48 protein-coding genes and 5 pseudogenes are annotated in these 57,671 nt (G+C 41.4%); 31 read left to right on the top strand and 22 right to left on the bottom strand.

Annotation, left to right across the window (positions count from 1 at the left end):
* The first annotated feature begins 97 nt into the window (after window positions 1–97).
* Window positions 98–1,069, top strand: coding sequence for a tRNA dihydrouridine synthase (locus WAX46_RS08145; RefSeq protein ID WP_336493626.1), 972 nt, complete (start codon window positions 98–100; stop codon window positions 1,067–1,069).
* A 480-nt stretch (window positions 1,070–1,549) separates the two neighbouring features.
* On the opposite strand, the gene WAX46_RS08140 is transcribed toward WAX46_RS08145, so the two are convergent.
* The 3 genes from WAX46_RS08140 to WAX46_RS08130 form a co-directional block, all read right to left on the bottom strand.
* A complete protein-coding gene (locus WAX46_RS08140; RefSeq protein WP_226568676.1) occupies window positions 1,550–2,437 on the bottom strand; it encodes an ETX/MTX2 family pore-forming toxin in 888 nt (295 codons plus the stop codon).
* A gap of 608 nt (window positions 2,438–3,045) precedes the next feature.
* Entirely contained in the window at window positions 3,046–3,942 is an 897-nt protein-coding gene (locus WAX46_RS08135; RefSeq protein ID WP_226568678.1) for an ETX/MTX2 family pore-forming toxin, read from the bottom strand.
* A gap of 838 nt (window positions 3,943–4,780) precedes the next feature.
* Window positions 4,781–4,948 carry a DUF1540 domain-containing protein gene (locus WAX46_RS08130; RefSeq protein WP_226568680.1) on the bottom strand — a complete coding sequence of 56 codons (168 nt, stop codon included), beginning with the start codon at window positions 4,946–4,948 and terminating at the stop codon, window positions 4,781–4,783.
* A 226-nt stretch (window positions 4,949–5,174) separates the two neighbouring features.
* Between WAX46_RS08130 and rfbF the strand changes: the two genes are divergently transcribed.
* The 5 genes from rfbF to WAX46_RS08105 are packed head-to-tail and all read left to right on the top strand — an operon-like array spanning window position 5,175 to window position 9,956.
* Window positions 5,175–5,939, top strand: a complete 765-nt coding sequence (gene rfbF, locus WAX46_RS08125; RefSeq protein ID WP_226568682.1) for a glucose-1-phosphate cytidylyltransferase — start codon at window positions 5,175–5,177, stop codon at window positions 5,937–5,939.
* A 4-nt stretch (window positions 5,940–5,943) separates the two neighbouring features.
* Window positions 5,944–6,915, top strand: a complete 972-nt coding sequence (locus tag WAX46_RS08120; RefSeq protein WP_226568684.1) for a GDP-mannose 4,6-dehydratase — start codon at window positions 5,944–5,946, stop codon at window positions 6,913–6,915.
* 12 nt (window positions 6,916–6,927) lie between these two features.
* Window positions 6,928–7,839, top strand: coding sequence for a putative nucleotide-diphospho-sugar transferase (locus WAX46_RS08115; RefSeq protein ID WP_226568686.1), 912 nt, complete (start codon window positions 6,928–6,930; stop codon window positions 7,837–7,839).
* Window positions 7,836–9,026: a glycosyltransferase family 2 protein gene (locus WAX46_RS08110; RefSeq protein WP_336493625.1), complete on the top strand. Its 1,191-nt coding sequence runs from the start codon at window positions 7,836–7,838 to the stop codon at window positions 9,024–9,026. Before WAX46_RS08115 ends, WAX46_RS08110 begins: the two co-directional genes overlap by 4 nt.
* Window positions 9,027–9,956, top strand: a complete 930-nt coding sequence (locus tag WAX46_RS08105) for a putative nucleotide-diphospho-sugar transferase (RefSeq protein ID WP_336493624.1) — start codon at window positions 9,027–9,029, stop codon at window positions 9,954–9,956.
* 184 nt (window positions 9,957–10,140) lie between these two features.
* Here the strand turns inward: WAX46_RS08105 and WAX46_RS08100 are convergent, their stop codons facing one another.
* Complete coding sequence (locus WAX46_RS08100) at window positions 10,141–10,491, bottom strand: IS3 family transposase (RefSeq protein ID WP_336493623.1); 351 nt, start codon at window positions 10,489–10,491, stop codon at window positions 10,141–10,143.
* 280 nt (window positions 10,492–10,771) lie between these two features.
* Window positions 10,772–12,010 (bottom strand): MFS transporter, encoded by a 1,239-nt coding sequence (locus WAX46_RS08095; RefSeq protein WP_336493622.1) that lies wholly within the window; start codon window positions 12,008–12,010, stop codon window positions 10,772–10,774.
* 338 nt (window positions 12,011–12,348) lie between these two features.
* Between WAX46_RS08095 and WAX46_RS08090 the strand changes: the two are divergent.
* A pseudogene (locus WAX46_RS08090) lies at window positions 12,349–13,760 on the top strand (SLC13 family permease).
* Here the strand turns inward: WAX46_RS08090 and WAX46_RS08085 are convergent.
* Window positions 13,692–14,105 carry a hypothetical protein gene (locus WAX46_RS08085; protein ID WP_442895665.1) on the bottom strand — a complete coding sequence of 138 codons (414 nt, stop codon included), beginning with the start codon at window positions 14,103–14,105 and terminating at the stop codon, window positions 13,692–13,694. The pseudogene WAX46_RS08090 and the gene WAX46_RS08085 overlap by 69 nt on opposite strands.
* An 83-nt stretch (window positions 14,106–14,188) precedes the next feature.
* Between WAX46_RS08085 and WAX46_RS08080 the strand changes: the two genes are divergently transcribed.
* Window positions 14,189–14,416: a hypothetical protein gene (locus tag WAX46_RS08080; protein WP_226568699.1), complete on the top strand. Its 228-nt coding sequence runs from the start codon at window positions 14,189–14,191 to the stop codon at window positions 14,414–14,416.
* Here the strand turns inward: WAX46_RS08080 and WAX46_RS08075 are convergent.
* Complete coding sequence (locus tag WAX46_RS08075; protein WP_226568702.1) at window positions 14,397–14,876, bottom strand: Hsp20/alpha crystallin family protein; 480 nt, start codon at window positions 14,874–14,876, stop codon at window positions 14,397–14,399. The genes WAX46_RS08080 and WAX46_RS08075 overlap by 20 nt on opposite strands.
* A 65-nt stretch (window positions 14,877–14,941) precedes the next feature.
* On the opposite strand from WAX46_RS08075, the gene WAX46_RS08070 reads away from it, so the two are divergent.
* Both WAX46_RS08070 and WAX46_RS08065 read left to right on the top strand, forming a co-directional pair.
* Window positions 14,942–15,199: a hypothetical protein gene (locus WAX46_RS08070; protein ID WP_003213975.1), complete on the top strand. Its 258-nt coding sequence runs from the start codon at window positions 14,942–14,944 to the stop codon at window positions 15,197–15,199.
* Window positions 15,200–15,205: 6 nt separating this feature from the next.
* The gene (locus tag WAX46_RS08065) at window positions 15,206–15,439 is read left to right on the top strand and encodes a hypothetical protein (RefSeq protein ID WP_226568704.1); all 234 of its coding nucleotides are present in this window, start codon (window positions 15,206–15,208) and stop codon (window positions 15,437–15,439) included.
* A 35-nt stretch (window positions 15,440–15,474) separates the two neighbouring features.
* Here the strand turns inward: WAX46_RS08065 and WAX46_RS08060 are convergent, their stop codons facing one another.
* Both WAX46_RS08060 and WAX46_RS08055 read right to left on the bottom strand, forming a co-directional pair.
* On the bottom strand, window positions 15,475–16,866 hold the full coding sequence (locus WAX46_RS08060) for an amino acid permease (RefSeq protein WP_336493621.1): 1,392 nt from the start codon (window positions 16,864–16,866) through the stop codon (window positions 15,475–15,477).
* Window positions 16,867–17,047: 181 nt separating this feature from the next.
* Window positions 17,048–18,121: a tetratricopeptide repeat-containing glycosyltransferase family 2 protein gene (locus WAX46_RS08055; protein ID WP_336493620.1), complete on the bottom strand. Its 1,074-nt coding sequence runs from the start codon at window positions 18,119–18,121 to the stop codon at window positions 17,048–17,050.
* Window positions 18,122–18,254: 133 nt separating this feature from the next.
* Here WAX46_RS08055 and WAX46_RS08050 point away from each other — a divergent pair, with 133 nt between their 5' ends.
* Window positions 18,255–20,144 carry an ABC-F family ATP-binding cassette domain-containing protein gene (locus WAX46_RS08050; RefSeq protein ID WP_336493619.1) on the top strand — a complete coding sequence of 630 codons (1,890 nt, stop codon included), beginning with the start codon at window positions 18,255–18,257 and terminating at the stop codon, window positions 20,142–20,144.
* 79 nt (window positions 20,145–20,223) lie between these two features.
* Here WAX46_RS08050 and WAX46_RS08045 read toward each other — a convergent pair.
* Window positions 20,224–20,417: pseudogene (locus WAX46_RS08045) on the bottom strand (GTP cyclohydrolase, FolE2/MptA family); the annotation flags it as partial.
* 256 nt (window positions 20,418–20,673) lie between these two features.
* The gene (locus tag WAX46_RS08035; protein WP_336493618.1) at window positions 20,674–22,227 is read right to left on the bottom strand and encodes an ABC-F family ATP-binding cassette domain-containing protein; all 1,554 of its coding nucleotides are present in this window, start codon (window positions 22,225–22,227) and stop codon (window positions 20,674–20,676) included.
* A gap of 152 nt (window positions 22,228–22,379) precedes the next feature.
* Between WAX46_RS08035 and WAX46_RS08030 the strand changes: the two genes are divergently transcribed.
* Window positions 22,380–23,525 carry a DEAD/DEAH box helicase gene (locus tag WAX46_RS08030; protein ID WP_336493617.1) on the top strand — a complete coding sequence of 382 codons (1,146 nt, stop codon included), beginning with the start codon at window positions 22,380–22,382 and terminating at the stop codon, window positions 23,523–23,525.
* 38 nt (window positions 23,526–23,563) lie between these two features.
* Here the strand turns inward: WAX46_RS08030 and WAX46_RS08025 are convergent, their stop codons facing one another.
* A complete protein-coding gene (locus WAX46_RS08025) occupies window positions 23,564–24,568 on the bottom strand; it encodes an NADP-dependent oxidoreductase (protein ID WP_336493616.1) in 1,005 nt (334 codons plus the stop codon).
* Between the two features lie 301 nt (window positions 24,569–24,869).
* Between WAX46_RS08025 and WAX46_RS15820 the strand changes: the two genes are divergently transcribed.
* From WAX46_RS15820 to WAX46_RS15815, 5 genes and pseudogenes are all read left to right on the top strand, one after another.
* Window positions 24,870–27,767 (top strand): beta strand repeat-containing protein, encoded by a 2,898-nt coding sequence (locus WAX46_RS15820; protein ID WP_442895666.1) that lies wholly within the window; start codon window positions 24,870–24,872, stop codon window positions 27,765–27,767.
* Between the two features lie 740 nt (window positions 27,768–28,507).
* Window positions 28,508–28,810, top strand: coding sequence for a hypothetical protein (locus WAX46_RS08010; RefSeq protein WP_336493613.1), 303 nt, complete (start codon window positions 28,508–28,510; stop codon window positions 28,808–28,810).
* A gap of 765 nt (window positions 28,811–29,575) precedes the next feature.
* Window positions 29,576–29,746, top strand: a pseudogene (locus WAX46_RS08005) (PadR family transcriptional regulator); the annotation flags it as partial.
* A 104-nt stretch (window positions 29,747–29,850) separates the two neighbouring features.
* Complete coding sequence (locus WAX46_RS08000) at window positions 29,851–30,957, top strand: nitric oxide synthase oxygenase (protein ID WP_226569391.1); 1,107 nt, start codon at window positions 29,851–29,853, stop codon at window positions 30,955–30,957.
* Between the two features lie 186 nt (window positions 30,958–31,143).
* Window positions 31,144–31,275: a 3-alpha domain-containing protein gene (locus WAX46_RS15815; protein ID WP_376776460.1), complete on the top strand. Its 132-nt coding sequence runs from the start codon at window positions 31,144–31,146 to the stop codon at window positions 31,273–31,275.
* A gap of 41 nt (window positions 31,276–31,316) precedes the next feature.
* Here the strand turns inward: WAX46_RS15815 and WAX46_RS07995 are convergent, their stop codons facing one another.
* From WAX46_RS07995 to map, 3 genes are all read right to left on the bottom strand, one after another.
* Window positions 31,317–31,454 carry a YflJ family protein gene (locus WAX46_RS07995; RefSeq protein WP_226569389.1) on the bottom strand — a complete coding sequence of 46 codons (138 nt, stop codon included), beginning with the start codon at window positions 31,452–31,454 and terminating at the stop codon, window positions 31,317–31,319.
* Between the two features lie 134 nt (window positions 31,455–31,588).
* Window positions 31,589–31,750 carry a hypothetical protein gene (locus WAX46_RS07990; RefSeq protein ID WP_226569387.1) on the bottom strand — a complete coding sequence of 54 codons (162 nt, stop codon included), beginning with the start codon at window positions 31,748–31,750 and terminating at the stop codon, window positions 31,589–31,591.
* A gap of 122 nt (window positions 31,751–31,872) precedes the next feature.
* Window positions 31,873–32,622: a type I methionyl aminopeptidase gene (gene map / locus WAX46_RS07985; RefSeq protein ID WP_226569385.1), complete on the bottom strand. Its 750-nt coding sequence runs from the start codon at window positions 32,620–32,622 to the stop codon at window positions 31,873–31,875.
* Between the two features lie 191 nt (window positions 32,623–32,813).
* On the opposite strand from map, the gene nagE reads away from it, so the two are divergent.
* A complete protein-coding gene (gene nagE / locus WAX46_RS07980; RefSeq protein ID WP_336493612.1) occupies window positions 32,814–34,178 on the top strand; it encodes an N-acetylglucosamine-specific PTS transporter subunit IIBC in 1,365 nt (454 codons plus the stop codon).
* Between the two features lie 112 nt (window positions 34,179–34,290).
* Here the strand turns inward: nagE and WAX46_RS07975 are convergent, their stop codons facing one another.
* The 3 genes from WAX46_RS07975 to WAX46_RS07965 form a co-directional block, all read right to left on the bottom strand.
* Window positions 34,291–34,353 (bottom strand): hypothetical protein, encoded by a 63-nt coding sequence (locus WAX46_RS07975; RefSeq protein ID WP_226569399.1) that lies wholly within the window; start codon window positions 34,351–34,353, stop codon window positions 34,291–34,293.
* Window positions 34,326–34,601, bottom strand: coding sequence for a DUF4309 domain-containing protein (locus WAX46_RS07970; RefSeq protein ID WP_226569381.1), 276 nt, complete (start codon window positions 34,599–34,601; stop codon window positions 34,326–34,328). The genes WAX46_RS07975 and WAX46_RS07970 overlap by 28 nt, the downstream gene beginning before the upstream one ends.
* A 98-nt stretch (window positions 34,602–34,699) precedes the next feature.
* Window positions 34,700–36,682 carry an LTA synthase family protein gene (locus WAX46_RS07965; protein WP_226569379.1) on the bottom strand — a complete coding sequence of 661 codons (1,983 nt, stop codon included), beginning with the start codon at window positions 36,680–36,682 and terminating at the stop codon, window positions 34,700–34,702.
* Window positions 36,683–37,259: 577 nt separating this feature from the next.
* Here WAX46_RS07965 and WAX46_RS07960 point away from each other — a divergent pair.
* From WAX46_RS07960 to treR, 6 genes and pseudogenes are all read left to right on the top strand, one after another.
* Window positions 37,260–38,918, top strand: a complete 1,659-nt coding sequence (locus WAX46_RS07960) for a pyridoxal phosphate-dependent decarboxylase family protein (RefSeq protein WP_336493611.1) — start codon at window positions 37,260–37,262, stop codon at window positions 38,916–38,918.
* Between the two features lie 31 nt (window positions 38,919–38,949).
* Window positions 38,950–40,674, top strand: coding sequence for a methyl-accepting chemotaxis protein (locus WAX46_RS07955; RefSeq protein WP_336493610.1), 1,725 nt, complete (start codon window positions 38,950–38,952; stop codon window positions 40,672–40,674).
* Between the two features lie 127 nt (window positions 40,675–40,801).
* Window positions 40,802–41,157, top strand: a pseudogene (locus WAX46_RS07950) (J-domain-containing protein).
* A 143-nt stretch (window positions 41,158–41,300) separates the two neighbouring features.
* Window positions 41,301–42,725: a PTS system trehalose-specific EIIBC component gene (gene treP, locus WAX46_RS07945; protein ID WP_336493609.1), complete on the top strand. Its 1,425-nt coding sequence runs from the start codon at window positions 41,301–41,303 to the stop codon at window positions 42,723–42,725.
* 41 nt (window positions 42,726–42,766) lie between these two features.
* Window positions 42,767–44,467 carry an alpha,alpha-phosphotrehalase gene (treC, locus tag WAX46_RS07940; RefSeq protein ID WP_336493608.1) on the top strand — a complete coding sequence of 567 codons (1,701 nt, stop codon included), beginning with the start codon at window positions 42,767–42,769 and terminating at the stop codon, window positions 44,465–44,467.
* Between the two features lie 18 nt (window positions 44,468–44,485).
* Window positions 44,486–45,214 (top strand): trehalose operon repressor, encoded by a 729-nt coding sequence (treR, locus tag WAX46_RS07935; RefSeq protein WP_336493607.1) that lies wholly within the window; start codon window positions 44,486–44,488, stop codon window positions 45,212–45,214.
* A gap of 15 nt (window positions 45,215–45,229) precedes the next feature.
* Here the strand turns inward: treR and WAX46_RS07930 are convergent, their stop codons facing one another.
* Complete coding sequence (locus WAX46_RS07930) at window positions 45,230–49,510, bottom strand: multifunctional 2',3'-cyclic-nucleotide 2'-phosphodiesterase/3'-nucleotidase/5'-nucleotidase (protein WP_226568443.1); 4,281 nt, start codon at window positions 49,508–49,510, stop codon at window positions 45,230–45,232.
* 209 nt (window positions 49,511–49,719) lie between these two features.
* Here WAX46_RS07930 and WAX46_RS07925 point away from each other — a divergent pair.
* Window positions 49,720–49,977: pseudogene (locus WAX46_RS07925) on the top strand (DJ-1/PfpI family protein); the annotation flags it as partial.
* Window positions 49,978–50,086: 109 nt separating this feature from the next.
* Here the strand turns inward: WAX46_RS07925 and WAX46_RS07920 are convergent.
* Both WAX46_RS07920 and WAX46_RS07915 read right to left on the bottom strand, forming a co-directional pair.
* Window positions 50,087–50,302, bottom strand: a complete 216-nt coding sequence (locus tag WAX46_RS07920; protein ID WP_226568445.1) for a DUF1128 domain-containing protein — start codon at window positions 50,300–50,302, stop codon at window positions 50,087–50,089.
* A 77-nt stretch (window positions 50,303–50,379) separates the two neighbouring features.
* The gene (locus WAX46_RS07915; RefSeq protein WP_226568455.1) at window positions 50,380–51,735 is read right to left on the bottom strand and encodes an alanine/glycine:cation symporter family protein; all 1,356 of its coding nucleotides are present in this window, start codon (window positions 51,733–51,735) and stop codon (window positions 50,380–50,382) included.
* A 218-nt stretch (window positions 51,736–51,953) separates the two neighbouring features.
* On the opposite strand from WAX46_RS07915, the gene WAX46_RS07910 reads away from it, so the two are divergent.
* The 3 genes from WAX46_RS07910 to WAX46_RS07900 are packed head-to-tail and all read left to right on the top strand — an operon-like array spanning window position 51,954 to window position 53,319.
* Window positions 51,954–52,100 carry a hypothetical protein gene (locus tag WAX46_RS07910; protein ID WP_226568457.1) on the top strand — a complete coding sequence of 49 codons (147 nt, stop codon included), beginning with the start codon at window positions 51,954–51,956 and terminating at the stop codon, window positions 52,098–52,100.
* A gap of 49 nt (window positions 52,101–52,149) precedes the next feature.
* Window positions 52,150–52,482: a YtxH domain-containing protein gene (locus WAX46_RS07905; protein WP_226568459.1), complete on the top strand. Its 333-nt coding sequence runs from the start codon at window positions 52,150–52,152 to the stop codon at window positions 52,480–52,482.
* An 18-nt stretch (window positions 52,483–52,500) separates the two neighbouring features.
* Complete coding sequence (locus WAX46_RS07900; protein ID WP_226568461.1) at window positions 52,501–53,319, top strand: YihY/virulence factor BrkB family protein; 819 nt, start codon at window positions 52,501–52,503, stop codon at window positions 53,317–53,319.
* Window positions 53,320–53,907: 588 nt separating this feature from the next.
* Here WAX46_RS07900 and WAX46_RS07895 read toward each other — a convergent pair.
* A complete protein-coding gene (locus tag WAX46_RS07895; protein ID WP_226568463.1) occupies window positions 53,908–55,071 on the bottom strand; it encodes an MFS transporter in 1,164 nt (387 codons plus the stop codon).
* Window positions 55,072–55,146: 75 nt separating this feature from the next.
* On the opposite strand from WAX46_RS07895, the gene WAX46_RS07890 reads away from it, so the two are divergent.
* The 3 genes from WAX46_RS07890 (at window position 55,147) to WAX46_RS07880 (ending at window position 57,507) form a co-directional block, all read left to right on the top strand.
* On the top strand, window positions 55,147–55,524 hold the full coding sequence (locus tag WAX46_RS07890; protein WP_226568465.1) for an OsmC family protein: 378 nt from the start codon (window positions 55,147–55,149) through the stop codon (window positions 55,522–55,524).
* A gap of 65 nt (window positions 55,525–55,589) precedes the next feature.
* Window positions 55,590–56,657: a calcium/proton exchanger gene (cax, locus tag WAX46_RS07885; RefSeq protein WP_336493606.1), complete on the top strand. Its 1,068-nt coding sequence runs from the start codon at window positions 55,590–55,592 to the stop codon at window positions 56,655–56,657.
* Between the two features lie 67 nt (window positions 56,658–56,724).
* Complete coding sequence (locus WAX46_RS07880) at window positions 56,725–57,507, top strand: YfkD family protein (protein WP_442895664.1); 783 nt, start codon at window positions 56,725–56,727, stop codon at window positions 57,505–57,507.
* Window positions 57,508–57,671 lie beyond the last annotated feature (164 nt).

Here is a 57,671-nt window from a genome sequence, read left to right as displayed (position 1 = left end):
AATCCTTAGTAAAGTATATAATGATAAAAATTGCTGAAAGAATTTATAGATGGACATGCCTATAAGACGTTATGTCATGAGAGGAATTGGATGAAAGATGAGTAAAAATTTCTGGCGTGATTTACCGCGGCCATTTTTTATATTAGCACCAATGGAAGAAGTGACAGATGTTGTGTTTCGTCATGTTGTGAGTGAGGCAGCGAGACCGGATGTGTTTTTCACAGAGTTTACGAACAGTGAGAGTTATTGTCATCCTGATGGCATTCAAAGTGTGAAGGGACGTTTAACATTCACAAAGGATGAGCAGCCGATTGTTGCTCATATTTGGGGAGACAAACCTGAGAACTTTAGACAAATGAGTATTGGAATGGCGGAATTAGGATTTCAAGGGCTTGATATTAATATGGGCTGTCCTGTACCAAATGTCACACAAAATGGGAAGGGCAGTGGATTGATTCTTCGCCCTGACGTAGCGGCAGAGCTGATTCAAGCGGCAAAAGCCGGGGGGTTACCTGTCAGTGTGAAAACAAGACTTGGTTTTACAGAGGTCGATGAATGGCGGGGGTGGCTAAGACACATATTGGAGCAAGGCATTGTCAATTTATCGATTCATCTTCGCACTAGAAAGGAAATGAGCCAAGTGGATGCGCATTGGGAGCTCATTCCAGAGATCAAAAAACTTCGTGATGAAGTAGCACCTGATACCCTTTTGACCATTAATGGTGATATTCCTGATCGACAAACGGGCATAAAGCTCGCTGAGCAATATGAAGTGGACGGTGTGATGATTGGACGTGGGATTTTCCACAATCCATTTGCCTTTGAAAAAGAGCCGAAGGAGCATACGAGTGATGAGCTGCTTGGTCTTTTAAGATTACACATTGATCTCCATGATCAATACTCATCATTAGGTTTGCGTCCGTTCAAGGCGCTTCATCGCTTCTTTAAGATTTATGTGAAAGGATTCCGTGGAGCGAGTTTCTTAAGAAATCAATTAATGAACACATCGTCAACAGATGAAGTGCGTGTAATGCTTGATGAATTTGAAGAGAGAAATAAAGAACAATAACGATTGGATCGAAAAGAGGAGGGGAAGCCCTTCTTCTTTTTGTAAACAGAACGATTAAACTAGTTCGCTCAAATGGTAAGATGAGATAGAAATGACAATCGGAGGTTTAGAAACCTTCAAAATAAAGGACAGCGTAATAACTAACGTCAATATCAAAATTTTACTTAATTATTTTCCTTACAAGTTATGTTCATACTGGGCGCACATAAAAGGCATCGAGAATAATCTCTCGATGCACTTTTTGTTTAGAGGGATTTTTGAGGTTGAAGTAACTACTCAATAGATGAATCTACTTAGACTTCATTACAATAGACAAAGGACTTGAAAGGAGGTCTTCATTAACAACCGTTCGGCTGTATAAAAGCTTGGAAGAAAATTTGCCAGTAAATAAATCGTGACAACGTATGCTTGAGATTTATTCTTCGAGATATCCAGGCTTTTACAAGACCTCACCTTTATTTGTACTTTTTAGACAATATATTATTCTACCACTTTAGTATTTACAGAAATAGTTTCAGTTTTTACAGGTAAAGTTTTTGTTCCGATTAAAACTGGTTTTTGAGGATTAGTAATGTCAGTTGTTCTAATATATAATGAAGTCCCAAATTCAGTTCTAAACTGTCCTACACCTGTATTTCTAATGCCCATTTTAACAGTTCCATAATTTCTGACTACCCTTTCAAAGCCCTGTTTATCAGTGGCCCAATTAAGAGCGCCATTTAAAGGTTGCGGAAATGGTTGCCCATTATATAAAAATGTAGCATCTCCAAATAAATCTGCATGAATTTTATTTTTTCCTGAAACAGTTTGCTTTTCAAATCTATACTCAACTAAATATTTCTTCCCAGCAGGTACAGGAATTAATACCGAAGGAACTGAAAATTTTCTTACTTCTGATTTTTTTACAGAGTTAGCAGTTGACATATTATAATCAACACTAAAACTGTGACCACCACTTACCATACCAATATTAAATCCTGCATTTCCATTATAGCCAAATGTCCAACCTGTTGTGTTCGTTGTAGTAGTTTCTTCCGTAAATTCGTGTTCGTAACCACTAGTTGGCAATTGTATTTCATGGTCAAAATTATTTTCTAACGTATTTGAAGACACCGTCAGAGTTTCAGAATTTTCAATCAAAGAACCTTCTACATCGCCACTTATTTCAGTATCAATTATATTATGGTGCGAATATACTGTACTATTTGCCGCCGCCGCACTTTTTAACATTGTTTTTACTTTCTCGTCTAGATCCTGATATGCAGTATTCTTACCCTGTTCAGAGGCTTTAACCTCAGCAGGTACTGCTCCAAATGTCAATCCCACAATCATAAAAGTTGCTAAAGTCGCTAGTGTTAATTTCTTCATGAAATATTACCCCATTTCTATTTTATGTTTTTTATCCCTCTAATGTTAAATATATCATAGATTCAATGATGACACAACTAAAAATCAGAATATTATAAATTCTCCTTTTTTCAAGATAACATGATATAGGGATTCGTAAAGTGTCTATTCCTACAGAGCCACACGAGAGCCCCCTTGATAGATTTTCTAATCATTACATCTTTCCCAATAGTAGAATTGTTTTAATGTCAACGTTTAGAAACCTTCAAAATAAAGGACAGCGTAATAACTAACGTCAATATCAAAATTTTACTTAATTATTTTCCTTACAAGTTATGTTCATACTGGGCGCACATAAAAGGCATCGAGAATAATCTCTCGATGCACTTTTTGTTTAGAGGGATTTTTGGGGTTGAAGTTACTACCTAATAGATGAAGCTACTTAGACTTCTTCACAATAGACAAAGGATTTAAAAGGAGGTCTTCATTAACAACCGTTCGGCTGTATAAAAGCTTGGAAGAAAATTTGCCAGTAAATAAATCGTGACAAGGTATGCTTGAGATTTATTCTTCGAGATATCCAGGCTTTTACAAGACCTCACCTTTATTTGTACTCTTTAGACAATATATTATTCTACCACTTTAGTATCTTCAGAAATAGTTTCAATTTTTACAGGTAAAGTTTTTGTTTCGATTAAAACTGGTTTTTGAGAATTAGTAATGTCAGTTGTTCTAATATATAATGAAGTCCCAAATTCAGTTCTAAACTGTCCTACACCTGTACTTCTAATACCAAATCTATCATTCCCTACTCCAGAATCTCTGATTACCTGTGTAAAGCCCTGTGTATCAGTGGCAAATCTAAGAGCAGAATATAAAAGTTGTGGAGACAGTGGTAGATTATTATGATAATATATAGCATCTCCAAATAAATCTGCATTAATTCTATTTCTTCCTGAAACAGTTTGCTTTTCAAATCTATACTCAACTAAATATTTCTTCCCAGCAGGTACAGGAATTAATACCGAAGGAACTGAAAATGTTCTTGTTTCTTTATTTGTTACAGAGTTAGCAGTTGACATATTATAATCAACACTAAAACTGTGACCACCACTTACCATACCAATATTAAATCCTGCATTTCCATTATAGCCAAATGTCCAACCTGTTGTGTTCGTTGTAGTAGTTTCTTCCGTAAATTCGTGTTCGTATCCACTAGTTGGCAATTGTATTTCATGGTCAAAATTATTTTCTAACGTATTTGTAGACACCGTCAGAGTTTCAGAGTTTTCAATCAAATTACCTTCTATATCACCACCATTTAATTCAGCATGAATTATATTATGGTGCCCATATACTGTACCAGTGGCCGCCGCACTTATTAACATTGTTTTTACTCGCTCATCTAGATCCTGATATACATTATTCTTACCCTGTTCAGAGGCTTTAACCTCAGCAGGTACTGCTCCAAATGTCAATCCCATAATTATAAAAGTTGCTAAAGTCACTAGTGTTAATTTTTTCATAAAATACTACCTCATTTCTATTTTATGTTTTATATCCCTCTAATGGTAAATATATCATATATTCAACGATAACACAACTAAAAATCTGAATATTGTAAATTCCTTTGAGGTTACGGGAAGATTTTATTGTCAAAATAACAAAGATAGACAAATCTTGAAAGGACCAAGCTCCTTACTTTTATAAGAATGAAGAAAAAATGATCAATAATAATCTTGAAACTGAAGATTTTTTGCGGCAACAAGCATTGTTAAAAAAATGAAATTATAGCAGATCCACAAAAGAAGGATTATTAACATTAGTGTCTAACAGTTGCATGGGGTTAGTTTCATTTAATACAAAATGAAAAAAGATTAGCAACTAGGATAAGCAATGGTAGAAGTATTGAAGATCATATGCCTTCTTCATAAGGAGGAACATAATGAACAATTATTTAGATAGTCTTGTAGCAAAAATAAATAATGGTCTATAAGTTTATAGATTTAGGATTTTCACAGGTATAATCTCGTAGAGGGATTTAACAATGAAATGAGCACATTAAAAAAGTAGATAAGGAACTTGATGAGTTTGTGTTTTATAAGGATGATGGAGAATCTGCGGATTTGGTTTCTCTTCCTTGTACTCAAATCCAAGCTCTAAAACTTGTCTCGAAACTCTGAATGGTGATTGCAGGCACAGGTAGACAATCATCAAAGAAGGTTTTATTAAAGATTGAAAATGCTTTGTGTAGTTCAGCTAATATAGAAAAAAGAGTGAAAATTGTCAACGAGTGGAGAAAGATCGTGTCATTATTTCCCGAGAAATGTTTATTAAAAAACAAATGGGAATCTTCCAGTTCCTTTATCTAGAAAACCTTGTATTTTTTGTTTCAAATGTTTCGCAATCAGTTTCTGCATTGCGAGTCACGTCAGTCATTGTGCTTTTATTAATTTTAATCGTAGAGGCTGTTACAGTTGTTTTTAGCCCAAAACGGCAAGAGTTCACTTCACAAAGTACATTCTGTGCCATGGAAATTCACCTCCAATTTAAACTTTGAAAGAGGGAGAATACAAATCTCTCTTTTTTTATTTGTAAAAATAGTTAATTGCTAGGTGGCACGCTTTCTTATTATTACATATGAATAGAGTAGATTCAAAACCTGATGTTGGACAAAGTATGGGGATACATGTACTGATTTTCTGAATAAAACTAGGGTTTTCAATCAAAAATTTTCATAGAGAGATGAGGGGAGAAGATGAAAGCAGTCATTCTCTGCGGAGGAAAGGGAACGAGAATGAGTGAGGTCACACAAGCGCTTCCTAAACCACTTGCTATGATCGGAGATCGACCTATTATATGGCACATTATGAAAATCTATCAGTATTACGGTGTAGATGAGTTCATCTTATTGCTCGGATATAAAGGAGAGAAGATCAAAGAGTATTTTCTCAAATACGACTGGCGTCATCACAGCATGAAACTGGATATGTCGACAGGAGAAATGCAGCTTTTAGGGAACTCGGAAAACTGGAAAATCACCTTTTTAGATACAGGCGAGGATACGATGACAGGCGGGCGCTTAAAACAGGCGCAGGACTACATTGGTGATGAGACCTTTATGATGACCTATGGTGATGGGCTGGCCAATATCAATATGTTTCATTTGCTCAAGCGTCATCAAGACATTGGGGCAGCTGCCACTGTCACAGGGATTGAAAAGATGTCTCAGTACGGGACGCTCAAGGTGTATAACGGGATGGCACAATCCTTCTCTGAGAAGACAGACAGTATCGGGATGATCAATGGAGGATTTTTTGTGTTGTCTCCGAAGGTCTTTGATTATTTAACAGACGATGACCAATGCGTGTTCGAAGCGGATCCTCTTCAAAATCTGGCAAGTGATGGAGAGCTAGCGGTTTATGAGCACCACGGATTTTGGGCAGCAATTGATACGTATAAAAACTTGAAGGAAGTCAACGACATGTGGACAGAAGGAAAACAACCTTGGAAGGTTTGGTGACGGTATGAGCGGATTTTGGAATGGTAAGAACGTATTTGTGACTGGATGTACAGGTCTATTGGGTAGTTATCTCGTCAAGGAATTGATTGATCAAGGTGCAAACGTGACAGGGCTTGTACGTGATCAGGTGCCAAGGTCTAATTTATATCAAGGCAGTCAATTTGAAAAAATGAATGTAGTGCAAGGGGCACTTGAGGACATGCAAACGATTGAACGTGCGTTAGGAGAATACGAAATTGATACCGTCTTCCATTTAGCGGCTCAAGCCATTGTTGGGGTTGCGAATAGACACCCTGTTTCTACATTTGAAGCCAATATTTTAGGTACATGGAATGTGCTGGAGGCGTGCAGAAGGCAGCCGCTCATCAAACGAGTGATTGTGGCATCAAGTGACAAAGCATACGGTGATCAGGAGCAGCTTCCTTATGATGAAGACATGCCGCTTAACGGGAAGCACCCTTATGATGTATCAAAAAGCTGTGCAGATTTAATTTCTCACACGTATTACAACACATATGGTCTCCCGGTTTGTATAACGCGATGCGGCAATTTATACGGAGGTGGAGATTTAAATTTCAACCGAATCATTCCTCAAACCATCCAGCTTGTGTTAGAGGGAGAGGCACCGGAGATTAGAAGTGACGGGACATTTATTCGTGATTATTTCTACATTGAAGATGCGGTAAAGGCTTATTTGCTGCTAGCAGAGAAGATGGAGGAAAAAGGTCTTGCTGGAGAAGCTTTTAATTTTAGTAACGAAATTCAACTGACGGTCCTTGAGCTCGTTGATAAGATTTTAAAAGCAATGGGAAGTGATCTGAAGCCTCGTATTCTTCACCAAGGAACGCATGAGATTAAGCATCAATATTTGTCGGCAGAAAAAGCGAGAAAGCTGCTTGATTGGAAGCCGGACTACTCCATTGATGAAGGTTTAGAGAAAACGATTGAATGGTATCGCGAATTCTTTCAAAAATAGAGGTGTGAATAGATGAACAGCATATATTGTACGGTTCTATCAAGTGGAAGACTTTATCAAGCTATTGCGTTTTTCTTATCGTTGAAGCAAGTAGAAGATGATGCTGTCATCAAGACATTATGTATGGATGATGCTGCATTTGATTTACTTCATCAAATGAATTTCCCACATGTCGATCTTGTTCATGTTCGGGAGTTAGAAACGCAGGAGCTGTTAGAGAAAAAAGAGGAACGGGATGATTCAGAATATTGCTGGACATTAAAGCCTATTTGGATTGAGTGGTTATTTGAACAGGAAAAGTCAGGGCGTGTGACGTACCTTGATGCTGATTTGTTCTTTTATGAGAATCCGCAAGTCATTTTTCAAAACCAGCCGGATGCCTCTGTTCTACTATCGAGAGGGGATATTGTCATTCCAAGCTTTTATCCAGAGGAAGTAAAGATGCTGCAAAAACTTTTGGGCCGCTATAACTCAGGCTTCCTACACTTTAAGGGGGATGAAGCCGGCCGCAAGTGTCTCAGCTGGTGGAAAGAAGAGTGTTTAAAAGAGTGTAAAAATGCTCCAGGAGAAGGCAAGTTTGGTGACCAAGGGTATCTGGATCATATGCCGGTGCTGTTTGAAAAGGTAGAAGATATTAAAACAAAGGGTGTCAATATTGGCCATTGGAACTATGGACAGCATTCCTATCAGGAAGAGGATGGACGTATTCTACTTGAAGATGGGCATCCGCTCATTTGCTATCATTTCAGCGGCTTTCGGATCGTGAGTAAGGATGATATGCAGCAAATCCATGAAAAAGGAAGAAATGACTTGCCATTTTTCCAAGAAGCCTATCGAGAAGTGCTTCATCATGTGATTGAATCTGTGGAGCAAGTCAATCCGAGGTTTAACGGCTATGCCAAACTGGAGGGGGATGACGCATGAACGAAAGGCCAAAGGTAAGCGTCATTATTCCGAGCTATAATGCCAAAGAGCGTTTAGAAGGGAGCCTATTTTCCTTAACGCTTCAAGAAACAAATCTTCCATTTGAGGTCATTGTGGCCGATAATGGGTCAACTGATGGCACGATGGAAATGCTCGAAAACATGGAGGTGAATTTTCCATTTAAAAAGGTGCGTATTCCTGTTAATCAAGGGATTGCAAAGGGAAGAAACCAGGCAATTCGTGAGGCAGAGGGTGACCTGCTGATCTTCCATGACAGCGATATGCTGGCAGAACCGCAATTTATTCAAAAGCATGCAGAGGCGCATGCTGATCAAGAGGATCTCGTCATTTGTGGTGTTTGTTGGAAGCGAATTTATGGTTATTTTTACACATCGTTTGATAAAGATCATATGAAGCAATTGAAAAAGCAAGGTCTATATAAGAGAGAAATGAAGAACAAAACGCCTCTTTTATCAATGGAAGAAATCGAAAACGGCGCATTTTTAGAGAAAAGCTTCGATCTGCAATCCGAGTTTATTGATATCCTCAAAGATATCTTGGATGCGTACCACTATGATTTAGGTTCTTATGAGTTGCCGTGGAGATTTTTCATTACAAATAACTCCTCTGTTAAGCGAAAGCATGTTATCGCGCTTGGGATGTTTGATGAAAATATCGTTCGGTACGGTTTTGAGGACTATGATCTAGGGATTCGTTTACATCAGCTCGGCCTCTCATTTGAGCTGCGAGAGGATATTATGAGTGTGCATCAGGAGCATCCAAGTAATTTAACGTCATTTGAGGACATCAAATATAACATTTTGTATATGTGTGAGAAGTACAACAATATTGATTCCATTGATGTCCATTTAGCATTCTCTGGACCTTTTTCTCACACCGTAACAAATGACATTGTTGCAGAAATTCGTCAGTTGCGAGAGAACCCGGCATTTGACGATCTGCTATCCTATTTTTTAGAGCTGATTCATTTGATCACAGAGCGGAATGTCGGCATCAAGCGTGATAAAAGAGATGCGCTGACAGCGAAGCACTTTCCTTTGAAAAAGTTGTCAGAGGTAGCGCAGCTTGCAAGAGAGGAATATAACTGCGCTGTTTTTGTAGAAGCGATTCAAGGGCTGACGAAAGAGCTATTACGTGTTGATTTGTTTCAAGTGGATGTGTTGTAGATGGCATTCTATCATTTTACAACCATTGTGTCGAATACCCATGTATTTAAGCTACTGGCGTTGATTCATTCGCTTGAACAAACCGCCCATTCATTCAAGCTGTCTGTCTTATGTGCTGACCCTTTGGCTTACAAAGTGTTAAGTCAGTTTCCTCGTCCGCATGTCCAATATGAACAGCTTGAGAATATTGAAGATGATTCGCTGCGAAAGGCAAAAGATCATCGTACGTTTCATGAGTATTGCTGGACGTTGAAGCCTGCATTTCTACTTAAAATCCTTGAGTCCTCAGATGCGGTTTATCTCGCTCATCTGGATACCGATTTGTATTTTTATCATGATCCAGAGGCGATTTTTGCAGAGAATCCACACGCTCATTTGTTTTTGACGGATCATATGAATTCTGAACGATTCTATCACTTTTATGAATTGTCCGGACGCTATAATACGGGTTTTGTAGGCTGTCGTAACACTGACGTTGCCAAACAGGCTGTGACGCAATGGAAAGAAAACTGCATTGCTCACTGTACAGTAGAAATGGATACGAAAAAAAAGAGATACGGTGACCAGCGGTATGTTGAAAGATGGATAGATGATTTTGAAGGTGTCCATGTTGTGACATCTAAAGGAGCCAATGCAGCGATTTGGAATATTGAAAACTACAAGCTTTCAATTGTGGAAGGGAACATTTACCTCGACGAACATCTGCTGCTCTTCTATCATTTTTCTGCCTTTACGATTATTGATAAGAGGACCTTTAATCTTAATTGGTATTACTACATGACAGAACAAAAGCTGGTCGATCATCTGTATATTCCGTATGCCAACTTGGTTCATCAAAAAATTAAACAGGTGCAAGAGATATTTCCAGAATTTCAGCAAGGATTTATTGCGAAGAAGCATGTTCCCGACACGCATTTTTATGAGTTATAAAAAAACCGCTCATTTAGGGACTGACCCCCATTTTTGAGAGGGGGATCAAAACACCTTTATGAAATAACCATTTGTCGAAACTCTGTCGGTGACTGATTCGGATACAATAATGAATATACGCCCTGACTGTCTTTTCTACAATGGCTGTTGTAGTGTTTGTCAGGTAGATTCGATGGGGGCATTATCAGCAGGCATTCCTATACAGGGCACGCTCATGATAATGCCTTTTTTTGATAACATATGAAATGTAGACCGATGTTTGATCACGATGAAGTATACAGCTTGAAGCAGTGACTGTAGCTGATTCAATGAATTTCAAGTGGCTTTGTTGAATACTGTCAGTTTGCATAATACGTTGTACCGTTTTATGATTCATTTTTATTTCTTTTTGCAGTAGAGCCGTTCTTTTACGATAACCATACGTATATTGGTGTGACTCACAAAGAGATGAAATGAGGTCGATTAACACTTGTTGTTTTGTCGGATGACCTTGTTTTTTCCAACGATAAAATGTTGATTTAGCGACTTCAAACATCTTACAGAATGCACTTATACTAACTTTGATGAAACCGATGTTTCACCATAAGATGCGCTATCATCTTTGTGTTTTATTCTTAATTTCTAGCTTGTCCATGATTTCTTTTGTCAAAGTCCCCGCTAATTTCATTCGAATGGCTATGGGGTAACTAACTCTTTTTTCATACAAAAACACCTCCAATTTGTTTTCAGGTATGCTATACCCGATATTCAAATTAAAGGTGTTTTTATTTGTCTCACTTTATGGGGTCAGTCCCCTTACTGAGCGGCTTTTTATTTTATGATTCATTCCATTTGGAAATGGTTTGATCACTAGGAAGTAAGACGGCTAGAATCCCTAAAATCGGTAAAAAGGCTGCACCGATCATTGTAGGGATTAAACCAAAGGAGTCAATCAATGAGCCGAGGGCAACGGATCCGATCGCTCCCATTCCAAACGCAAGTCCGACAGTTAAACCAGACATTGTGCCAATTTTCCCAGGAAATAGTTCTTGAGCATATACCACTGTGACAGAGAAGCTTGACATCAAAATCAGGCCAATGAGTCCAAGTAAAACGTATGCAAGAACAGGTCCGGCAAATGGTAATAGAAGTGCAAGTGGAAAGGGTGCCAATAATGAAGACAAAATGACATTTTTCTTGCCAAATTGATCTGCAAGCGGTCCGCCTAAAAATGTTCCAACTGCACCTAAAATGAGAAATAAGAAGATATAAGTTTGTGATTCTTTAATCGTCACACCGTATTGTTCAATGGCATAGAATGCGTAGAAATTCGAAATGGCATTTGCATACCAAGAACGGGCAAAAATAAGGAAGACGATTATGACAAGTGCTGTGAGTGCTGATTTGCGGTGAATGGAAGATCTTGGCGCTGCCGCATGAGCTTTTTTCGCTTGTGCTCTAATCGTTTGTAGCTTCCCGGCGTACCATCTTGAAATATAGAGAAGAAAACCGACAGCAATCATTCCGACAATCGTAAACCAAGCGACTCCTTGTTGACCAAGCGGGACGAGCATTAATGCAGCGATAAGTGGTGCAAATGCTTGACCTGTATTCCCGCCAACTTGATAGATGGACTGGGCAAGTCCTCGTCTTGGACCAGCTGCCATGTTGGCAACACGTGAACCCTCTGGATGGAAGATCGCAGAGCCGAGTCCAATAAAGACGACGCAAAGCAAAATGGTGGCAAAGGATGGAGCGAAAGCAAGCCCGAATATACCGATAGCACTTGAAAATAAAGCAATAGGAAGTGCATAGGGCATCGGTCGTTTATCTGTGTACCATCCAATGACAGGCTGCATCACGGAGGAGACCATATTTAATGTAAAGGCAATGAGCCCTAATTGTGTAAAGGTCAGCCCCATTGAGCGTTCTAAAATAGGGAACATGGCAGGAATAACGGCTTGCAATGTGTCGTTAAGCATATGGCAAATACCAATAATCAATAAAATGGGATAAACCGTCGAGCCAGTTACAGCATTTTGGGGTTTATCTTTTGCACGAGCAGCGAAAGCCAATGAGACTTCCTCCTTTCATTCTACTGTTTAGCAATCACGATGATGACCTTTTTCTGTTTCCAAGATGATTTCCTTGATCTGTATTTAACGAAAAGACACCTCAATTTTTGATTAGATCCTTTATATTTTACAGTTATTACGTATGGTTTGTATAGTTTCTCCTATGAAAATAGATCAAGGCATCATGTTATGGTTGTATAAATGATCATAGGCTTCTGAAAGATATCTTCATTTTTTCAAATGATTTAAAGGATTTCTTAAGAGATCATCGAATGTGGAAATTTAGGAAAAACTTACAAGCGTTTTCATTAGGGGGGATTGTTATCGTTTATAAAAAAGTGAATTTGACTGGACTTGTTCTTGGACCAACACTCTTCTTGTTGATTCTTTTCTTCATATCAGATGATGAATTGACCTATGCAGCGAGAGTGGTATTGGGCATTACGGCTTGGACTGCGACGTGGTGGGTGACAGAAGCATTACCAATACCAGCAACCTCTCTATTGCCAATCATCCTTCTACCAACACTTGGCGGGCTCTCTATGGAGCAAACATCAAGGTCTTATGGAGACCCGATTGTCTTTATGTACATGGGCGGATTTATGATCGCCATAGCAATTGAAAAGTGGAATTTACATAGAAGAATGGCATTACATATTTTAAAGATCATTGGCGCAAGAAGTGATCGCATTGTATTAGGTGTCATGATCGCTACTGCCTTTTTATCTATGTGGATTTCTAACGCAGCGACTGCACTGATGATGCTGCCGGTGGCACTGGCTATTATTAAAGAGGTCAAGACGAACGACATCTTATCTGGTGTATCTCTTGATCGATTCAGCAAAAGCATCTTATTGTCGGTTGCTTATTCGGCATCAATAGGTGGTTTGGCGACACTCGTTGGGTCTGTGCCAAATGCTGTATTTGCTGCGATGTCAAAAAAGCTGCTAGATCGAGATATTATGTTCTTTGAATGGTTTTTGTTCGGTTTTCCCATCGCTATTGTTCTTCTCATTCTCTTATTTTTGTATTTGACCAAGATACAGTTTAAGTTAGAGCACACAGGTGAGATAAGTGTGGCGTTCATACGGAAGGGATTAGAGGATTTAGGCAAAATGAAACAAGAGGAAAAATGGGTTTTTGCTGTTTTTTTGATGACGGCGTTTTTGTGGATATTTAAAATCTTTTTGTTTGGAGGTTTCACCGTATCTGATACGTCTATCGCTATTTTTGGTGCGGTGCTGCTATTCCTCATACCAGCTACAAATGGGGAGAGAATACTAGAATGGCAGGATATGAAAGAAATGCCATGGGGGCTTTTGCTTTTATTTGGCGCTGGACTATCACTTGCTACGGGCTTTGCAGAGACCAATCTAACAGGATGGATCGGGGAAAATTTACAGCATTTAAATGGGCTTTCGTATCTCATGCTATTGATTCTTTTAACGGGCGCTATTTTATTTATGACAGAAATTATGTCAAATACAGCTGTTGCCAATATGATTATTCCGATTACGGTAGGGCTTGGCCTTGCGATTGGCATCGAGCCTTATGGTTTAATGGCTGCGGCTGCTTTGGCTTCCTCATGTGCCTTTATGCTGCCGATCTCCACACCGCCAAACGCGGCTGTTTTTAGTGCGGACGTGTTGAAAATATCAGATATGGTAAGGTCGGTTTTGGGTTAAATATCATCAGTGTTGTGGCGATTGTCCTTGCGGTTTATTTCTGGCTGCCGATCGTGCTTAGATGAGGGCTTTGATCGAATTGAGACTGTCGGTGTTGGTGTTTCTTTTGGCTTCGGTGTAGGGGATGATTTTTTGATGTTGGTTTCTTTTGGCGTATAATAGGTTGCCCCAATATTGAGTCTGCCTTGAAGCTGATCAATGGAAAGCTCACCAAACTCTAAGTGGTAGTCAATTTTGTCTACGTGCAGTGATTCAATATGAATGTGCGTATCCTCCGACACAGGTTCAGCAGGTGCAGACATTTTTTGTTCAAGAGCGGTTAGTCTTTTTTCCAGCGCGACCACAGACGGGGGTGGACTGGATTCAGTTTTTTTAAAGAGTGATTGAATGAAATGTTTCAAGTAGACCACAACCTTTTCTTTCGCCTTGCTCTAGTCTATGGAAAAGCTGCCCGGTATATACTTATAGAGATGACAAGAAAGGGGAGAAGCGCATGCTACCTACACGGATTCAGATTGCCCATATGAAGACGAACACTATTAGTACAGGGTCCTCGATGACATTCGGTTCGACGAACGTACGAAATCACTGCTCTAGGATAAAAAGAAACAATGGTTTTGGTGAGCAAAATGCTGATGGTGTGATCACAATCCTGCCGATTGAAATGATTGATGATCGTGATCAAATAGATTCAGTCAGTATCAATATTCGTCATTTATGATAATTGTCGTCGCTTTTCCTTCATCTTTTTGCAGTCGGATGTATAGCACGCCGTCTTTAAAAACCGCATTCATTTGACCAAGAATTATATCTGGGAGCCGAATTTTTTTTTCAAACGGACCGTATTTTCCTTGCTTTTGACGAAAGTCCTGCTCATTAAAAAAGGAAAAGCGCTGTCCTTTCACAACTAAATATTCACCATATGATAGTACCTGAACATCTTCCTTTCGGTAGCCAGGCAAATAAATTAAGTACTGGAATTCTGAAGGGGTTTCCACAATGTCGATTGGTGGAAACGACGTATCTGATCCTCTCTGATCTTGCTGTGAAAATGTAAAAGGAGACGGACCATTTGCCATAAAGGGGGATCTTTGCTCATCATCGAATATCATTTTCCAAAAATCATCACCATGCATTTGCTGGGCAATATCCATCCACTGCTTCATTTTTTCGAAGTCCATGTGAAGACCTCCTGTTAACATACTTGATGGGTGCTCGCATATACCTGTAAAAAGGAGGTTTATCTGTGGTTCAACCAACTCCGTATATCAATATTAATATTTTCATGTTAAAAATTAATTCCTTTGAAAATGCGTCGGCGGTGAATGTCGGACAAAATTTGTTAGCAGAGTGGCAAAACTCGGATAAAAAAAATCAGGGGTACGGACAGAATTTTGGAGATGCCAGCGGTTTTGTCGGGACAAAAAGCCATGTAGATGATCGAGATCAAGTGGACTCACCTGCCTCTTTTTCGCCAGCAGCTAAACCTATTCAAAGGAAGTGACGTGTGATGTTATTCTCACCCTCAGTTGTCAATGTCGGTGCTTTTAAGGTCAATTCAATGGATCGGGGGGCATCACTGACGCTAGGTCCTTATCAGCAAGTCGATTATTTTCTTGCTATGAAATTGAACCAAGGTTTTGGTGAGGACAATGGAGATTGTTCACCGCTTGTCATTCCGATTTCAAGCGTATTCGATCCAGATATGGTGGATTCGAATTCAGTTAAAAACAGTGTGATTTAAACAAAAAAGAGACCGGGAATCCCCGTGTCTCTTTTCTAATGTGTTTGATTCAGATGGCTATTTCGTCTTGCATAGGTGAAATAGACAACGATACCAATGGCTACCCAAATAAGAAAGGCTTGCCATGTCACCCAAGAAAGCGTGGTCGCCAATTTGATACAAATGATGGCACTAATGATCGGAAGAACAGGCACGAATGGTACTTTAAAGGCTGCTTTGACATTCGGATGTTTTTTCCGTAAAACAATAACGGCAATCGAGATGACAGTAAATGCTGCAAGTGTACCAATGCTGACTAAATTAGCCAGCGTCGATAAATTCACAAATCCAACGATACATGCTGCAACAGCACCTGTCAGCCAAGTGTTCGCAACGGGTGTCTTGGATGTCGGATGAACCTTTGAGAAAATCTTTGGCATAAGACCATCTCGGCTCATCGCAAAGGTTAAGCGAACCTGTGCATACACCAATGCGATTAAAACCGTTGTAATCCCAATAATGGCACCTGCTGATATAATTCCAGCCACACTATTGAGGCCGACAACTTGAAGAGCAAAAGCAACAGGATCACTGACATTCAGCTTTGTATAGTGAACCATGCCTGTTAAAACAAATGAAACGCCGATGTATAAAATGGTACAAACACCAAGCGCACCGATGATTCCGATCGGCATCGCTTTTTGCGGATTTTTGACTTCTTCTGATGCATTTGCGATCGCATCAAATCCAAGGTAAGCAAAAAAGACAGTCGCTGCTCCTGCAATTACGCCCTCAAAGCCCATCGGCATAAATGGCGTCCAGTTTTCAGGTTTGACATAAGAGAAGCCTGCAATGATAAAGAGAAGGACAATGGCAATCTTGATGAGCACAATGATGTTATTCAGCTTGGTGCTCTCTTTCACACCTCTTGAGACAATAAAAGTAATGAGTAAGATAATGAGTGCGCCTGGAAGATTAAAGACGGCATCATCAACGGCTCCAGGTGCAGCCGATAAAGCCTTCGGTATGTGCAGGCCGAATCCACTGAGCAGGGATTGAAAATAGGATGACCATCCACTTGCCACAGCAGAGAGCGCCACTACATACTCAAGCATCAAATCCCATCCCATTAAGAAGGCAAGGAATTCACCAAGGGTTGCGTAAGAATACGTATAGACGCTTCCTGACACAGGAATGGACGAGGAGAATTCCGCGTAGCAAAAAGCAGCAAGGGCGCATGCGATCGCAGCCAAAATGAAAGATATAATAATCGCAGGTCCAGCATCCTTAGCTGCCGCAACCCCCGTAATCACAAAGATACCAGTCCCAACGACACAGCCAATACCAAGCAAGATTAAATCAAACGTATTCAAAGAACGACTGAGCCGCTTCGTTTGACTTTCAAGCATGAGCTGGTTTAGAGACTTTTTTCGAAATAAAGAACTCATGTTGACCTCCTAATAGATAAATCTTTTCGTAAGACGAATGTTAGTATATGCGTAAATGACAATTTAGTCAATTGGTTGAAAAACGCTTTAAATCACTAAAGTATTAAATGTTACAAGATCATTTGTAAGTATACAGAGACATCCGCCGGCATATGGCAGACGGATGTGATGACAGTCTTTTTTATGTCTGTTCAGCAAATATTTTTTCGTTGTACAGCACACTTGGATGGGTTGGGTAATGTGCGGAGGAAGCAAGGTGATGTTTTTTGGCTTGATCCAAATCACCAAGCTGATAATAACAATAGCAAAGCTGAAGGTGAGGATACCACGTTTTATATTGTGTGAGCGTAAAGGCCGTTTCGTTTTCAGGAGCCTTCAGTGCCTGCTCATACCAAAAGATTGCGGCTTGATGTTTGTTTTGCGTTTTTAAATGATCACCAACTCGGCAGCAAAACTCTGGGCGCGGCTGATCATATAAGAAGGAGCGCAATAATGAGGATAAGGCCGCTTCCTCGAAACCGACCGCATAATAGCAGTCAGCTAAATATTGACATGTGCGAATTTCATCCTCAATCCAGCACTGTTTTGTTGCTAAAAATTTATGATAAAAACGAATCGCCCTGACATGCTGTCCGTTGTCCCTTAATTCATTGGCAAAGTAAAAGAGATCACGAGGCGTCATACTCTCTCCCTTTTCAAGCATGTCTTCATAAATTCTCAGGTTGCGCCCAGGTTCGCCAGTGGTTGTTTTCTTACGTTTTTGATGTGTGACGGCTATATCGGCCGGAAAGATGTTGCCATAGACCTGGAGAAATTCATGAACGGCCCCGTACCACTGAAAGTTCAAGGCACGCTTCACGAGCCGATTTCTTCTATATTTAAAATTCACCTGTCCGTCCTCATCAAATCCAACATGATAAAACATAGAGACAGCATCCACTGCTGGATCAAGTGTTTTCTTGAGCTCAAGAAGTTTTTGGCGGTCTTCTTCAAATAGAACATCGTCTGCATCAAGCCATAAGATATACTCTTTTGTTGCATGTGAAAAAGCGAAATTGCGTGCTTTTGCAAAGTGCTGAACCCATTCAAAATCCATCACATTTGCTGAAAACGAGTGAGCAATTTCCTTCGTTCGGTCTGTTGATCCTGTATCAATGATGATCATCTCATCTACTATGTCTTGAACAGAAGAAAGGCAGTCCGCTAAAACCTCCTCTTCATTTTTCACAATCATACATAAGCTAATGGTTATCATCTTTAGATCACCTCTTCATAGTGTATCGAGCATCAAAAGGAAACATTCTTTTCAGGAGAGGTTTTTTTAAAACTAGTTTTCTGCTACTGGCTGATTTAAAATAAAGAAAGAATCTATATAAGGGCTGATAAAAATGAGTTTATTGAATGTTGAAGGATTATATAAAACCTATGGCGAAAAAACGCTGTTTGATCATATCTCTTTTCATATAGAACCAAAGGAACGCATCGGCTTAATTGGACCAAATGGAACAGGAAAATCGACACTCCTGAAGGTGATCGCAGGACTTGAATCGTTTGAGGAAGGTGACATCACGAAAGCAGGAACACTTGATATCGAATTTCTCGAGCAAGATCCTGAAATGAGCGGAGACGAAACCATTCTTGAGTATGTTTTTTCTGGAACCGCACCGATTATTCAAGCGATGAAGGCATATGAGCAGGCACTCGCTAATTTAGAGCATGATCCGCAAAATGAAGTTAAACAAGAGGCACTCATCCGTATGCAAAATCGAATGGATCAGGAGGATGCATGGAATGCAAACCTTTCGGCAAAAACGATTTTGACAAAGCTTGGAGTCAAAAATGTCAATCGCCGGGTTTATGCACTGTCGGGCGGTCAGAAAAGGCGTGTTGCGATTGCTAAAAATTTAATACAGCCTGCGGGTTTGCTGATTTTAGATGAGCCGACCAACCATCTAGATCATGCAACCATTGAATGGCTTGAAGGATACTTGAGTCAATATAGCGGTGCTGTCATCCTGGTGACGCATGATCGTTATTTCTTAAATCGTGTAGCCAATCGAATTTATGAGTTAAGTCAAGGTCAGCTATATACGTATAAAGGAAATTATGAAGTCTTTTTAGAAAAAAGAGCGGAAAGAGAAGCAGAGGCTCAGGTGAAAGAAACAAAACGCCAAAACCTGCTCAGACGTGAGCTTGCTTGGCTGAGAAGAGGGGCGAAAGCAAGAACGACGAAGCAAAAAGCACGCATCGGCAGAGTAGAAGAGCTGAAGGATCAAAAAGGGCTTGATGCAAAGGGTGAGCTTGATTTTGCTATCGGCTCACACCGTCTTGGAAAACAAGTGATTGAGGCAGAAGAGATCACCATTTCATTTGCTGGCCAGACCCTTGTGGAGCGGTTTACAGATTTAGTCTTGCCGGGCGACCGTATTGGATTTATTGGACCGAACGGGGTGGGGAAAACTAGTTTGCTTCATTGTCTAGCGGGCAAACTAAAACCGACCACCGGACAATTGATCATTGGACAAACGGTTCATATCGGCTATTATACGCAGGATCATAAAGATATGAATGAAGAGCTGAACATCATTGATTACATCAAAGAAACAGCTGAAATTGTGAAGACAGTTGATGGCGCCATTGTGACAGCAGAGCAAATGCTAGAGCGGTTTTTATTCCCAAGATCCATGCAGCGCACTTTTATTCGCAAGCTGTCAGGGGGAGAGCGCCGTAGGTTGTATTTACTGAAAGTCTTGATGGAAGAGCCGAATGTTCTCTTTTTAGATGAGCCGACGAACGATCTTGATACAGAGACGCTCAGTATTTTAGAGGATTATTTAGAGCAGTTCCCTGGCGTTGTCATTACGGTGTCGCATGATCGCTATTTCCTAGACCGTGTCGTCAATCGCTTATTAGTCTTTGAAGGAAACGGTCGCATCTTACATTTCCAAGGAGCTTACAGCGATTACATGGAGCAAGAAAAAGAGCTGAAGCTTACAGAATCAGAAAAGCCTACTGACAAACAAATAGAAGCTGCACCTAAAAAGAGAAAAAAACTTTCCTATAAAGACCAGCTTGAATGGGATGGGATTGAGGACCGCATTCAGGCTTTAGAGGAAAAACACGAGCTGCTTGAAGCGAGCATCGCAGAGGCTGGCAGTGATTTTGGGAAAATTCAAGAGCTGATGGACGAACAAAAAGCTGTGGCTGAAGAATTAGAACAAGAGATGGATCGCTGGACAGAACTGTCACTAATGATTGAGGAATTAGAAAGCAATTAAGTATGTTGACAAACTCTCTCATTCTAGTCAATCACGTAGAAAATGAACGAAGGGCTAACATTAGCACTTAGACAATATTTCAACTGTAGAGCGCTCTACAGTTATTTTTGATAGGAGCATTTGGCATAGCATCATGCTGATGAATGAATTCTGGATTTCTAAACTAACTTGAAAACCTTTGATCCAGCTTTGCTCATACAGTTCGACCGCAATTAACCTCGCTACATCTTCTACAAAACGTGGATTTTCATATGCCTCAGTCACTTTCTTTTTTAAGCACGGAATAATGCTTCATCTTCTTACAGTGCTGTACGATTTATTGGTGGGCGAGTGCTCCTTGGATCGCAGGAGCACTCGCTGAAAGCTACTCAACAAGCACACCTTATGATGTAGGGGCTGCTGTTCTTCTGTTAGGGATGTTGATCCTGCTTCCTGCTCCTTGGTCGTAAGCATTTGGTGAATATTCAAGCAGGTTATTAAATAGAAAAAAGCCCTATATCTGCTCAGAAGATATAAGGCTTTTTTGGTGTTATAGCACTTTTGTGGTCCAAGATTCACAATTCCATGTTTCTGTTGCGACATCTTGATAAAATTCAGGTTCGTGGGAAATCAATAAGAGGCTTCCTTTATATTCTTTTAAAGCGCGTTTTAGTTCTTCTTTCGCATCGATATCCAAGTGGTTTGTCGGCTCATCGAGAACAAGCAAATTGGTTTCTTCGTTGATCAGTTTGCAAAGGCGGACCTTTGCTTTCTCCCCTCCACTTAAAACAGACACACGGCTTTCAATATGTTTTGTGGTTAAGCCGCATTTGGCAAGGGCGGCCCTAACTTCATATTGCGTGTAGGAAGGGAAGGTGCTCCACACCTCTTCAATACAGGTGTTGCTATTTTGCTCTTTTATTTCTTGCTCAAAATACCCAATATGCAAGAATTCTCCGCGTTCTACCTCACCAGAAATCGGTATAATTTCTCCTAAAAGACTTCGGAGTAACGTCGTTTTCCCGATTCCATTTGCGCCGTATAACGCAATTTTTTGTCCGCGTTCCATTTTAAGATTCAAAGGGCGAGAGAGCGGCTCATCATAACCGATCACTAAATTCTTCGTCTCAAAAATCAATTTCCCGGAGGAACGTGCAGGCTTGAAGTGAAATTCTGGTTTTGGCTTTTCTGCAGCCAATTCAATCATGTCCATCTTATCCAGTTTCTTTTGACGAGACATGGCCATATTTCTTGTACTGACACGTGCTTTGTTTCTTGCTACAAAATCCTTTAGTTCAGCGACTTCTTGCTGCTGCCTTTTATAGGCTGCTTCAAGCTGCTGCTTTTTGACTTCGTAGATTTGTTTGAATTGATCGTAATTACCAACATAGCGTGTCAATTCTTGATTTTCAACATGATAAATCAAGTTAATGACACTGTTCAAAAACGGAATGTCATGTGAAATAAGGATAAACGCATTTTCATACTCCTGTAAATAGCGCTTTAGCCACTCAATATGCTGCTCATCCAAATAGTTGGTCGGCTCATCGAGAAGGAGAATTTCTGGCTTCTCTAACAGCAATTTCGCAAGCAGCACTTTCGTACGCTGCCCACCGCTGAGCTCTGTCACATCTCGGTCTAGCCCAACATCAGTTAATCCAAGACCTCTTGCAATTTCTTCTACCTTTGAATCGATGATATAGAAATCATTGTTTGTCAGTGCATCCTGAATGACGCCAACTTCCTCTAACAGCTTTTCTAGTTCATCAGGATCGGCTTCACCCATTTTGCCATATATGTCATTCATCATTGCTTCCATGGCAAATAAATAATGGAATGCATCTTGAAGGACTTCACGGATGGTTCTCCCTTTTTCTAGCACCGTATGCTGATCAAGATAGCCGACACGGACATTCTTTGCCCATTCGACTTTTCCTGCATCTGGCTCTAACTTGCCAGTAATCATATTCATAAACGTTGACTTTCCTTCACCGTTTGCACCAATTAAGCCGACATGCTCGCCTTTTAATAAACGGAAGGAGACTTCGTGAAAAATGGCTCTATCGCCAAAGCCATGGCTTAAATCTTTAACAGATAATATCATTTTTTACACCTCAAATAGATTCAAAACGGCTAGTGCCTCTCATGATTATATCGAACTGTCCGGCTCGATAAAAGCATCAAAAGAAAAATTGCGTTTCAAAGCTGATTTTGAGATACTTAAGGATAGATTGAAAGAGGATAAAGGAGATCGACATGACGGAAACTTGGGCATTTTTTCAAGAAGCAAAGCCATTTATGCGAGAGAACTTTGAAGCTGCTGGCTTTGAGAAACCAACAGATATACAAGAAAAAACAGCAGAGTGGATTACCGAGAAGCGTGATGTGATTGCAGAATCGCCAACTGGGACGGGGAAGACACTTGCGTATGTTCTGCCGCTTTTAAATAAAATCGATGTGAGTATCAAACATCCGCAAGTCTTAATCTTAGCACCTTCAAGAGAGCTTGTGATGCAAATTTTTGATGTCATCCAGCAATTCAAACAAGGATCAGACATTAAAGCCATCTCTTTAATAGGCGGAGCAAACATCAAGAAGCAGCAGGAAAAGCTAAAGAAACACCCGAACATCGTTGTGGCGACACCGGGACGCGTACAAGAATTAATCAAAATCAAGAAGCTAAAAATGCATGATGTCAAAACGATCGTGTTAGACGAAGCAGATCAGCTTCTTGTCCCAGAGCATATGAAAACGATCCAAGCGATCATTAAATCCACATTAAAAGAAAGACAAATCCTTTGTTTTTCTGCGACTTTGAAAGAGGAAACCGTTCAACTCATCAAAGACATGGCATCTGAGCCAGAGGTATTGAAAATTAGCAGAAGCCAGGAAGAAGCGCAGAAGGTAGGGCATTATTACCTGTTATGCGATCAGCGGGATAAAGTGAAATTGCTCCAAAAGCTGTCACGGCTTGAGGACATGCAGGCGCTTGTCTTTGTGCGTGATATTACGAATTTAAGCATTTATGCAGAAAAATTAACGTATCACCATGTCGATCTTGGTGTGCTTCATAGTGAAGCGAAAAAAGCCGATCGTGCTGTCATTTTAAAGGCATTTGAACAGCATGAATTTCCGCTTCTTCTTGCAACGGATATTGCAGCAAGAGGCATTGATATCGACGATTTACCGTATGTGATCCATGCAGATCTGCCAAATGAAGAAGGCTATATTCATCGTTCAGGCAGAACAGGCCGTGCAGGAAAAGAAGGGGCTGTCATCAGTCTTGTTACACAACAAGAGCATGCGCTGCTGAAAAAAATGGCGAAAAAGCTGAATCTTTCGCTTGAAGAAATTGTGTATAAGCAAGGCCAGTTGCAGCTTGCACCTCATCATCAGGCATAAAAAAAGGACCCCGCCCATACGGCAGGGTCCTTTTCTTGTTATGAAATTTTGACAAGCTGTTTACCGACATTTTCACCTTTGAACAGTCCAAGGAACGCATCCGGAATGTTGTCAAAACCTTCGATAATGGTTTCTTTGTAAGTGAGTTTATCTTCTTTCACCCATTGTGAGAGATCCTTTGCAGCCTCTTCAAAACGATCTGAATAGTTGGTAACAATGAACCCTTGCATCAATGAGCTTGTTTTAATGAGCTTTGTTTGCACGCGCGGTCCGATGTCCTCGCTTGCGCTAATGTTATAAGAAGAAATAGCGCCGCAGACTGGAATGCGTGCAAAGCGGTTCAAATGATTCATCACTGCATCAGAAATTTCGCCCCCTACATTGTCAAAATACACATCGACGCCGTTTGGACAGGCTTTTGCAATGGCATCATCTAATTCATTGGTTGTTTTATAATTAATGGTTTCATCAAAACCCAGCTCTTTTAAGTAAGCAAGCTTATCATCAGATCCGGCAATTCCTACGACGTGTGCGCCTTTGATTTTAGCGATCTGTCCTACAACAGAACCAACGGCACCTGCCGCTCCAGAAATGACAACCGTCTCACCTTCTTTTGGCTGGCCAATGGAAAGAAGTCCAAAATAGGCTGTTTGCCCCGGCATGCCTAAAATGCCCAAGTAATAGGATAATGGCGCAATGGATGGATCAATTTTTGTCAGAGACTCGGCTTTGGCAGTGGAATATTGTTGCCAGCCAAGAAACCCAAGGACAAAATCACCTTCTTCAAATGGAGGGGATTTTGACTCGACGACTTCTCCGACAACACCACCCTGAATCACTTCATTTAGCTTGAACGGAGGTGTATAGGATTTTGTATCCTGCATTCGTCCTCTCATATAAGGATCTACAGAAACATATTTCGTTCGAATCAAGACTTCGCCATTTTGCGGAACTGGTATATCAACTGTTTCAAAATGAAAAACATCTTTTGCAGGTAACCCTTTTGGCCGTTTTGCTAATTGAATTTGCTTTTGTTGACCCATGTCAAATCCTCCCTTTCACTTGCATCCTAGATTTACAATAACATGATGATTCTTTTCATTCAAAATATATGGCTAAGCACACAAAAAAAAGCAGCCACCATCTAAAAAGAAGGAGGCTGAGAGGTTTGAAGAACATTCAGACAAAGGAAAAGTCCTTCTATTTGTAACAGACCATGATAAAGTGAAAAACTGGGCATAAACGCAAACCCCAAAACCCTCTTACTTTTATAAGGGGCTTTCAGCTTGTAGACTTTGTACATGGAGTACAAGGTCTTTTTGATATGTACAAAATAAAAATAAAATGGTACATACACTTTTCCTGGTGAGGATGAATACGATGGCTGGGGGTGATTCTATGAAAAGATGTAGACAATGCGGAAAGACATATCCACCTTATTCAATAGATCCAAAAGGTAGCTGGTACGATGCGTATAAGGATGATATCTGGGAATGTGATAGTTGTAAGAAAGGGAAACCAAGAAAAACAGTGAAAAATCCATGCTGCGGAAAAGTTCCTTGTGTCTGTGTCATTCAAGGATCGTCAGTGGGGAGAGGAAGAAGAGGACCAGTTGGTCCAACTGGTCCAACAGGCGTAACGGGAGTAACCGGCGATACCGGAGCAACCGGTCCAACCGGAGCCACGGGAGTAACGGGAGCAACCGGTCCAACCGGAGCAACAGACGGCGATACCGGAGCAACCGGTCCAACCGGAGCAACCGGAGCTACAGGCGTAACGGGAGCAACCGGTCCAACCGGAGCCACGGGAGTAACCGGAGCTACAGGTCCAACCGGAGCCACGGGAGTCACAGGAGCAACCGGCGATACCGGAGCAACCGGAGCCACGGGAGTCACAGGAGCAACCGGAGCCACGGGAGTCACCGGAGCAACAGGAGCAACCGGAGCAACAGGAGCAACCGGTCCAACCGGAGTCACAGGAGCAACCGGAGTCACGGGAGCAACCGGAGCCACGGGAGTCACCGGAGCAACAGGAGCAACCGGAGCTACAGGTCCAACCGGAGCCACGGGAGTCACAGGAGCAACCGGAGTAACCGGAGTAACCGGTGATACCGGAGCAACCGGTCCAACCGGAGCCACGGGAGCAACCGGAGCCACGGGAGCAACCGGAGCCACGGGAGTCACCGGAGCAACAGGTCCAACCGGAGCAACCGGAGCTACAGGCGTAACGGGAGCAACCGGTCCAACCGGAGCCACGGGAGTCACAGGAGCAACCGGAGTAACCGGAGTAACCGGTGATACCGGAGCAACCGGTCCAACCGGAGCCACGGGAGTCACAGGAGCAACCGGAGCCACGGGAGTCACAGGAGCAACCGGAGCCACGGGAGTCACCGGAGCAACAGGAGCAACCGGAGCAACAGGTCCAACCGGAGCAACCGGAGCTACAGGTCCAACCGGAGCCACGGGAGTCACCGGAGCAACCGGAGTAACCGGAGTAACCGGAGTAACCGGTGATACCGGAGCAACCGGTCCAACCGGAGCCACGGGAGCAACCGGAGCCACGGGAGTCACCGGAGCAACAGGTCCAACCGGAGCAACCGGAGCTACAGGCGTAACGGGAGCAACCGGTCCAACCGGAGCCACGGGAGTCACCGGAGCAACCGGTCCAACCGGAGCAACCGGAGCTACAGGCGTAACGGGAGCAACCGGTCCAACCGGAGCCACGGGAGTCACAGGAGCAACCGGAGTAACCGGTGATACCGGAGCAACCGGTCCAACCGGAGCCACGGGAGTCACAGGAGCAACAGGAGCAACAGGAGCAACCGGAGTCACAGGAGCAACCGGTGATACCGGAGCAACCGGTCCAACCGGAGTCACAGGAGCAACCGGAGTCACAGGAGCAACCGGAGCCACGGGAGTCACCGGAGCAACCGGAGCCACGGGAGTCACCGGAGCAACCGGAGCCACGGGAGTCACCGGAGCAACAGGAGCAACCGGAGCAACAGGTCCAACCGGAGTCACAGGAGCCACGGGAGTCACCGGAGCAACAGGAGCAACCGGAGCAACCGGAGTCACAGGAGCAACCGGTCCAACCGGAGCCACGGGAGTAACCGGAGATACAGGTCCAACCGGAGCCACGGGAGTCACAGGAGCAACAGGAGCAACAGGAGCAACCGGAGTCACAGGAGCAACCGGCGATACCGGAGCAACAGGAGCAACCGGAGCAACAGGTCCAACCGGAGCCACGGGAGTCACAGGAGCCACGGGAGTCACAGGAGCAACCGGTCCAACCGGAGCCACGGGAGTAACCGGAGATACAGGTCCAACCGGAGCCACGGGAGTCACAGGAGCAACCGGTCCAACCGGAGCCACGGGAGTAACCGGAGATACAGGTCCAACCGGAGCCACGGGAGTCACAGGAGCAACCGGAGCAACCGGAGTCACAGGAGCAACCGGCGATACCGGAGCAACAGGAGCAACCGGAGTCACAGGAGCAACCGGAGTAACCGGTGATACCGGAGCAACAGGAGCAACAGGAGCAACCGGAGCAACAGGAGCAACCGGAGTCACAGGAGCAACCGGCGATACCGGAGCAACCGGAGTCACAGGAGCAACAGGTCCAACCGGAGCAACCGGAGCAACCGGAGCAACCGGTCCAACCGGAGTCACAGGAGCTACAGGAGCAACAGGAATAACCGGAGTTACTGGACCAGGATTTGCAATCGCATTCAGTTCAGGAGTTGGTCCTACAGCTTTACCTTCTACAGATGCGGCAGGTGTTTCCAATGCAATTAACTTGATTGCATTTGGTAAAAGCAGTAACAGTTTTCCATTAGTAGGTGGAAGTACGTTTTCAGTACCATTTGGAGTCGATAACAATCAGTTATTTTTTGTACTTCCTGTAGATGTAACACTTACAGGTATTGCGGCTAACTTCAATAACTTTTCGTCTTTCGTACCGAATGCAGGTACTCAGTTTACACCTTATATCGCTGTTGCAACCCCAGCTATTGGTACGTATAATTTTACAATTATTCCTGCTTCTATTTCATATGCATCTTCAAGTTATATTGGAGGAGTTAATAATCCTAATACAACCATATTATCTGTTGTAAATAATGCTCTTGCAATCAATATAACGGCAGGAACAATTATCGCAATCGTAGGGGGTTGGACAGATTTAAGTGGAACACAATCATTATCAGAATTTATTTATATGGAAGGAAGTCTATTTTTTAGTTAATTATTGTTGGAATAAGTAGTCCAAAAGATATTTATAATCAAACAAATTTCGGATCGATCCCCATTTATTTAAGTGGGGATTACAATATTTTTAACAAGAAATGAGTTTGATTTTATATTATTGTTAATAAAATTTATACGCGATGAGGATATGCATGTTTTGGAGTGGATGAATAGGATTGGTTTGTTGGTGAAGTTTATTTTAACGGGAGAAGCGAAAATATTGCGATAGCGGGAATAATCTTATTTTCTATTAAAATAGGCTGTTTTTGTCACAGAAGAAAAAAAGGAACATATGCTAACAAGAACCAGACAATATTAATAACGTTAATTTATTGCATGCAATATAGTGATTTAAGCTTTTTGTAGTACTTTCTTCTCACAAGAAAATGTTATTGCTATTTTTAGCGATAATTAAATTATATTAAATAGAAGAAAAAAATTCAAGTCTTATGCGCGGTAGGAAGTCTAGAAGAGTATAGCAGGTATATTGAAGGTATATATGGAAAATATTTAGACCGCTATTGCTGTGATTGTTGTTGTGATGATTACTATTGTGGTTGTCGCTGTTGTGATGATTGCTGTTCATATCATGGCATAATATGCCCGACGGGAGTCACAGGAGCAACCGGTGATACCGGTCCAACCGGGACGCTTGCTACAGCATCTGCTGCAACTGTTAATGACACTACACAAACAGTTGCTGACAATGCTAATTTTTCATTAGTTGGGAGTCAGTTCTTGGACAATGTGACTTTTACTGCACCAGTTACTTTTACTATTCAACAAAGTGGTAATTATAATATAAATGCAATTGTTTCCTCTGTTGCTGTGCAAGCTGGTCCGCTTGGGATTAATATAATACTCGATGGTACTTTTGATATCGGTGGTGGTAGAGTTAGGGGAACTACAGCCGGTCAAGAAGTAACAGCTATCGGTTTTACAGGTAATATCCCTGCAGGATCGACAATTCAATTAACGAATGTTAGCGGGCAGGATATAACAAATGATTATTTAAGACTTACGCTTGTCAGAATCAGTTGATTACAGCAGTAACAGACCGTCTGATATTAATCAGTGTGTACTAGTACTAGGTTTATATATTGGCTTAGCAACGATAGCGAGCGGATCTACTTGTACTTTGTAATAGGTATTGGTATTATGGTGTTCAATTAACAGGAGAGTTATTAGATGTGTTTTTCATCATGACAGCTCTGGTTTCTAATAAATAGAACACGGGCTTCGTTTACTGTATATATTAGTAAGATAGTTACGTAGCACTATATTGGTTGGAACGAGTATGACCGTTACGGCTAGTTTGTTTGCTTCACCAACACCAAATAACAGCTTCACTCAAGTAGCGAGCCAGCCTTAACCGGTGTTTTATCGCTAGGTGCTATTACAAACGGCATCGCTACTGGTCTGAAAGTATCAGTCACACCGCAAACTAGATTGCTCCTATAACAGCTACAGGTCTTTCCTTAGTGAATACCGTAGCAGGCTATGCGGTAATAAACACACAGGGATGACTCAATTTGAGTCGTCCTTTTTTGTTTGAATGAAATTTCTCATCTTAGTCATAAAAAATGATATGATTTTCTTAGAGTCTATTCTATGAATCTATTGGAATTAGGGGTTGTAACGGTGAGGATGGGCAAAAGAAAGTCACTTTAAGCAAGCTGAACATCTGGAGGTGCAAACTGCTAGAACGATATCATATATGCCGCCCATTAAAACATCGGTGGCAACATCAGTCCCAGAATGAAGAATAAGCAGTGCTTGAGCAAATGAAGGACCAAGTAAGAGCACATGCTTGAACAAAAACTGAATACTTAAGTAGACGAAGACCCTTCTGCTGAATCGCTGCATTCAGCGCAATTTGGACGTTACTTAGTGCTGACAAGAGCAATTGAAAGAGAAAAAGGGTATATTCGTTGGCTCCAAAAGACCCTTCAACTCCTAAGGCAGTCTACTGTCTAAGGACAATGATCGGATGATATGATAAAAAATGGTTTGAAACAAGTGAATTTATTAATGGAAACCGCTACAATGGATATATTCATATTAAAGTGAGGCGAGTATGTTTGAGTAACCAAGAAGCGTTGTGGAATGAAGCAGAAGCTTTTATTTCTTTATGCTATGAAGAATTAAACAAGTCAAATGAAGAGAAAGCAGCACGTCTGCATGAAATAAAAAAAGAAATTGAGTCTGAAGGCATATATACTCATACGCCAGAGGAATTAGCTCACGGGGCTAAAATGGCGTGGCGCAACAGTAACCGCTGCATTGGCCGTTTGTTTTGGTCGACACTGCATGTCCATGACTGCCGCCATGTGAAAACAGAAGATGAGGTGAAAGAGGCGCTCTTTCATCATATTGAATATGCGACAAATGGCGGGAAAATCAAACCGTCCATTACGATCTTTCCGCCAGAGCACGAGGGACGAAAAGAAGTCGTTATTTATAATCATCAGCTTGTTCGTTATGCAGGGTATGAGACGGAAAATAGCATTATAGGTGACGAGGCATCACTTGAATTGACAAAGATTTGTGAAGCTCATGGCTGGAAAGGGGAAGGCACGCATTTTGATATACTTCCCCTCATGTTTCAGCTGAAAGGTCAGCCGCCTGTTTTGTATGATCTTCCGAAAGAGATCGTTCAAGAAGTGGAGATCACACATCCTGAATATGATGGATTTCACGATTTAGGACTTAAATGGTACGCTGTTCCGATCATTGCTGATATGAAACTAGAGATTGGTGGCATTCATTACAACGCTGCACCATTTAACGGCTGGTATATGGGAACAGAAATTGGCGCACGTAACTTAGCAGATGAAAATCGCTACAATATGTTGAAAAAAGTCGCTTCTATCTTAGGGCTGGACACGACAAAGAATGGATCACTTTGGAAGGACAAAGCCATTGTAGAGTTAAATGTGGCGGTTCTTCATTCTTATAGCGAGGCAGGGGTGACCATTGTTGATCACCATACCGCAGCTCATCAATTTAAACAATTTGAAAAGCAGGAAGAAAAGGCAGAGCGTGAGCTGACTGGGTATTGGACATGGCTGATTCCACCAGTATCACCTGCTGCTACTCATATCTTCCATCGTCACTATGACAATACCATTGTAAAACCGAATTATTTTTATCAGGATAAGCCCTATCATAGGGTAGAAAAAGCCTAGCGGAAAGCTGGGTTTTTTTGTATAATGCTTCGTTTGTATAAAACATCATGATCCTCTTATCCGAAAGTTCGCGTAATGAGCTAACTTGGTAAGTGGCTTCATCAACTTGTAGTTTATTTGCGTGTGTTACAAGAAGGAATGTGCGCCTGATCAACCTCTTGTGTTAGTTGAAAAAGCGCCCATCACATCACGGTCCAGGAAATCAAAGAAGTCAAATATCGTCAAATAAATCCGCAGAGACTAAAAGCTGTTCTTGAAGTAGATGCCTTGGTAAATGTAGTGAGGAAGTTGTTAGAAAAACGAATACAGCACATCTAAAAAAAGCCTTACATCAGCACAGATGTGAGGCTTTTCAACATTTATGAGCTGGGTTTCTTTTGCTCAAGAAGATTTGCAAGGAAAAAGGTTTTAAAGCTTTGAAGCTTTCTTCCTTCATGCTCGGTCACACCAAGCTTCTTTAATTCTTCGACATACCAGCCTTTGCTACCATAATGCATGATAGAAAACTCCTTTCAATGAAAACTGCCTGCATTGTAACATCTCAAAAAAGGACGTGAAAAGTGTGCAGGTGTTAAGAAGTGAAAACTGATTCTATCTGCCTATGATCCATGTATATGCTGGAAATGATGAATTATGAATTTGGTGGATTGAGGGTGACAATGATCATGCCGATCGTCATAATCATCAAGACAACACCAAGATACGTCATCATGGATTGTTTTTTCTTGAGACCCACAACCGTTAAGATAATACTTTCGATGAAAAAGATGACACCTATGATGATGAACCACATATCAATAAGACCCCTTTCGCATATCTTTGCCTATTTTACCACAGGCATTTTTGTTTAGTCGTGACAGATTCGTGAAAGGGACACGAAAAAATCCCCTCCAGTGAAAGAGGGAACTGATTGACTTACAGCTTCGTTAAAATAATCGGTTCGTCTTTTGTGATCACAATTGTATGTTCAATCTGAGCCACAAGGCTTTTATCTGGTGTTTTAAATGTCCAGCCATCATCAGCCTGATAAATAGATTCAGCATTTGTTGAAATGAAAGGTTCAAAAGCAATCACTGTACCATTCTTAAACAAAGCATTATCAAATGGGTCATAATAGTTCAGAATATGGTTTGGTGCTTCGTGCAGACTTTTCCCAATGCCGTGCCCTGTCAGATTTTTAATGACCGTAAAACCTTGCTCTTTTGCGGTATTGTAGACGGCACGGCCAATTTGATTTTGCCTTTTACCAGCTTTCGCATGCTTTAATCCTTCAAAGAATGCATCCTCCGCACATTGGCATAATGCTTCAAGACGAGCATCGCCTATGCCCAACACAAATGAAATCCCCGTATCCGAATAATATCCGTCCAGCTCTGCTGAGATATCAATATTAATGAGGTCCCCCTCTTGTAAAATGGTTTTTTCACTTGGAATACCATGTGCGACTTCATCGTTCACACTAATGCAAGTTGTACCGGGGAAGTCATATTCCTTTTCAGGCGCTGAATTGGCCCCATGCTCTTCTAAGATCTTTTTTCCGATAAAATCCAATTCTTTTGTAGACATGCCTGGTTTCGCTTGGCTTTTCATTTCTTCTCTGGCCATAGCGACAATTCGGCCGACTTTTTTTAAGGCTTCTACCTCATGATCATGTTTAACAATCACTGTTCATTCCCGCTTTCTATAACTTCATTCTACTCAATAGCTTACCACATTTTACTCCAAAAGAGTAAAGGTGGGATTTCGAGTAGATATGGACAAATTGGTATAGATAACTAGATCTGCATATGATATATTTTTTATGAATATTCAGGAAAAATTTTGTCATGATGATGACAAAGGGAGGGAGATTTCATATGGTGTTTCAGTTTTTTCAAAAGTTAGGTAAATCATTTATGCTTCCAATCGCTGTGCTTCCTGCAGCAGGTATTATTTTGGCCATTGGACGGAAGGATGTATTCGATATCCCGTTTATTTATGCGGCAGGGAATGCAATTTTTGCGAATTTGGCTTTGATTTTTGCAATAGGTGTAGCGATCGGCATTTCAAAGGATGGTAACGGAGCAGCGGCATTATCAGGGGCCATCTCTTATTTCATTTTGTCAGCCGGTACAACGTCGATTAACTCGACCAACAATATGGGGGTATTGGGCGGTATTTTATGCGGGCTCTTGGCAGGTTACGTTTACAATAAATTTAAGGATACGAAACTGCCTGAATACTTAGGTTTCTTTAGCGGAAGACGGCTTGTGCCAATTATGACAGCACTTTTCACCATTCTATTAGCGGCTGTTTTCGGATATGTGTGGCCTCCGATTCAAAGTGTGATCAATGATTTAGGGGAATGGATTTTAAGTCTTGGCGCAACGGGTGCAGGTCTGTTTGGTTTCTTTAACCGATTGCTCATTCCACTAGGACTTCACCATGTGCTCAATAACTTATTCTGGTTTCAATTTGGAGAATTCAACGGAGCAACAGGGGATTTAGCACGATTCTTTAAAGGAGATCCAAGTGCGGGCGTCTTTATGACCGGCTTCTTCCCGGTGATGATGTTTGGTTTGCCAGCGGCATGTCTAGCTATGATAGTAACAGCAAAGCCAGAAAAGCGAAAGGCAACAGCGGGGTTGATGATTGGAATGGCGCTGACGTCATTTATTACAGGGATCACAGAACCAATTGAATTCTCCTTTATGTTTTTATCTCCACTTTTATATGGTGTCCATACTATTTTAACAGGTCTTTCGCTCTTTATTGTGAATACCTTAGGGATTCATAGCGGCTTTGCCTTTTCAGCAGGTGCGATTGATTACGTCTTAAGTTTTGGTATTGCTCAAAAACCGTTCATGTTACTTGTGGTGGGGGTAATTTATGGCGTTATTTACTTTGTCGTATTCTATTTCCTTATTAAACTGCTAAAGCTGAAAACACCAGGCAGAGAAGATGATGACATCGAAGATATCCCAGCAGATGATGTAGCTTCTGCCGGAGCGAGTATGCTGGTACAGGGACTTGGCGGAAAAGACAATATTTTCACCATTGATCATTGTTCCACACGTCTTCGCTTAACAGTAGAGGATACGAATTTATTGAACGAAGGTACACTGAAAAAAGCGGGTGCCAAAGGGGTACTGACTTCGGGAAAAACATCCGTACAAATCATCATTGGAACGAATGTGGAATTTGTTGCAGATGATCTCCGAAAGGAAGTCGATCGAGATTAAAAAAAGCGTTCAGCCAAGTCAAATGGGCTGAACGTTTTTTTGTTTGCGCTGTTCGATCACGAGAACAATACTGATGACAACATGTAAAACCATGCCCTAGATGCACGAGAGATCAAGCATGCTGTTGACTTGGATATTGCCAAGCTTCTAAAAACGTGGTGACATTTTCATCAATCCAAATGAAAAGCCAATCAAGAGGGCATTCGAAAGGCAGACGAACCGGTCTGAAATGAAATTGGCGATAAATTCAAGCTCATCATCACTGGTTCGATAAACGTACTTTTTCTCTTTTGTTTGTGGAATGGTGTTCACTGAATCTGCAGGTCGTATAAGTTGTTTCTTTAATAGGGAAGGAGTCATCCTGACGATATTGTTCTTTTTCTGCATTTGTACACGGATTTCATTTATTTTGTTTTTTTTCATGATAAATCCCTCCTTGATCTCCTATACTCGGTGCAATGAGGATCAAATGTAAAAAGAACCAGCCGATCTAAAGTCGGCTGGTTCTTAGAATGAGAAAGTTAGTTTGAAGAAGTGCTTGATTCATCTTTGGCGGAAGATGAATCCTTTTCATCCTGTACTTTCTTTGTATAGTCATACTCATTGCGGTCAATCGGTGTAAAGCCTTTAGGCTTGTAGAAACGGAGTAAATCTTCTGTGACGATCTTATCAGATGTCTCTAGCATCTTTTTCACCGTTTCATTTTCTTGCGTCGCCTTTTCAGTCGGCTCGATTTTCTCGCCTGTTTTGTTGCTGTAATAGTTATTACCTACTTTTGTGTAGTCCTTAGACACGAAGTCTCCATTTCTAAATGGCACAAGCTCTTTAAAATTCTTCGATAAGATGTCAGAGCCAGACATTAAATAGTTCTTCGTATCATAACCGAGCAGGTGTAGAAGGGTTGGAGCGACATCGATTTCACCAGAGTATTTATGAATCTGTTCACCTTTCACACCTGGTACATGAATAAAGAGCGGCACACGCATGAGCTGGGCATTTTCATAATCTCCAATTTTTTGTCCTGTCACTTTTTCCATCGCTTCATTATGATTTTCTGAAATGCCGTAATGATCTCCGTACATGATGACAACTGTATTGTCATATAGACCAGACTTTTTCAAGTCATTGAAGAATTGTTCAATGGCCTCATCTAAATAATGAGCAGACTGGAAGTAGTTATCGACGACAGAGTCTCCGAAGTCACCAGGTTCGAAATCGGTATCACCTTCATCCATTCCAAATGGGAAATGGTTAGATAATGTAATGAATTTCGAATAAAACGGCTGCTTCAGATGTTCAAGCATTGGCATTGATTCTTTGAAGAACGGTTTGTCTTTCAATCCATAGTTCTTCGTATCTTGCTCGTTCATATCGTAATACTCGGAATCGTAAAATCTGTCATATCCGAAGGACTTAAACATTTCGTTACGGTTCCAGAAGGTTTTCGTATTCCCATGGAATTCTGCTGACGTGTATTGATCCTTCTTCAAAATGCCAGGAAGTGCCTGATACGTGTTTTGAGCTTTGTTAATAAAAACAGAGCCCTGTGATAATGGGAATAGCCCAGTATCCATCATAAATTCGGCATCAGATGTCTTTCCTTGTCCTGTTTGATGGAAGAAGTTATCAAAGTAAAACGTTTTGTTGTCATGTGCCAATGAATTAAGGAATGGAGTGACTTCTTCTCCATTCACCTTATAATCAATGACAAAGTTTTGCAGAGATTCAAGAGAAATCGTAATCACGTTCATGCCTTTCGCTTTCCCGTAATAGGCGGGGTTTGGATCAGCGCTGTTCGCTTTTAAATAATTCTCTACATCTGTTACGTCACTTGAATTTGCCAGAGCACGCTGACTGTTTGATTTCACATTTTGAATGGTATCAAACACAGTAAAGTTATAAGCACCCAAGTATTTCACTAAATAATTTCGGTCGAATGATCTTGATAAAAGCTCTGGGCGATCAATCTCTGCAGCGATCAAGTTGACGACAAAGATCACAACAGAAGACGCAAGAACGAGTCTGAACGATTTTGATTTTTGAACAGGTACAGTTGCTGTACTTGATTGCTGCTTCTTTTTCATTCGGACTGCGAGTACGATCAAGATGATTGTATCGATAAAGTAAAACACATCAGTCAGGCGCATGAGTGAAAATGCACTATCACCTAATTGTCCGCCATTCGTCCCTGCCTGCATCACAACAGGCAGCGTGATAAAGTCATTGAAGAATCGATAGTACACGATGTTTGCGTATAGTAAAAAAGACATGAAAAAATGAATCACAATGATAGCGGCAGGCTGCCATTTTTTCTTGAACAATAAAGCAAAGCCAAGAAAGAACAAGCTAGAGCTAATAGGATTCACGAAAAGCAAAATATGCTGAAGCACATTTGATATACCAAGTTTAAATTCGATTAAATAAGCTGTATACGTTTTAAGCCATAGTAAGATGGCTGCAATTACAAAGAAACCGAGGCCTCTTTTTTGAATAAATGTTTTCATATAAATACTCCTTTTCTCCTGTACAAGGAAGAGGCGGAACGAAGGAAAACGAACCATTAGAATATACCATGAAATGCTCAAATAGAAAAGTCATAACCGGTGAAGAGCGAGAACAGCATGTCCTAGCAATAAAAGGAGAGAAATCGAAAATACTCGCCCACAGAAAAACTTTTTATGAAATTCATCTTAATATCAACAGAAAATTCAGTATTTTCTCTATTGCTATATCAATAAAACAGGTAAAAAGACACAAGTCTAAAGAATTATTTTGATTTATACAATGGTGTTTTTAAGAGAACTTCCAGTGTTTATTAATGTTTATGCAGGTTACGTAAAAAAATGAGCAAATAAACAATGATAACAGATGGATAAAAATCCTTCATTTATAATATATTAAGATATTATTTTATTTCACAAACATAATGATTTTTATTTGTTTTGTAAGGGTTTTATTCATTTTGATGTATAAACAAATTATCTGAATATACTTAAGTGGACGTTTTGAGACTATAAACTTTTGAATAGGGGTCGATATAGACATTGACAGGAAATCTTCCATTGAAAGGATTGATAGTTTATGACTGTACGAGCAGAGAACCTCGTTCAGAACTGGTTTCCGAGTGAGGACGGAAATGCAGAGGAGCGTAAAGAACTCGTCAAATTAATGGAACAGATCATTTCAGGGGTCGATCACCTGAAGGATCCGAACCGTGCACACCTAAAGGGTGAAAAGAATCGTGGGGATGACTTTTACAAAAAGCTCACTGAAACAAGTCAAATTCCGATCAATGGCCAGCCAGCAGAACTTGTGAATGAAGAATTACTTAAGCTTTTACATAACCATCCATACCATACAAAGTATTTCTTCACGAACATTTTGCCAATGGCAAGTACACCAGGAATTCTAGGCATGCTGACGGCTATGCTGGTAAATGGGAACAACCTATGGGATGTTTATGGACCAGCAGGTGCGGAAGCTGAGGTCAGAGTGGTCTCAATGATGTCTAAGCTCATAGGATACGATCCAAACGTGAGCGGGGGAAACACAACATGGGGAGGTCAAGGGGCTATTTTCTCAGGACTTCGTTTAGCGATTTCGAAAGTCGCATCGGAGTCATTACGAAAAGGTGTCCCGCAACATCTTTATGCGTTTTGTTCTGATGCAGCACATTACAGCTTATATAAGTCAATGGAAGCAACAGGAATTGGCACAGACAACTTAATCAGAATTAAAACGAATAGGGATCATTCAATGGATATGGAAGATTTACGTTGTCAAATGGAACGTGTTGCACAAAATGGCGGAATTCCCGTTTATATTGTGGCTACAACAGGAACAACAGATGCCATTGCAATTGATGATGTAAAAGGAGTACATAAAACAGCAGAAGCAGTTGCTGAGAAGTATGGTCTTAAGGTGCCTCATATTCATGCAGATTCAGCGCTGGGCGGATTTTTTGCTTTCTTTAATGAGTATGATGTATCTGAAAACCCGCTGCAATTCTCAGACGGTGTTCTTCGCATGTTAAAAGAAATCAAAGCGAAATTCAAGCATCTTTCTCTTGCAGACACGATGTGCTTTGATTTTCAAAAGCTCGGTCAAACACCTTATACATCCAGTTTATTCTTAGTGAAAAACGCTGCTGACTTAAAGCGTTTGGACCTAAAACAACAAGAAACACCATATGTTGGACATAGAGGCTACGGGGAATACCATACGGGTTATACACTTGAATGCTCAAGAATGGGAAGCTCAATCAGTATGCTGAGTGTGCTGCTAACGTTTGGGATTGAAGGATATCAGCGTCTGCTCGGTCAATTTTTAGAGGTGAACCTTGCATTCAGAAAAGCCCTTCGTCAGGAAATTCCGCAAGCAGAAATCGTCAATGATGACAATGCCGGAATGACTACATTGTTTAGAATTTACCTAGACGGCTCTCCTCGTTTTCAAGAAGAGATTTCAGGCGAAGCAACTTCAATGGAAATTGAGCGGAACAATGAATTGAACAAAATGCTGTTTGAAAAGCTTGGAGAGAAAAGAGACGAAATGTTCTTTGGCGATACAACGAAGTTTTTACAAGTAAATGCGAAAGAAGGTCAAGAGTTCTATCTGAGTGTGAGTAAGTTTTTTGTCATCTCACCGTATACGTTACCGGAGCATATCCCTCATATCGTATCTTATTTAAAAGGTGTGATTGCATCTGTTTGTGGACAATTTGAAAGTGTACATGCTTAAGTCAAATCTGAGAGTGGAGATGTAGAAAAAAATGGTGAAACAAAGGAAATTTGGAGGATTCACGATATCTTCCAAAATCATGTCAGTCGTTGTCGGAACATTACTCGCAACCGTTACATTATTCGTTCTAACCTTTTATTTAGTCAGCCAGGATTTATCATCCCAATTATTAAAGCAATTTGATTATCGATTAACAACAGATATTGATACAGCGAAAAAAGATATCGACAATATCGATGGAAATGTCTTAAGCATTAGCGGAAAAGACGATCCGCTTTATGTTGAAGTCAAAAAGAAAATTACTGAGCTTCAAGAAAATCATTCGCTTGAGAACCTATATGTGTTATCAAATAAGGGCGGTAAGGAAAGAATCATTGTGTTAACTGGGGAAGACAATGATTTTGATCAGGATTATGCATTTTCAGATGAGATGAAACAAGCTCTTTCTGAAGATAAAATGGTCAAAAGTGACATTTATCATGATTCATTTGGGACACATAAATCAATCTTTTTACCAATCAAAGATTCAGGCGGTGAGCTCACGGGGATTTTAGGAATTGATTTAGATGCATCTGTTGTGCCTGAAACAACGAAGAAGCTGACGATCTATATCACGGTGGCATCTACTATTGTGCTCATCGGTGGATTGTTCTTCTCATTTATCATGGGAAGGAGAATCGCAAAGCCAGCACGTTCACTAATGGAAACAGCGAACCAAATTGCAGATGGTGATTTAACTGGAACGGTAGAGGTGGAAAGTAAAGACGAGATCGGCCAATTAGCCGCTTCCTTTCAAAAGATGCAAGGACGAATCAAAGAGCTCATTGCCAAAATCTCAAATTCATCAAGTGAAGTGTCTAAAATGTCTTCACAGCTTCGAACGGTGACGAACGAATCGAGTCAAAGCGCACAGCAAGTGTCAGAAGCGATGACCAATATGAGTGAAGGGATCAATGATTCTGTAGCAAATATTACAGATTGCACGATCTCTGTTGCAGAAATCGATACTCAAATCGAAGGTGTGACAAGAGAAGTAGATGAAATGAAATCTGTTTCATCGGGAGTGCAAGAGCAGTCAGAATCTGGTCAAAAACTAGTGCAGCATGTCCTTGAACATCTCAATATGTTACACGACATGATGACAAACTCAAAGCAGGCAGCAGAAGAATTACAATCACATTCAACTGAGATTGAAAGTGTGATCTCCATTATTACGGACATTTCAGCACAAACGAATTTGCTTGCACTAAATGCTTCGATTGAAGCGGCACGTGTTGGAGAAGAAGGAAAAGGGTTTGCCGTTGTGGCAGATGAGGTTCGTAAATTAGCTGAGCAGTCAGCAGATGCGGCTAAAACTGTTTCAGACCTAGTTACTGGCACACAGGAAAACAGTCAGCGTGTCCTTGAAAGCATAGAGGAAAGCAGTCGAGCAGTGGAAGAAGGACGTGAGCAAATGCAAGGAACGTCTCAAAATTTTGCTGGTATTTACGACGGAGTGTCTCAGTTTGCAAGAAGAACCAACAATTTGCTTCAATCGATTCAACAGGTAGAACGAGCATATCAAACTATTTCAACCTCGATTGAACAAATTTCTGTTGTGTCAGAAGAACACGCAGCCAGCTCTCAAGAAGTAGCAGCAGCAACAGAACAGCAAAGTGCTGGCATGCAGCAACTTTCAAGTGCGATTGAACAGCTCTCTGATATGTCAGAAGACTTAGCACAAATGGTATCTACATTCAAGATCAACAATCAATAACGAGAAAGCTGGCTCTTGTGATAGAGTCAGCTTTTTTGCTATGCTTTAACCAAAATCAAAGCATTTAAAAGGAGTGACACCATGGATTTTTTCGCAGAGATTGTCAGAAGAACGGATCAAAAAGGCCATGGACAATGGAGCATTTGAAGGATTATCAGGCTTTGGGAATCCTCTGCCAAAAGATGATGCGGCGCATGTACCGGAAGAACTGAGAATGGGCTACCGGATCATGAAAAATGCAGGCTTTGCTTGGGAAGAAACGGCTTTGAAAAAGGAACTCATGACCGTCAAAGAGTTACTCAAAACCAGTATAGATGGAGAGGAAAAAAACTCTCTCTCATATGTGAAGAAAAACAAAAAAGTCTGGATGAACTTACATCAAAGCGCCAAATGTTTGCACGTCCAGTCTCCTCTTTTTATAGAAATAGGGTCTACGAAAAATTAGCGGAGCTAAAAAAAGATGATGACACGCTGCCTCTTTGATTCCATTGAGGGAGCTTTTTTTATGAAAGCGCTACATTTATTGTTGACTACATGTATATACAAATATAAAATATGAAGTGAACATGTATATACAAGTTTCTTGTTTTTTTTTTTATAAAAAAAAAGGTCTCGGAGGGGATAGTATGGCTGATTATCAGGCAGCAGCAGATCAGATTGTGAAAGCCATTGGCGGCAAAGAAAACATTGATCAAGCAACACATTGTGTGACAAGGCTGCGCTTTGTGCTGAAAGATGAAGGGAAGGTTGACGAAAAAGCACTTGAACAAATTGAAGAAGTGAAAGGATCTTTCTCGGCGAACGGTCAGTATCAAGTCGTCATTGGTCAAGGGATTGTTAATCGGGTATATGTCGAAATGGTCAAACAGACGGGAATTGGGGAAGCGACGGAAGAGGACGTCAAACGTGCCTCTGATCAAAAATTAAATCCATTGCAGCGTGCTGTGAAAACGCTTGCGGATATCTTTATTCCGATACTCCCTGCTATCGTCACAGCCGGTTTATTAATGGGGATTCATAATATTTTAACAGCTCCTGATATTTTCTTTGATCAAAAATCAATTGTGGATGTGTATCCGGCATGGGCTGATTTAGCAAATATGATCAACCTGATTGCAGGCACTGCCTTTACATTTTTGCCAGCGTTAATTGGCTGGTCGGCTGTGAAACGATTTGGGGGGAATCCGCTTTTAGGGATGGTCCTTGGACTGATGCTCGTACACCCTGACCTGTTAAATGCTTGGGGTTATGGAGCGGCTGAAAAGTCTGGTGACATTCCTGTATGGAATTTGTTTGGTCTTGAAGTGCAGAAGGTAGGATACCAAGGGCAGGTTCTTCCGATACTCGTCGCATCTTATTTACTTGCAAAGGTAGAACTATTTATCACAAAACGGACACCTGAAAGTATTCAGCTGTTAGTCGTTGCACCAATTACTTTATTACTTATTGGGTTTTTATCGTTTATCGTCATTGGGCCTGTTACATTTGCCATCGGAAACGTTTTAACATCTGGACTTGTAACAGTATTCCAGCATTTCGCTGCACTTGGCGGTCTTTTATATGGAGGATTGTATGCAGCGTTAGTCATCACAGGTATGCACCATACGTTCCTAGCTGTCGATATTCAATTGATTAACTCAAAGCTGCACGGCACGTTCCTATGGCCAATGCTCGCACTTTCCAATATTGCACAAGGATCAGCTGCGCTTGCAATGATGTTTGTCTTAAAAGATGAAAAGCAAAAAGGACTCTCGCTGACATCAAGTATTTCCGCTTACTTAGGGATTACCGAGCCGGCCATGTTTGGGGTCAACCTTCGCTATAGATTCCCATTTGTTTTTGCGCTGATCAGCTCAGGGATAGCCGGTATGTTTATTGCCTCTCAAGGGGTACTGGCAAGCTCGGTCGGAGTTGGAGGGATTCCGGGGATCTTCTCAATCATTCCGAAATATTGGGGTGCATTTGCCATAGGGATGGTGATTGTGCTGATCGTCCCATTCATCGGTACCCTTTTATATGCAAAACTAAAAAAGAAAAAGGATGAGATGTAATCCTTTTTTCATAAGAACTTAACTAGTGGTGGTGAAGGAAATTGAATCAACAAACAAACGAACCGTGGTGGAAAAAAGCGGTGGTCTATCAAATTTATCCGAAGAGCTTTTTAGATACAACGGGCTCTGGTACAGGGGATATCAATGGTGTGACGAAAAAGCTCGATTATATTAAAGAACTGGGGGCAGATTGTATTTGGCTGACCCCTATGTATGAGTCACCACAGCATGACAATGGCTATGATATTAGCGATTATAAAAACATCCATGACATGTACGGCACAATGGCTGATTTTGAACACATGCTGAAGGAAGCGCATGAACGAGGAATCCGTGTCATCATGGATTTAGCAGTCAATCATACATCGATTTTCCATGAGTGGTTTCAAGCCTCACGCCAATCAAAGGATAATCCTTATCGAGATTATTATATCTGGAAAGAGCCAAAATCGGACGGCTCTCCTCCGAATGATTGGCAGTCAAAATTTGGCGGTCCAGCTTGGGAACTGGATGAAGCGACAGGTGACTATTATCTTCATTTATACGATGTCACCCAGGCGGATCTCAATTGGGAACATGATGAGGTACGCCAGCAAGTATACGACATCATGCACTTTTGGTTTGAAAAAGGAATTGATGGATTCAGGCTGGATGTCATCAATAATATTTCAAAGGATCAACGCTTTTTAGATGATGCCGGGCAATCTGTGCAGGGCGACGGCCGCATGTACTATACAGATGGTCCGAGGATTCATGAATTCCTGCATGAAATGAACCAAGAGGTTTTCTCGAAATACGATAGTATGACAGTTGGAGAAATGTCTTCAACGAATATCGCAGACTGCATTCGGTATACAAGACCTGATCGGCAGGAACTGAATATGACGTTTAACTTTCATCATTTAAAGGTGGATTATCCAAGCGGTGAAAAGTGGGCCATCGCACCATTTGATTTTCAAGAATTGAAGTCTATTCTGTCTGAGTGGCAGACGACAATGCATGAGGGCGGCGGCTGGAATGCGCTATTCTGGTGTAATCATGACCAGCCTCGTATCGTGTCAAGGTACGGTGATGATGGCACATATCATCAGCAATCAGCAAAGATGCTTGCGACTACGATTCATCTCATGCAAGGTACACCGTATATCTATCAAGGTGAAGAAATTGGCATGAAGAATCCTCGCTTTAAAGATATTTCGTCTTATCGAGATATTGAATCACTTAATATGTACGAAGCTATGCTTGATAAAGGGAAAACCGAGGAAGAAGCGCTGGCGATTTTACAGGTCAAATCAAGAGATAATGCCCGTACACCAATGCAATGGACCTCAGAAAAAAATGCAGGTTTCTCAAAAGGGACACCATGGATTGAGACTGCCAATAACGACCTTTCAGTGGAAGCTTCATTAAAAGACAGCACCTCCATTTTTTATCATTATCAAGCTCTTTGCAGGCTGCGAAAAGAATATGATGTAATCACGTATGGAAGCTTTACTTTACTCTTGACAGATGACCCAAAGATTTTTGTCTATGTCCGAGAAGGAAAAGATGAGAAAATCCTAGTGATTAACCACTTTTATGCAGGAGAGGAAGACTTTTCGCTTCCTGATGAGTTATTGCAGGAGGTGGACGAGATGAAGGTTCAAGTCCTGTTATCCAATTATCAGGATGTCCCAGCAGAGATCAAGGGCTTTACGTTGCGTCCATACGAGTCAATCGTTTATCATTTAACCAAACGCTAGTAAATGGGGCGGAGGAAAATGAAAGAGAATAAGTTTCGATTGATTTATGATGAGCTCGCACAACGAATTGAACAAGGTGAATGGCAGGATAAAGGCATCCTCCCGTCAGAGCATGAGCTGTCCTTGATGTATGACACGTCCCGGGAGACGGTGAGAAAGGCATTAAACATTCTTGTGCAAAATGGCTATATCCAAAAAATCCGCGGGAAAGGCTCTGTATTGCTGAATCGAGAGAAAATGCAATTCCCTGTTTCAGGTCTCGTCAGCTTTAAAGAGCTTTCCAAAACGCTTGGCCGGAAAACAGTCACAACTGTTCATGAATTTGGTTTAATAAAACCAGATCAGCATATTCAATCTCAGCTGAAAATAAGTGGGCAGGAGGACGTCTGGGAAGTCATTCGCTCTCGCAATATTAGCAGGGAAGAAGTCATTTTAGATAAGGATTACTTTTTGCAAAAACATGTGCAGGCGTTGTCTAAGGACATTTGTGAAGGGTCGATCTACGAATATATTGAAGGAGAACTCGGTGTATCGATTAGCTACGCCCAAAAGGAATTTGTAGTGGAGCCATGTACAGAAGAGGATGTCCAGTATCTTGATTTGAACGGGTTTGACCATGTGGTGGTGGTGAAGAATTATGTGTTCTTGGAGGATACGAGTTTATTTCAATACACAGAAAGTCGTCACCGATTAGATCGTTTCAGGTTTGTCGATTTTGCAAGGAGAGAAAAAATGGACAGAGCATAGGGCTCTGTCCATTTTTTAGGATGACACTTTGTTTCTTGTGCGCTTACGCTGGTAGTAATAAAGGATACCCCCTGAGGAGAGCATGAGTAAGCCAATCAATGCAGCCGTATACATCATTGTTGCCGTATTCGGTAGTGTACCGCCTAGAAGGCCGGTTCCATCTTGGTTTGAATCCGTTCCGTCTGGGGCTGATGTACCGGCGTCTTCACCTGTTTGATCTGGGAAAGTTCCAACTGCTTCACTTTGATTGAGCACCGTGTATTCACTAAAGTGTTTGGTTTCACCTGTTACGACCCCGCTTTCAAACGTACCGTTACTCGTTTGAGAGAAGCGATTTTTCTCTCGATCGACATAATAGACGGCAGGCTTCTTCGCTTTTTCTGGCTCATCTAATGTAAAAGAGAGTGTGACAGGATCTTTAAAGGTAGACACACTTTTCTGATCTTGTTTGATTTGGAAATCGTATGTGCCGGTTAAGGTGTTTTTCACCTTGCCTGTTTTCGCCATCTGTATATCCGCACTTTTCTCTGACAAATTGGAAAGCGGTAATTCTAATCCCACTTTGTCATGATAGATGGTGACGTTTGGATCTTGCTCTCTTTTCTTCAACTCGGTTACTTGTGCTTTGGATAGAGACAATTGAACGTTTTTCGCTTCGGTCGCTTTGTCTAAATAGAGCAATGCTTTATTCGTGTGCTGTACATACGTTTGGAATTTCTCATCATCTTGGATGTCATAGTCTCCTTTTCCTTTTGCACGAGGAAGGAACACTTCTTTCACTCGATGGTCGATGACAGGAGAAATATGACCGTCCGCTTTTTCAATTTGCTCTTTAAAAAGTTCATAGTCAACGTAGCCTAAGTCTTCTCCATATGACGCTTCTGTAAAGACGCTGTAGCCGTCACCGCCTGTGCCAATAAACGCGTTTGTCGCAACGCGGTATGTTTTCTGATCATCAATGTCAGACAGGTTGCCGTCTTGATCTTTGAGTTTGACATCAATCAGTCTGTTGCCAGCCGGTTTACTGAGTGTAAATGTAAATTCAATGCCAGCCACATGAGGGAATGCGCCTCCACCTTCCTCAATGCCTGATAACCCTTGTTCGAGCGCTTTTTTAATTTGACTGCCCTTTAAGTCTGCTACATAAAGCGTGTTTCCAAAAGGCATGACCGTCAAAATATCACCTAATCTGATATCTCCTTTTTCAATGCTTTCTCGAATACCGCCGCCATTTGTAATGGAAAGGTCAGCACCAGCAGATTCTTGCGCTTTCTCCAGCATGCCGTCGGCGATAAAGTTCCCAAGATTCGTTTCCTTTGCACGGACGTGCTCACGTTGACCGTCTAAAAGGACATCGGTATAGCCGACTTTTTCTGTTTTTAAATCTTGTATATCTGCCTTAAACTGATCGAGGATGGACTTTGCGTTCGCATCTTCTTTTACAGAGTCATCGATGGCGATGAGGTCAAAAGAAGATTCTTTTGTCTGTACGACCCCTTTTTGATCAAAGGCCACGTCCACTTTTCCTAAAAATTGTCCGTAGTCTTTCACTTGAGCCACAATTGTCGGCTCTTTCTTGTTGACGACCTTTAATTTTTCAACAAGGGTATGAGTGTGACCACCAATGATCAAATCAATGCCGTCTACTTTTTGAGCAAGCTCAAGATCACGGTTATAGCCAATGTGTGTTATAGCAATGATTTTATTAATTTTTTCTTCTGTTTGAATGGCGTTGACGGTTTCTTTTGCTTTCTTGTATGCATCTTTAAATTGAATGTTTGGACCGCTACTGGATGTAATGGCCGTGTCTTCAGTTGTTAAGCCGAATACGGCTACCTTTTCGCCGTTTACATCAAGCAGGATATAAGGATAAATCCCTGCTTCCTTTTTCTCACCCGCTTTAAACGTGGCTGGTTTTTTCACTAGATCTCTTAACTGTTTTTCCTTAGAGACATCAACGTTTGATGACACAATTGGGAAGTAGGGCTTTTCAAATTGATGACGGTTACTAGCGTCTACGTCCGATGCATCTCCTGTCAGGAATTGACGAAGGGTAGTTGGACCTTTGTCGAATTCATGATTACCAAACGTCATGGCATCGTACTTCATCAAGTTCATTAGCTTTAGATCAGCAAGTCCGTGCCATTTTGTGAAGTATAGGTCACCAGAGAAGACATCCCCAGCGTCTAATAAAATATTGTTCTCACTTTGTGCACGAACTTCTTTGATTTTGGTTGCGCGTTTTGCTGCATCATCAAGGTGGGCATGTGTATCGTTTGTATGCATGACCGTTAAATGCCAATTGTCTGCTGCAGGCGGTTCTGTTGTACCATCGTCTTTAAATGCTAGCTTGTACACACCAAGTCCGTCCGTGCTGGCATTACGAACAAAGTCTACGCTGCTTGATTTCTCTGCGAACGGTTTTGCAAGCAGAGAAGATTCAAAGGTGACTGTTGCGCCTTTTACTGGTGCAATGGACCAGTTTTGATCCGCGCTTGGGTTAATGGTTTTTTGTTCGATAATATAATCCATCAGCACTTCACGGTTCTCATCTGCAGAGGCAAATACCACTTTATCTTGCGTCAGATGCGGGAAGCCTCCGCCGCCAGAAGCACGATAGTTATTCGTCACGACTAAAAATTCTTGACTGTCAGTGACTGGTTTGCCATTGTAAGACAGGTTTTTGATACGGCTCGCATTCGCATTTACAAGTGTTCCTGTTGTGCTATATTTTGCAGGCTGGGTCACATCCACTTGATAAGTAACATCATCGATCACATCAAAGTTATACGAGCGATATTCTTCGTTCAAAATAGACTGTTCGTTTGAATGGTTGGGTTTGATTTGATTAAATTGTCCAGCAGACATTTCTAACCAATCTTTCACTTCACTGCCTTTGAGTTTCATAATCTGTACGGTGTTATCGTAAAGATAGAGATCGCCAATATTTTTTATCGCTAAATCTCCTTTTGCGATGTTTGTATAATAATTTACACCATTTCGGCCGCCGGCTTTAAATGGCGCACCCGCTGATAAAATGGGCAAGTTTTTATACGCAGTGTCCTTTATTTTTTCTTTTGCATACCACTTTTGTGCATCAGTCACAATTTGAATTGAAGGGTCATCCATCACTTGAGCAAAAAAGCTGTTAATGTCTGCTTCCGTTTTTCCAACAGGCTTTCTGACGTAATCAACCGTTTTTTGGTGAGTGGTTTGAATGGCATCTTTCACTGTGCTGTTTTGAGATGTGACCTGAGCGATAGAATCTATTTTGCTTGTGCCGTTTGTGACCCTCCAGTTGCTGCCGTCAGGCTCTAATGTTAAATCAATCACTCCGAGGTAGCTTCCCCAGTTTTTCGACATGACGACTGGAATGCCGTTGATGGTTCCTTTTGAGACATTGAATTTGTCTACACCGGTATAATCATCGCTTGGGAATGTCCCATGCTGATGGCCAGACACAATGGCATCGATGCCTTTCGTTTTAGTGGCAAGGTCAAAGATCATATTTTCTGATCCTTTAGGTTGAGCTGTTTTTTCAATTCCTGCATGGGCAAGAGCGACAACGATATCTGCGCCCTTAGCCTTCATTTCAGGGATGGTTTCATTGGCGGACTCGACAATGTCTTGTACTTGAACTTGTCCATCTAAATGTTTCTTATCCCATGTCATAATTTGTGGTGGTACGAATCCTATGTAACCGACTTTCACTGTTTGCGATGTTCCGTTTGCATCTTTAAAAGTTTTATCTTGGATCACATAAGGAGTAAATCGATGTTCACCATTTAACTTTTTGACGTTTGCATTGACAATAGGGAAGTCTGCGCCAGCGATGGTACCGTCAAGGAAAGATAATCCATAGTTAAATTCATGATTGCCAATTGTTCCTGCATCATATTTTAGTTGGTTGAGTGTATGAATAATGGGGTGAACCTTTGTTTGATTGATGATGCTGTCTTTCTCATTTTTGTAAATGTATTCTCCAAGAGGGGTTCCTTGAAACAGGTCTCCGTTATCAACAAGGAGTGTATTAGGATTTTGTGAACGGTGTTTTTCAATCAGCTCGGCTGTTTTCGCCAATCCGAATTCATTTGTTTCCTTATCGCTGTAGTAATCGTAGTTCATTATGTTCGCATGAATATCGGTTGTCGCTAAGATGCTGACCTTTACGGCACTGCCTCTTTCTGTTTCTGCATGAATAGGTGCCTCTGGGAGAATGAGACTAATTATCAAAATGGAAGTGAGCAGAATAGACAGTTTTATTTTTTGTTTAGACCGATTTGTTTGCTTCTTCACCTGGTTTCCGCCTTTCTAATTTTTTTGACCACTATATCTATTGTAGAAATGTTTCGTTAACTTTTGAAGTTATTTTTTGCAGATTATTGAAAAGATAACACAAATCATACAAATTACCTTGTTAAGGGAATGTGAATGAGCAGAAATGCTTATTTCATCAGAAGAGGGTTTTCTCATAGGGGTAGGATGTTTGAATTCAACACACCGGTTACGTCCAATTTACAAAAGCATTTATGGACGAAAAAAACATTATTTGCGATCTGCCACGGACCGCAATTGCTCATTACAGAGAAGATGCTAGAAGGAGTAGCGACTGGTTATACATCCATTTAAGTGGATATGGAAAACGTAGGCGCTAAGATTCAAAGATGAAAAACTCGTCGTTAGTCAGGACCAACTTGGACAAGCCATACACAGATGACATTCCGGTATTCAACCGTGAATCTTTAAAACTGCTTGCGAAATAAGCATTAGTTCTTACAACATAAAAAAACCAGTCCCTTAGGAGGCTGGCTTTTTCTGCGCATGATTCAAGGAAAACTGCTCGTAGACTGCAGAGCCGTTCCTTTTACATGATTATTTTCTTAAGCTCTTCAGCTCACTTGCGATGGCTTGCATTTCACTTGGGCTGAATGAAGATTTTTTCATCACCATTTGGTGAAGAAATTCAATATCTTCGTACTTGTCTGGACTGAAGTCATCGGCTTTGATGACTCCAATGTTCAGCATGTTTAACTTTTGCGAAATGTCTTCAATCAGCTGATTGACTTCAGCCGCTTTTTGCTCTGACAAGGGCGGCACGTCCTTTCCTGCATATGTGTCGAATAATATATCTATTTTAACAGAAATGCAAAAGAATAAAAGGAAAATTAAGACGACACGGAGGTGTTTTTCTCCTTTTTCTCTTGCTTGATCTTATCAACGATTCGTTTTGATTCAAATACTACAACCCCTGATAAACCGATGAGGCCAATTAAGTTTGGAATGGCCATAAGCCCATTTAGCATATCTGCCACGCCCCATACAAAGTCATTCTTAAAAACGGCTCCGAAAAAGACAGCAATAACAAACACGATGCGATAATACATGACGTATGAATCTTTCGCCAAATACGTAAAGCATTTTTCTCCATAATACGACCAGCCAATAATGGTCGAATAGGCAAACAAGAGTAAACCGATTGCCACAATGTTTGCACCGATTGGACCAAGGAAATGAGCGAATGATAAAGAGGTTAGCGCATCGCTTTTTTCTGTTAAATACATATCTGCCATCACAATGGTAATGCCAGTAATGGAACAAACAATGATTGTATCAATAAATACTTGTGTCATAGACACGAGAGCTTGACGGGCAGGCATATCTGTTTTGGCGGCAGCTGCTGCAATTGGTGCGGATCCAAGACCAGCTTCATTTGAAAATACTCCACGTGCCACACCCCAGCGAATGACAGTTCCAATCGCACCTCCTGCCACGGCTTGACCAGTAAAGGCATCAGAAAAAATGAGCCCAACTGCGCCTGGAACAAGATCAGCATTCATAAAAAGAATGATGAATCCACAAATGACGTAAAATAAAGCCATGACTGGTACAAAAATAGATGTCACACGGCCAATGCTTTTAATTCCGCCTAAAATGACAAGTGCCGTAAAGGCAGTAATGATGATGCCTGTCACCCATGTTGGAATTTGAAAGGTAGAATTCATGACTCCTGAGATTGAATTAGACTGCACCAGGTTCCCGATCCCAAAGGCAGCACAAGCACCAAAAATAGCAAATAGCAACCCTAACCATTTTTGCTTCAAGCCATGCTCTAAATAGTACATAGGTCCACCAGACATTTCGCCTTTTTCATTTTTGACCCTGTATTTAACGGCAAGAACGGCTTCCGCAAATTTAGTAGCCATCCCAAAAAATGCGGCAAACCACATCCAGAATACAGCACCAGGTCCACCAGCTATCACTGCCGAAGCAACACCTACGATATTCCCTGTGCCAACAGTTGCAGCAAGAGCCGTCATTAACGCTTGAAAATGGGAAATATCCCCTTCTAACGTTTTGTCTTGTTTAGAAAATGCAAGCTTTAAAGAGTAAGGTAGTAATCTAATTTGAATGAAGAGAACGCGAAAGGTGAGGTATATTCCAGTACCAACAATTAAAATCAACAGGGGAGGTCCCCACAAAAAATTGTTCATCGTCGTGACAAACTGCTCAATTATTCCCATCAAATATCCCCCTTTGTTTGTGTAATTCTCCTAAAGTTTCTCCTGTTTTTGTGTAATTTGTCAATGCCAATGAGGGTTTTTCTTGCTAAGTTTCAAAAAAAAAATGGTCTTGATATAATAGAGAAAAGGTAGGAGGAGAGAGAATTGAAGGATGATTCATGCATTATTCGTGGCAATATTTGCAGGTCACCGATGGCAGTTTAGAAAAAGAGTAGAAGATGAGGGGATTAGCGAGTACTTTGTCATTGATTCAGCAGGCATTGGCAGGTGGCAACAAGCATCGAGATGATGTGCCAGATTCTTATTACACTGGGAACTTTGAGGAAGTACAAGATTTAATTGAAAAGGAATTGATCGTTTTTTGACGTATGTTAAGAAAGAGAAAAACCTTTAACTGAAAGGAGATCAGACGAGATGAAAGAGAAAAATCAACTCATGCTTCGAGGAGCTGTTATAGGAGCAGTCTTCGGCATATTGCTGACACTATTTCACCGTCCAACAAGAGTTGCATTAAAGGACAAGTGGAATGACTGCCAGCAAAAGCTGGACGAATACCGCCAGGAGCCAGGCAGAATGTCTGCTTGCGTGAAAGAAAAAATGGAAGAAACAAAGGAGCTAATGCGAACAGTCTCAGATGATTTGTCATTTTTAAATGTACAGGTCAATCAGTTAAAGGAAACAACCCCTAAAGTATTAGAGATTATTGAAGAGACAAAGGATCACTTTCGATCTAAACAGAAAGGTTGATCATTGGAGCTGAGGCGTATGAGTTTTGTTAAAGCGTTAATTGAACGCTTCTTACTACATGAAGGACCGGCGAAATCAGCCGAGCTTGCTTATTTCTTTTTGCTTTCATTATTTCCATTTCTCATCTTCGTGCTCACGCTGGTCGGATATTTGCCGTTGACGTCAAAGGATGTGCTGAGCGTCATTTCTAGTTATGCGCCAGAGGGGGCACTTTCGATGATTGAATCCATAGCAGAAGAGACGCTCAATAGCCGTAACGGCGGATTGTTGTCATTCGGGATTATTGCCGCCCTTTGGTCTGCATCGAACGGCATTAATGCGGTCGTCAGAGCGTTTAACCACGCTTACGAAGTAGAGGAAAATCGTTCCTACATTCTCGTACGTTTAACATCGATCATCTTAACTATTGCGATGGTTCTTACGATTATTTTCGCCTTGATGATTCCTGTTTTTGGAAAAGAGCTTGGTTTATTTGTCGCCGGATTAGTTGGTCAGTCAGATGCGTTTCTCACCATTTGGACAGCTATGAGATGGATTATTAGTCCATTGATTTTACTGATTGTTTTTACATCGTTGTATTATTTTGCCCCTAACATCAGGCTGAAATTGAAATTTGTGCTGCCAGGGGCCATATTTGCGTCTGTCGGATGGATTCTTGTGAGCACGCTGTTCTCATTTTATGTAGGCGAGTTTGCCAACTATAGTGCGATGTATGGTAGCATTGGGGGGATTATTATTTTAATGATTTGGTTTTATTTAACCGGCATCATGATTATTCTCGGTGGCGAGCTAAATGCACTTTTACATAAGCGTAAAATCGTACCAGGAAAGCTATAAAGAAAACAGGGCATCCTAAAGAAGAACGACTTGTTCAATCTTGATGGATGGGGGAATCACATATGTCCAAACAATCGAAAAAAGGCGGAAGCAGTACAAAACAAAACAAAGGCCATCAGCCAAAGCACAAAACAAGCGGAAGTGCGAACGGCCAGAATGGGTATCATTAGATGAAAGAAAACTCCTCTGCACAGAAGGCAGGGGAGTTTTTTTGATTCAGCATCCACCGCCTTAAAACAAAATCTGTATCAAGTGCTGGAACATAACGAGGATTGAGCTGAAATCAAGCTTTTTTGCTACATATTCACTCCCAATATGCCAACAGGACAAAAAATTTCAAATCCATCTACTTCTACTTCATGAGCAAATGTTTTTGTCATATATTCACTGTTTTGGTACGATGCCTTGGCCTTGTGCAGATTGATCAATCCAGTAACCGTTGGAAGGTCATGCGGAACGCTTCTATGTTTCTACAGTGATAACTCACGGGAGCCACTCTCCTAAGTGAGTCTTATTCTAGCTCATTGTAGAATCTCCAATTTCAATTCATTTGTGATATTCTACGTAAACAAGCAATCGTTCCCTATTTTAATGACCTTCAAGCACTTCCGCCGTTCTCCCAAATCGAACACAGAAAAACACGAATAAAATAACGAGGCTGACAAGGTAAAGTAAATTCACACCCTCAAACGTTTGAACAAAAAATCCTCCAAGAACCGGACCAAGAATACTCCCTGCACTAAACGCCATACCGCACATCAAATTCCCAGCAGGAAGTAGATGCTTTGGCAATAAGTCGGTCATATAACTAATCCCAAGTGAGAATGTAGAGCCTACAGCCATTCCGGCAATAAAGAAACAGATCGCAACAGCCAAAACGGATTGAATGAATATACCTGCCAAAAGGAAAAAGATTGATCCGGCGAGTGTGACACATAAAATAATCCGCCGTCTGCCAAACCGGTCGCTGAGCATCCCGAGAGGAAGCTGAAAGACAATACTCCCAATCGCAAACGCAGGTAAAATAAACGCAACAGCCTCTACGGTCACTCCGCTCCTTAGTGCATATACAGGGAAGTTACTATTGAGCGTCGTTTCTAAAAAGCCATAGCAAAAAGGCATCATAAAGGCCACCCAGCCAAATTGAAAGGCTTTTTTGAAGCGCTTTAAACTGTTTGATTGATCTGACGTCTGAACCTCTCCTGTATCTGGATATGTATTTTTTAAAACAAAGACAAGTAGCCAAATACATAAACTAACAGCACCAGACACAATAAAAGGCAAGGATGGATTGATCTCAATAAGTGGTGTTAAAAAAGGTCCAGCAGCAAAACCGAGTCCAAAGGATAACCCATACAATGAAATATTTCGCCCGCGATTTCTCGATGACGAAGCATAAGTCACCCACGTCTGTGTAGAGAAATGCAGCATATGATCACCGATCCCGATCATGAGCCGCAGAAAGAACCAGACGACATAAGATTCGATAAAGACAAAGCTAAACAGGCTTAAAAAGACAGCAGCGCCTCCAATCACAATTAACGGCTTAAAGCCAAACCGACGAAGCGGCGCTTCCATAAAAGGGGACACAAGCAGCACGCCGAGATATAAGCCTGTGGCATGCAGTCCGTTTAACGTAGGGGGTGTGCCAGCATGTTCGAAAATAATGGAAATGACAGGCAGTAACGCTCCCTGTGAAAAACCGGATACAGATACGAGTAAAATTAAAATCATAAAGTGAATTCTCGACATAAGAAGCTCCTTACAAGTTCATGCTTTCATCGTACAATGGAACAATAGGGGTTTCAATAGAAAGGTGGAAAAGGAATGAAGCTGATATATGAAAATGATCGATGGGTGGCAAATGCCGATAACGGGCAACTACATATTTCAGGAAAAGAAGAAGCGGGATACCGGCCAAATCAATTGTTCGTCTCAGCCATTGCAGGCTGTTTTGGAGAAATGTTCATTCATGTATGCAGAAAAAAACAAATATCCTATCAAGGGCTGACCATCACACCTGAAACGACAAGAGAAGGGGCGGCAAACAAAATCTCCAGAATCCACTTACGTATGATCTTTGAAAGCCTTAATACATCTGATGAACAAATAGAAAAAGTGAAGAAGCTTGCGATGAAACATTGTTCCATGGTGCAATCCGTAAAAGGAAGTATCGACATGACCATATCACACGAACGAATCTAAATGTATATGATGCCGGCACTCACGAAAGAATAACAGTCAGACATGATGTAAAGGAGAATGGCTGTATGAATCGTTTGTTTCTTGTGATTGTCGCGATCGGTGTTCCTCTTTCTGTGATTGGTAGCTTTCTTCATTTCCCGCAAGCCGTCATGTTCGTCATATATTGTATCGCCATTATTGGTCTTGCTAGTTTTATGGGAAGGGCCACAGAAAGCCTCGCCATCATTGCTGGACCAAGAATCGGTGGACTATTAAACGCTACATTTGGAAATGCAGTAGAGTTAATTATTTCATTTTTTGCATTAAAGCAAGGGCTGACTGCCATCGTCCTTGCTTCATTAACCGGCTCTGTCCTCGGGAATTTACTGCTTGTGGCGGGGCTGTCTTTTTTCGTTGGCGGGTTAAAATTTAAACGGCAAGAGTTCAGTGTCCACGATGCAAGTCATAACTCTGGCTTGCTCATGTTTGCCATCATTGTGGCGTTTGTCATTCCCGAAGTGTTTTCTGTGGAGATGGCAGAGAAGAGACAATTTGTTTTAAGTATTGGAATTAGCATTGTGATGATTTTGCTTTATCTCGCAGCGCTTTATTTCAAATTGGTCAGTCACCGCGGTGTCTACGTCACCAAGCAGGAGAGCATGAGCGGTGAATCAGAAGCGGAAGGAGAAACGCCCGAATGGTCCGGGAAGTTCGCCACAGTGATTTTACTCCTTGCGACCATTGCGGTTGCGTATATTTCAGAGCGGCTCGTTCATACATTTGACACGGTAGGAGAACAGTTCGGCTGGAGTGAGCTGTTTATCGGGGTCATCATTGTCGCTATCGTCGGAAATGCAGCGGAACATGCCTCTGCTGTCATCATGGCATATAAAAACAAAATGGATCTGGCGGTTGAAATTGCCTTTGGCTCCACGCTTCAGGTCGCCATGATGGTTGCGCCCATCCTTGTGATCAGCTCTCTTTTTTTCGACAAGCAGATGCCGCTGATTTTTTCTTTGCCAGAACTGATTGCAATGGCATCCTCTGTTTTACTGACGGTCATTATCTCGAATGATGGTGATACGAACTGGTTTGAAGGCGCAACATTACTCGCTGCTTATTTTATTATAGCAATTGGATTTTTCCTTTTATAATCTTTTGTGGATAAGGGACGTCTTTGCGGAAAATACTATGAAAAAATGAATGAGAAAGAGTGATGATATGAAAAAGATGCCCCGCATCATGTTTGTAGTTCTCTTATCCTTAAGTTTTCTATACAGCTTTCCTGCAGAGGCGGCAAAGCCGTTTAAGGTACCATCTTCTGTCGCCAGTATCTCAAAGGAAAATACGTATCCGAACGCATCACAGGATCAGCCACTGCTCCAGCCGAGTGAGCTGACAGCCGAATTATTTAAAACAACGAATGTACCGATTGAAAATACGCATTTGATTAAAATGCTGAATGAATCCAGTGTCTCAGGTACTCCGCTTGCTGTTGGATACCGGGCGACCATTTTCCTCGGAAGGTGGGCACTAAGCTACGAATCAAACGAAACAGTCGCCAACTGGGAATACAAAAAAGTGAACACCAATCACATTGATAACAGAGGAGGCAACAAAATAGCCATTGGAAAATATGTCCAAAACCAGCAAGTAAAAGTGAGCGGTGGACTTACAGCGAAAGTACCAAACCCAGAAGATGTGAAATCATTGATGATGCAAAAAGCCATTCAAAAAACAAAGCTGCCCCTAGCGTTTGACACAGTGATTGGCGCAGGAACAAAACGAGATCAGTCATACCATGTGTCCCCGAAAAAAGCAGCATCCTTGCATGCCTACGCTCCAGCCATTAATGAAAAAGGGAAGGTCACATACGGTGAAGTGTACCTTGTGCTAAAAGGAAATAAACGAAAACTCGTCGTGAAAAACGTGACCTCACAAGGAATTGGCGCATGGATTCCTGTTCAGGATCACCTAACGTTTGGGTTTCAAGGGATGAATTAACATAGTAAAACCCCCTCTTTCACTATAGAAGAGGGGGTTTCAGCTTGTAGACAAAGTCTACAAGCTTTTTTGTATAATAAGGGTAATAACACAATTCTGCGGGGGATGAACATGTTATCGAAACGTGAAGAAGAGAGAAGAAATCAATTAGAAGTAGTGGCTTT

This window comes from Bacillus sp. FJAT-53060 (assembly GCF_037104745.1).
Taxonomy (GTDB): Bacteria; Bacillota; Bacilli; order Bacillales; family Bacillaceae; genus Bacillus; species Bacillus stratosphericus_B.
The sequence above is the reverse complement of the archived record's forward strand: the minus strand, read 5'-3'. Positions and strand labels throughout refer to the sequence as shown.

Coding starts and splice junctions, on each gene's coding strand:
- WAX46_RS07955 (WP_336493610.1), top strand. CDS start 38,950: ATGGTGAAACAAAGGAAATTTGGAGGATTCACGATATCTTCCAAAATC.
- WAX46_RS07970 (WP_226569381.1), bottom strand. CDS start 34,601: ATGAAAAAAAACAAAATAAATGAAATCCGTGTACAAATGCAGAAAAAG.
- WAX46_RS08130 (WP_226568680.1), bottom strand. CDS start 4,948: ATGGCACAGAATGTACTTTGTGAAGTGAACTCTTGCCGTTTTGGGCTA.
- WAX46_RS07960 (WP_336493611.1), top strand. CDS start 37,260: ATGACTGTACGAGCAGAGAACCTCGTTCAGAACTGGTTTCCGAGTGAG.
- WAX46_RS07995 (WP_226569389.1), bottom strand. CDS start 31,454: ATGCATTATGGTAGCAAAGGCTGGTATGTCGAAGAATTAAAGAAGCTT.
- WAX46_RS07900 (WP_226568461.1), top strand. CDS start 52,501: ATGAGTTTTGTTAAAGCGTTAATTGAACGCTTCTTACTACATGAAGGA.
- WAX46_RS08100 (WP_336493623.1), bottom strand. CDS start 10,491: ATGTTTGAAGTCGCTAAATCAACATTTTATCGTTGGAAAAAACAAGGT.
- WAX46_RS08035 (WP_336493618.1), bottom strand. CDS start 22,227: ATGATATTATCTGTTAAAGATTTAAGCCATGGCTTTGGCGATAGAGCC.
- WAX46_RS07990 (WP_226569387.1), bottom strand. CDS start 31,750: ATGTGGTTCATCATCATAGGTGTCATCTTTTTCATCGAAAGTATTATC.
- WAX46_RS07905 (WP_226568459.1), top strand. CDS start 52,150: ATGAAAGAGAAAAATCAACTCATGCTTCGAGGAGCTGTTATAGGAGCA.
- WAX46_RS08030 (WP_336493617.1), top strand. CDS start 22,380: ATGACGGAAACTTGGGCATTTTTTCAAGAAGCAAAGCCATTTATGCGA.
- WAX46_RS08105 (WP_336493624.1), top strand. CDS start 9,027: ATGGCATTCTATCATTTTACAACCATTGTGTCGAATACCCATGTATTT.
- WAX46_RS08110 (WP_336493625.1), top strand. CDS start 7,836: ATGAACGAAAGGCCAAAGGTAAGCGTCATTATTCCGAGCTATAATGCC.
- treP (WP_336493609.1), top strand. CDS start 41,301: ATGGCTGATTATCAGGCAGCAGCAGATCAGATTGTGAAAGCCATTGGC.
- WAX46_RS08055 (WP_336493620.1), bottom strand. CDS start 18,121: ATGATAACCATTAGCTTATGTATGATTGTGAAAAATGAAGAGGAGGTT.
- WAX46_RS07965 (WP_226569379.1), bottom strand. CDS start 36,682: ATGAAAACATTTATTCAAAAAAGAGGCCTCGGTTTCTTTGTAATTGCA.
- WAX46_RS08025 (WP_336493616.1), bottom strand. CDS start 24,568: ATGGGTCAACAAAAGCAAATTCAATTAGCAAAACGGCCAAAAGGGTTA.
- WAX46_RS08115 (WP_226568686.1), top strand. CDS start 6,928: ATGAACAGCATATATTGTACGGTTCTATCAAGTGGAAGACTTTATCAA.
- WAX46_RS08140 (WP_226568676.1), bottom strand. CDS start 2,437: ATGAAGAAATTAACACTAGCGACTTTAGCAACTTTTATGATTGTGGGA.
- WAX46_RS08135 (WP_226568678.1), bottom strand. CDS start 3,942: ATGAAAAAATTAACACTAGTGACTTTAGCAACTTTTATAATTATGGGA.
- WAX46_RS08120 (WP_226568684.1), top strand. CDS start 5,944: ATGAGCGGATTTTGGAATGGTAAGAACGTATTTGTGACTGGATGTACA.
- WAX46_RS07910 (WP_226568457.1), top strand. CDS start 51,954: ATGAGGGGATTAGCGAGTACTTTGTCATTGATTCAGCAGGCATTGGCA.
- cax (WP_336493606.1), top strand. CDS start 55,590: ATGAATCGTTTGTTTCTTGTGATTGTCGCGATCGGTGTTCCTCTTTCT.
- WAX46_RS07890 (WP_226568465.1), top strand. CDS start 55,147: ATGAAGCTGATATATGAAAATGATCGATGGGTGGCAAATGCCGATAAC.
- WAX46_RS08065 (WP_226568704.1), top strand. CDS start 15,206: ATGTTATTCTCACCCTCAGTTGTCAATGTCGGTGCTTTTAAGGTCAAT.
- WAX46_RS08050 (WP_336493619.1), top strand. CDS start 18,255: ATGAGTTTATTGAATGTTGAAGGATTATATAAAACCTATGGCGAAAAA.
- WAX46_RS07895 (WP_226568463.1), bottom strand. CDS start 55,071: ATGTCGAGAATTCACTTTATGATTTTAATTTTACTCGTATCTGTATCC.
- WAX46_RS08075 (WP_226568702.1), bottom strand. CDS start 14,876: ATGGACTTCGAAAAAATGAAGCAGTGGATGGATATTGCCCAGCAAATG.
- WAX46_RS08145 (WP_336493626.1), top strand. CDS start 98: ATGAGTAAAAATTTCTGGCGTGATTTACCGCGGCCATTTTTTATATTA.
- WAX46_RS08060 (WP_336493621.1), bottom strand. CDS start 16,866: ATGAGTTCTTTATTTCGAAAAAAGTCTCTAAACCAGCTCATGCTTGAA.
- WAX46_RS08080 (WP_226568699.1), top strand. CDS start 14,189: ATGCTACCTACACGGATTCAGATTGCCCATATGAAGACGAACACTATT.
- WAX46_RS15820 (WP_442895666.1), top strand. CDS start 24,870: ATGGTACATACACTTTTCCTGGTGAGGATGAATACGATGGCTGGGGGT.
- WAX46_RS07915 (WP_226568455.1), bottom strand. CDS start 51,735: ATGGGAATAATTGAGCAGTTTGTCACGACGATGAACAATTTTTTGTGG.
- nagE (WP_336493612.1), top strand. CDS start 32,814: ATGGTGTTTCAGTTTTTTCAAAAGTTAGGTAAATCATTTATGCTTCCA.
- rfbF (WP_226568682.1), top strand. CDS start 5,175: ATGAAAGCAGTCATTCTCTGCGGAGGAAAGGGAACGAGAATGAGTGAG.
- WAX46_RS07880 (WP_442895664.1), top strand. CDS start 56,725: ATGAAAAAGATGCCCCGCATCATGTTTGTAGTTCTCTTATCCTTAAGT.
- treR (WP_336493607.1), top strand. CDS start 44,486: ATGAAAGAGAATAAGTTTCGATTGATTTATGATGAGCTCGCACAACGA.